Source organism: Paenibacillus sp. LBL, from assembly GCF_029893715.1.
Lineage (GTDB): Bacteria > Bacillota > Bacilli > Paenibacillales > Paenibacillaceae > Paenibacillus_AQ > Paenibacillus_AQ glucanolyticus.
Genome location: NZ_JARXYU010000028.1, coordinates 1 through 53,481, shown reverse-complemented (window position 1 = coordinate 53,481; position 53,481 = coordinate 1). Strand labels below are relative to the sequence as shown.

The 53,481-nt window shown below is 49.4% G+C and carries 58 protein-coding genes and 1 riboswitch; of the genes, 10 read left to right on the top strand and 48 right to left on the bottom strand.

The genetic code is table 11. From position 1 onward, the window contains the following. Window positions 1–449: 449 nt before the first annotated feature. Window positions 450–1,331, bottom strand: coding sequence for a nucleotidyltransferase-like protein (locus M2277_RS30435; protein WP_036643460.1), 882 nt, complete (start codon window positions 1,329–1,331; stop codon window positions 450–452). Between the two features lie 192 nt (window positions 1,332–1,523). On the opposite strand from M2277_RS30435, the gene M2277_RS30430 reads away from it, so the two are divergent. Next, entirely contained in the window at window positions 1,524–1,889 is a 366-nt protein-coding gene (locus M2277_RS30430; RefSeq protein ID WP_006212663.1) for a YgzB family protein, read from the top strand. A 140-nt stretch (window positions 1,890–2,029) separates the two neighbouring features. On the opposite strand, the gene M2277_RS30425 is transcribed toward M2277_RS30430, so the two are convergent. From M2277_RS30425 to uptA, 20 genes are all read right to left on the bottom strand, one after another. Beyond that, window positions 2,030–3,763, bottom strand: a complete 1,734-nt coding sequence (locus tag M2277_RS30425; RefSeq protein ID WP_481857803.1) for a glycosyl hydrolase family 18 protein — start codon at window positions 3,761–3,763, stop codon at window positions 2,030–2,032. Between the two features lie 97 nt (window positions 3,764–3,860). Continuing rightward, the gene (gene perR / locus M2277_RS30420) at window positions 3,861–4,280 is read right to left on the bottom strand and encodes a peroxide-responsive transcriptional repressor PerR (protein ID WP_006212665.1); all 420 of its coding nucleotides are present in this window, start codon (window positions 4,278–4,280) and stop codon (window positions 3,861–3,863) included. Window positions 4,281–4,367: 87 nt separating this feature from the next. Then, on the bottom strand, window positions 4,368–5,687 hold the full coding sequence (locus M2277_RS30415; protein ID WP_006212666.1) for a DUF4097 family beta strand repeat-containing protein: 1,320 nt from the start codon (window positions 5,685–5,687) through the stop codon (window positions 4,368–4,370). Window positions 5,688–5,746: 59 nt separating this feature from the next. After that, window positions 5,747–6,364, bottom strand: coding sequence for a hypothetical protein (locus tag M2277_RS30410; protein ID WP_006212667.1), 618 nt, complete (start codon window positions 6,362–6,364; stop codon window positions 5,747–5,749). Window positions 6,365–6,555: 191 nt separating this feature from the next. After that, complete coding sequence (locus M2277_RS30405) at window positions 6,556–7,269, bottom strand: MgtC/SapB family protein (protein ID WP_006212668.1); 714 nt, start codon at window positions 7,267–7,269, stop codon at window positions 6,556–6,558. Window positions 7,270–7,318: 49 nt separating this feature from the next. Further along, on the bottom strand, window positions 7,319–7,777 hold the full coding sequence (locus tag M2277_RS30400) for a GNAT family N-acetyltransferase (RefSeq protein ID WP_040681054.1): 459 nt from the start codon (window positions 7,775–7,777) through the stop codon (window positions 7,319–7,321). Window positions 7,778–7,890: 113 nt separating this feature from the next. Beyond that, complete coding sequence (gene gatB / locus M2277_RS30395; protein WP_036643465.1) at window positions 7,891–9,330, bottom strand: Asp-tRNA(Asn)/Glu-tRNA(Gln) amidotransferase subunit GatB; 1,440 nt, start codon at window positions 9,328–9,330, stop codon at window positions 7,891–7,893. A 30-nt stretch (window positions 9,331–9,360) separates the two neighbouring features. Next, window positions 9,361–10,818 (bottom strand): Asp-tRNA(Asn)/Glu-tRNA(Gln) amidotransferase subunit GatA, encoded by a 1,458-nt coding sequence (gene gatA, locus M2277_RS30390; RefSeq protein WP_280756310.1) that lies wholly within the window; start codon window positions 10,816–10,818, stop codon window positions 9,361–9,363. A gap of 20 nt (window positions 10,819–10,838) precedes the next feature. Further along, complete coding sequence (gene gatC / locus M2277_RS30385) at window positions 10,839–11,126, bottom strand: Asp-tRNA(Asn)/Glu-tRNA(Gln) amidotransferase subunit GatC (protein ID WP_006212672.1); 288 nt, start codon at window positions 11,124–11,126, stop codon at window positions 10,839–10,841. A gap of 172 nt (window positions 11,127–11,298) precedes the next feature. Beyond that, window positions 11,299–11,682: a hypothetical protein gene (locus tag M2277_RS30380; RefSeq protein ID WP_006212673.1), complete on the bottom strand. Its 384-nt coding sequence runs from the start codon at window positions 11,680–11,682 to the stop codon at window positions 11,299–11,301. A 213-nt stretch (window positions 11,683–11,895) separates the two neighbouring features. Next, the gene (locus M2277_RS30375) at window positions 11,896–12,672 is read right to left on the bottom strand and encodes an ABC transporter permease (RefSeq protein ID WP_280756309.1); all 777 of its coding nucleotides are present in this window, start codon (window positions 12,670–12,672) and stop codon (window positions 11,896–11,898) included. After that, window positions 12,669–13,592, bottom strand: coding sequence for an ABC transporter ATP-binding protein (locus M2277_RS30370; RefSeq protein WP_036643468.1), 924 nt, complete (start codon window positions 13,590–13,592; stop codon window positions 12,669–12,671). Before M2277_RS30370 ends, M2277_RS30375 begins: the two co-directional genes overlap by 4 nt. Then, window positions 13,589–13,783, bottom strand: coding sequence for a PLDc N-terminal domain-containing protein (locus tag M2277_RS30365; RefSeq protein ID WP_006212675.1), 195 nt, complete (start codon window positions 13,781–13,783; stop codon window positions 13,589–13,591). The genes M2277_RS30370 and M2277_RS30365 overlap by 4 nt, the downstream gene beginning before the upstream one ends. 34 nt (window positions 13,784–13,817) lie before the next feature. Beyond that, on the bottom strand, window positions 13,818–14,027 hold the full coding sequence (locus M2277_RS30360) for a hypothetical protein (protein WP_006212676.1): 210 nt from the start codon (window positions 14,025–14,027) through the stop codon (window positions 13,818–13,820). Next, window positions 14,024–14,362 (bottom strand): YxlC family protein, encoded by a 339-nt coding sequence (locus M2277_RS30355; RefSeq protein WP_006212677.1) that lies wholly within the window; start codon window positions 14,360–14,362, stop codon window positions 14,024–14,026. Before M2277_RS30355 ends, M2277_RS30360 begins: the two co-directional genes overlap by 4 nt. Continuing rightward, window positions 14,346–14,891, bottom strand: a complete 546-nt coding sequence (gene sigY, locus M2277_RS30350; RefSeq protein ID WP_006212678.1) for an RNA polymerase sigma factor SigY — start codon at window positions 14,889–14,891, stop codon at window positions 14,346–14,348. The genes M2277_RS30355 and sigY overlap by 17 nt, the downstream gene beginning before the upstream one ends. A 250-nt stretch (window positions 14,892–15,141) precedes the next feature. Then, the gene (locus M2277_RS30345; protein ID WP_280756308.1) at window positions 15,142–15,333 is read right to left on the bottom strand and encodes a hypothetical protein; all 192 of its coding nucleotides are present in this window, start codon (window positions 15,331–15,333) and stop codon (window positions 15,142–15,144) included. Between the two features lie 178 nt (window positions 15,334–15,511). Further along, a complete protein-coding gene (locus tag M2277_RS30340) occupies window positions 15,512–16,150 on the bottom strand; it encodes an MBL fold metallo-hydrolase (RefSeq protein ID WP_036643471.1) in 639 nt (212 codons plus the stop codon). A 2-nt stretch (window positions 16,151–16,152) separates the two neighbouring features. Continuing rightward, entirely contained in the window at window positions 16,153–16,719 is a 567-nt protein-coding gene (locus M2277_RS30335) for a thioredoxin family protein (protein ID WP_006212681.1), read from the bottom strand. A 3-nt stretch (window positions 16,720–16,722) separates the two neighbouring features. Continuing rightward, window positions 16,723–17,331 carry an undecaprenyl phosphate transporter UptA gene (uptA, locus tag M2277_RS30330; protein ID WP_006212682.1) on the bottom strand — a complete coding sequence of 203 codons (609 nt, stop codon included), beginning with the start codon at window positions 17,329–17,331 and terminating at the stop codon, window positions 16,723–16,725. Window positions 17,332–17,482: 151 nt separating this feature from the next. Between uptA and M2277_RS30325 the strand changes: the two genes are divergently transcribed. Further along, window positions 17,483–17,797 carry a hypothetical protein gene (locus M2277_RS30325; protein ID WP_063477771.1) on the top strand — a complete coding sequence of 105 codons (315 nt, stop codon included), beginning with the start codon at window positions 17,483–17,485 and terminating at the stop codon, window positions 17,795–17,797. A gap of 69 nt (window positions 17,798–17,866) precedes the next feature. Here the strand turns inward: M2277_RS30325 and M2277_RS30320 are convergent, their stop codons facing one another. From M2277_RS30320 to yyaC, 5 genes are all read right to left on the bottom strand, one after another. Further along, window positions 17,867–20,032, bottom strand: a complete 2,166-nt coding sequence (locus M2277_RS30320) for a tetratricopeptide repeat protein (protein ID WP_280756307.1) — start codon at window positions 20,030–20,032, stop codon at window positions 17,867–17,869. Window positions 20,033–20,935: 903 nt separating this feature from the next. Further along, complete coding sequence (locus M2277_RS30315) at window positions 20,936–22,117, bottom strand: class I SAM-dependent methyltransferase (RefSeq protein ID WP_076151654.1); 1,182 nt, start codon at window positions 22,115–22,117, stop codon at window positions 20,936–20,938. Between the two features lie 32 nt (window positions 22,118–22,149). Then, complete coding sequence (locus tag M2277_RS30310; protein WP_076151655.1) at window positions 22,150–22,842, bottom strand: DUF6483 family protein; 693 nt, start codon at window positions 22,840–22,842, stop codon at window positions 22,150–22,152. Between the two features lie 350 nt (window positions 22,843–23,192). Beyond that, a complete protein-coding gene (locus tag M2277_RS30305) occupies window positions 23,193–23,984 on the bottom strand; it encodes an alpha/beta fold hydrolase (protein ID WP_006212688.1) in 792 nt (263 codons plus the stop codon). Window positions 23,985–24,091: 107 nt separating this feature from the next. After that, window positions 24,092–24,631 carry a spore protease YyaC gene (yyaC, locus tag M2277_RS30300; RefSeq protein ID WP_036643477.1) on the bottom strand — a complete coding sequence of 180 codons (540 nt, stop codon included), beginning with the start codon at window positions 24,629–24,631 and terminating at the stop codon, window positions 24,092–24,094. A gap of 181 nt (window positions 24,632–24,812) precedes the next feature. Between yyaC and M2277_RS30295 the strand changes: the two genes are divergently transcribed. Next, on the top strand, window positions 24,813–25,040 hold the full coding sequence (locus M2277_RS30295; protein ID WP_006212691.1) for a DUF1128 domain-containing protein: 228 nt from the start codon (window positions 24,813–24,815) through the stop codon (window positions 25,038–25,040). Between the two features lie 96 nt (window positions 25,041–25,136). Here M2277_RS30295 and M2277_RS30290 read toward each other — a convergent pair whose 3' ends face one another. Together M2277_RS30290 and M2277_RS30285 are read right to left on the bottom strand one after the other, a co-directional pair. Further along, complete coding sequence (locus tag M2277_RS30290) at window positions 25,137–25,856, bottom strand: pirin family protein (protein ID WP_006212692.1); 720 nt, start codon at window positions 25,854–25,856, stop codon at window positions 25,137–25,139. Between the two features lie 66 nt (window positions 25,857–25,922). Further along, window positions 25,923–26,927, bottom strand: coding sequence for an asparaginase (locus tag M2277_RS30285; protein WP_036643478.1), 1,005 nt, complete (start codon window positions 26,925–26,927; stop codon window positions 25,923–25,925). Window positions 26,928–27,209: 282 nt separating this feature from the next. Here M2277_RS30285 and M2277_RS30280 point away from each other — a divergent pair, with 282 nt between their 5' ends. The 3 genes from M2277_RS30280 (at window position 27,210) to M2277_RS30270 (ending at window position 28,498) form a co-directional block, all read left to right on the top strand. Further along, window positions 27,210–27,467 carry a GlsB/YeaQ/YmgE family stress response membrane protein gene (locus M2277_RS30280; protein ID WP_006212694.1) on the top strand — a complete coding sequence of 86 codons (258 nt, stop codon included), beginning with the start codon at window positions 27,210–27,212 and terminating at the stop codon, window positions 27,465–27,467. Window positions 27,468–27,518: 51 nt separating this feature from the next. Continuing rightward, on the top strand, window positions 27,519–27,929 hold the full coding sequence (locus M2277_RS30275; protein ID WP_006212695.1) for a YtxH domain-containing protein: 411 nt from the start codon (window positions 27,519–27,521) through the stop codon (window positions 27,927–27,929). Window positions 27,930–28,066: 137 nt separating this feature from the next. Next, window positions 28,067–28,498: a DUF5665 domain-containing protein gene (locus tag M2277_RS30270; protein WP_280756306.1), complete on the top strand. Its 432-nt coding sequence runs from the start codon at window positions 28,067–28,069 to the stop codon at window positions 28,496–28,498. A 91-nt stretch (window positions 28,499–28,589) separates the two neighbouring features. Here the strand turns inward: M2277_RS30270 and M2277_RS30265 are convergent, their stop codons facing one another. The 11 genes from M2277_RS30265 to M2277_RS30215 form a co-directional block, all read right to left on the bottom strand. After that, window positions 28,590–29,567: a magnesium transporter CorA family protein gene (locus M2277_RS30265; RefSeq protein WP_006212697.1), complete on the bottom strand. Its 978-nt coding sequence runs from the start codon at window positions 29,565–29,567 to the stop codon at window positions 28,590–28,592. Between the two features lie 124 nt (window positions 29,568–29,691). Next, window positions 29,692–30,462, bottom strand: a complete 771-nt coding sequence (locus M2277_RS30260; RefSeq protein WP_006212698.1) for a sigma-70 family RNA polymerase sigma factor — start codon at window positions 30,460–30,462, stop codon at window positions 29,692–29,694. Beyond that, the gene (gene rsbW, locus M2277_RS30255) at window positions 30,459–30,908 is read right to left on the bottom strand and encodes an anti-sigma B factor RsbW (protein ID WP_036643480.1); all 450 of its coding nucleotides are present in this window, start codon (window positions 30,906–30,908) and stop codon (window positions 30,459–30,461) included. Before rsbW ends, M2277_RS30260 begins: the two co-directional genes overlap by 4 nt. A gap of 32 nt (window positions 30,909–30,940) precedes the next feature. Further along, window positions 30,941–31,264, bottom strand: a complete 324-nt coding sequence (locus tag M2277_RS30250; protein WP_006212700.1) for an STAS domain-containing protein — start codon at window positions 31,262–31,264, stop codon at window positions 30,941–30,943. 113 nt (window positions 31,265–31,377) lie between these two features. Beyond that, window positions 31,378–33,057, bottom strand: coding sequence for a response regulator (locus M2277_RS30245; protein WP_036643481.1), 1,680 nt, complete (start codon window positions 33,055–33,057; stop codon window positions 31,378–31,380). A 21-nt stretch (window positions 33,058–33,078) separates the two neighbouring features. Then, on the bottom strand, window positions 33,079–33,951 hold the full coding sequence (locus tag M2277_RS30240) for a CheR family methyltransferase (protein ID WP_051449329.1): 873 nt from the start codon (window positions 33,949–33,951) through the stop codon (window positions 33,079–33,081). 60 nt (window positions 33,952–34,011) lie between these two features. Next, window positions 34,012–37,671, bottom strand: a complete 3,660-nt coding sequence (locus M2277_RS30235) for a response regulator (protein WP_280756305.1) — start codon at window positions 37,669–37,671, stop codon at window positions 34,012–34,014. After that, a complete protein-coding gene (locus M2277_RS30230; protein WP_006212704.1) occupies window positions 37,668–38,843 on the bottom strand; it encodes a PP2C family protein-serine/threonine phosphatase in 1,176 nt (391 codons plus the stop codon). Before M2277_RS30230 ends, M2277_RS30235 begins: the two co-directional genes overlap by 4 nt. A gap of 254 nt (window positions 38,844–39,097) precedes the next feature. After that, a complete protein-coding gene (locus tag M2277_RS30225; protein WP_036643483.1) occupies window positions 39,098–39,439 on the bottom strand; it encodes a YflT domain-containing protein in 342 nt (113 codons plus the stop codon). 87 nt (window positions 39,440–39,526) lie between these two features. Next, window positions 39,527–40,060, bottom strand: coding sequence for a hypothetical protein (locus M2277_RS30220; protein ID WP_280756304.1), 534 nt, complete (start codon window positions 40,058–40,060; stop codon window positions 39,527–39,529). Window positions 40,061–40,116: 56 nt separating this feature from the next. Continuing rightward, window positions 40,117–40,638 carry a DUF948 domain-containing protein gene (locus M2277_RS30215; RefSeq protein ID WP_280756303.1) on the bottom strand — a complete coding sequence of 174 codons (522 nt, stop codon included), beginning with the start codon at window positions 40,636–40,638 and terminating at the stop codon, window positions 40,117–40,119. Window positions 40,639–40,918: 280 nt separating this feature from the next. On the opposite strand from M2277_RS30215, the gene M2277_RS30210 reads away from it, so the two are divergent. Further along, window positions 40,919–41,083, top strand: coding sequence for a DUF1328 domain-containing protein (locus M2277_RS30210; RefSeq protein WP_006212708.1), 165 nt, complete (start codon window positions 40,919–40,921; stop codon window positions 41,081–41,083). A gap of 126 nt (window positions 41,084–41,209) precedes the next feature. On the opposite strand, the gene M2277_RS30205 is transcribed toward M2277_RS30210, so the two are convergent. The 3 genes from M2277_RS30205 to M2277_RS30195 all read right to left on the bottom strand — a co-directional run bounded on the left by M2277_RS30205 (window position 41,210) and on the right by M2277_RS30195 (window position 44,055). Continuing rightward, window positions 41,210–42,715 carry a DHA2 family efflux MFS transporter permease subunit gene (locus M2277_RS30205; protein ID WP_036643487.1) on the bottom strand — a complete coding sequence of 502 codons (1,506 nt, stop codon included), beginning with the start codon at window positions 42,713–42,715 and terminating at the stop codon, window positions 41,210–41,212. 54 nt (window positions 42,716–42,769) lie between these two features. After that, window positions 42,770–43,219: a MarR family transcriptional regulator gene (locus M2277_RS30200; protein WP_006212710.1), complete on the bottom strand. Its 450-nt coding sequence runs from the start codon at window positions 43,217–43,219 to the stop codon at window positions 42,770–42,772. Window positions 43,220–43,476: 257 nt separating this feature from the next. Beyond that, a complete protein-coding gene (locus M2277_RS30195; RefSeq protein WP_006212711.1) occupies window positions 43,477–44,055 on the bottom strand; it encodes a hypothetical protein in 579 nt (192 codons plus the stop codon). Between the two features lie 186 nt (window positions 44,056–44,241). On the opposite strand from M2277_RS30195, the gene M2277_RS30190 reads away from it, so the two are divergent. Then, window positions 44,242–44,586 carry a hypothetical protein gene (locus M2277_RS30190; RefSeq protein WP_006212712.1) on the top strand — a complete coding sequence of 115 codons (345 nt, stop codon included), beginning with the start codon at window positions 44,242–44,244 and terminating at the stop codon, window positions 44,584–44,586. 107 nt (window positions 44,587–44,693) lie between these two features. On the opposite strand, the gene M2277_RS30185 is transcribed toward M2277_RS30190, so the two are convergent. Beyond that, a complete protein-coding gene (locus tag M2277_RS30185; RefSeq protein ID WP_006212713.1) occupies window positions 44,694–45,572 on the bottom strand; it encodes a cation diffusion facilitator family transporter in 879 nt (292 codons plus the stop codon). Between the two features lie 223 nt (window positions 45,573–45,795). Between M2277_RS30185 and M2277_RS30180 the strand changes: the two genes are divergently transcribed. Then, on the top strand, window positions 45,796–45,984 hold the full coding sequence (locus tag M2277_RS30180; RefSeq protein WP_006212714.1) for a hypothetical protein: 189 nt from the start codon (window positions 45,796–45,798) through the stop codon (window positions 45,982–45,984). Between the two features lie 131 nt (window positions 45,985–46,115). Here the strand turns inward: M2277_RS30180 and M2277_RS30175 are convergent, their stop codons facing one another. The 5 genes from M2277_RS30175 to M2277_RS30160 form a co-directional block, all read right to left on the bottom strand. Continuing rightward, window positions 46,116–47,741, bottom strand: a complete 1,626-nt coding sequence (locus M2277_RS30175) for an ABC-F family ATP-binding cassette domain-containing protein (RefSeq protein WP_006212715.1) — start codon at window positions 47,739–47,741, stop codon at window positions 46,116–46,118. Between the two features lie 181 nt (window positions 47,742–47,922). Then, entirely contained in the window at window positions 47,923–48,954 is a 1,032-nt protein-coding gene (locus M2277_RS30170) for an MBL fold metallo-hydrolase (RefSeq protein ID WP_006212716.1), read from the bottom strand. A 122-nt stretch (window positions 48,955–49,076) separates the two neighbouring features. After that, window positions 49,077–49,178 carry a cytochrome bd oxidase small subunit CydS family protein gene (cydS, locus tag M2277_RS31825; RefSeq protein WP_006212717.1) on the bottom strand — a complete coding sequence of 34 codons (102 nt, stop codon included), beginning with the start codon at window positions 49,176–49,178 and terminating at the stop codon, window positions 49,077–49,079. Window positions 49,179–49,183: 5 nt separating this feature from the next. Next, window positions 49,184–50,215: a cytochrome d ubiquinol oxidase subunit II gene (locus M2277_RS30165; RefSeq protein WP_280756302.1), complete on the bottom strand. Its 1,032-nt coding sequence runs from the start codon at window positions 50,213–50,215 to the stop codon at window positions 49,184–49,186. Next, on the bottom strand, window positions 50,212–51,564 hold the full coding sequence (locus M2277_RS30160; RefSeq protein WP_063477779.1) for a cytochrome ubiquinol oxidase subunit I: 1,353 nt from the start codon (window positions 51,562–51,564) through the stop codon (window positions 50,212–50,214). The genes M2277_RS30165 and M2277_RS30160 overlap by 4 nt, the downstream gene beginning before the upstream one ends. A gap of 356 nt (window positions 51,565–51,920) precedes the next feature. Between M2277_RS30160 and M2277_RS30155 the strand changes: the two genes are divergently transcribed. Next, window positions 51,921–53,051: a virulence factor gene (locus M2277_RS30155; protein WP_063477780.1), complete on the top strand. Its 1,131-nt coding sequence runs from the start codon at window positions 51,921–51,923 to the stop codon at window positions 53,049–53,051. A 115-nt stretch (window positions 53,052–53,166) separates the two neighbouring features. Further along, a riboswitch (Lysine riboswitch) is annotated at window positions 53,167–53,346 on the top strand. Window positions 53,347–53,481 lie beyond the last annotated feature (135 nt).

The window sequence follows — 53,481 nt, the reverse complement described above, 5'->3', positions numbered from 1 at the left end:
AACTGACGAGAATTTGTTCAATTCTCTATTTCAACGTTCCACCGAAGTGGTCCGTTTTACTCACTCGTTGTTCAGTTTTCAAAGATCAACTTCTTTGTCTTTCGCCGAAAACTCATTTTCAGCGGCGACCTTTATAATATATCATGGTGCCCGTCGTTTCGTCAAGAACTTTTTTTAAAAACTTTTTAATTCGACATTTTCTTAACCGAATTATCAAAGTCCCTTTCGAAAGGGGCGAGTTATAATTTATCACAGAAACAGGCGGCTCGTCAACATTATTCAACAATTTATTTTTCGACTTCTCCTAACAGATAAAGTGACACATTACTGCGTTATTTTCACTTTACATCCGAGGCCATTCTCGTTAAATACTGTTTCCCGATATAAGTGATTTCATAATCACCCCTCAAAATAATTACGCAAAAAAAAGGAAGGACTCACGTCCTTCTTCATAAATCAGTGTAGTAACGGATAGCTTCAGATCCATACGATCTGGATTCTTTCCATACCGGAACTTCTTTCACAAGGGAACGATACACCAGTTTTCGCATGACGATCGGCAGCTCCTTGCATACAGGTGCCAATTCCGGATGCAGAATCAGCTCCTGAATCGTCCATGGATTCCGCCGACTTCTTAGCACTCGGAGCAGAAGTGCTGAAGAACTCTCCAATTTCGATATCATGGAGAATTCATAGGCCAGCAGGGCAAGCTCAACCCGTTGTCCTAGCGTCTCCGTGCTGACTGTAAGCTCCTCATACAATTTGCGAACGGGCGTATTCAATCCTGTAATCTGCTCCCAGACGGCTGATTCCGGATGAATTCCCCGTTCGATCAGCTCCAGTTCCGCCCAATGATGGAGACCTTCTAATAATGTATGGTAAGCATCCAGTACCCGATCTTCCTTCAATTGCATCTTGGCGTCCACGTACTTTTGCAAAAAGTGCGCAAATCCAATAAACAGCTTCTGCTCACGAAACGGCTCAGCAAACCTTAGAAAATCACGGCGAAGAATGGATAGACGCTCTTGATTATCCTTTATGATATCTCCCTCAAGAAGGCATTTGATCAATACTTTGTGCGTACCACTCAAGAGCTCACGATGCAATCCGTCCAGTCCGATGCTCAGCACCTGGCAGCGTTCCCCGCCTACAATTGAATGCTGGATGGGAGGCTCATCAGGCGTTCCGTCATACACGACAACGATATTGACCTCAAAGTCATGAACAAGTGAGCCCTGCAGCGTTTTATCCGAATTACGGTATGCTATCGCCCCAACAGCTTCCTCATCAACCGTATTTCCATAGTAAAAAGAAAAGTTGGTTAATTCCACGTTTCCCTCCATACATTCCTTGGCGAATTTCAGCCATTTCAGTTATAATGTAATTCTACATGTCCATGTAAGTTCCTTCTTTTAGGAGATAAGAACTTCGAAGAGGACAATCTGCAGGCTGAATTCAATATCCATTTCTCGTTTCACGTTCTTTCATAAGCAAGTACTTGAATTGACAGGAGTTTTCGAGCCATGATCTTTAAGAACGCAAAAATCAACGCCTTCCGCACATGGGGGCTGCTGTTAACAATGCTCGGTATGGGCCTCATGGTGCTTGGTACAGCCGGTATTGTATTCTTTGGACAAGCAGGCAAAATATTTGCCGGAATCGGATTGGTATTTGGCCTGATTATGATGTTGGGCAGTCTCGGCATTTACTTCTGGGCTGGCATGCTGTCCACAAGCGCCGTTCAAATTCAATGTCCGGAGTGCAATAAATTGACGAAAATGCTGGGTAAAACAGACCGCTGCATGTTCTGCCACACGATTTTGACACTGGATCCAAGCCAGGCGAACATTACAGCAGAAGAGCTTGAAGCCCAGCAGACCAAATCCTAAGAGTCATCCTAAACTTCTGCATATCATTAGGATTGGCATTCAGTAACATGAATAAACACTAAAGAAGACCCGGTATCCTCGAGGATAGCCGGGTCTTCTTCATTTATCTGGATAAAGGATATATAAGTTCGCGCGATCTTCTAATCATGTATCGTCTTCAGAACCTGCCAGGTTCCCGGGATGGCAAAACTTCGATTCCAAGAGGCAATACCGCCAAGCTCCAGTTTCTTGGCCATATTCACACGGGACTGCAGAGATGTATCGTCCTCCATCCATATTTTCTTGATGGCCTCTCCCTCCGTGAATTGAACATAGTTCTGACCCGTGCTGGCATCCAGCGCCCCTTTAACCTTCTGCTCCTTAAGCAAAGTCTGGAGCTTCTCCATCCCAATCGCTTTGGAGGACACCTTCGCTTCTCCCTCTTCGCTGGTCTCCGTCCATACCCTGGTATATAAGGGAACACCCAATACCAGCTTGGATGAAGGCACACCGTCCTCTTCCATGATTCGTCTTACCGATTGCTCGGCCCATGGCAGCGAGGATACCGATCCCGCTTTTGGACTGGAAGCCCAGTGCTCATCATAGGCCATCACCATCATATAATCAACCGTCTCGCCAAGCCGTTTGCGGTCGAGAAAGAGCGACCACATCTCGCTATTCGATTTCGGAGTAACATCAATGGAAACAATCAATCCTCTGGCTTTAGCCAGCGGCTTCATTTCTCTCACAAATTGAACCACATGTTCTTTATCTTTGGTGTAGACATTTTCAAAATCGATATTGATTCCGTCCAGCTTGTATTGCTTGGCATAGGTCAGCATTTGCTTGATAATATGAGATCTTCTCTCATAAGTAGACAGCGCCTCCGTTGTCAGGTCCGGATCAAAACTGTTGTCCATTAGGGCCCAAACTTCCATATTCCTGTTATGCGCCCAGCTCACATACTGCTTCACGGCTTTAGATTTGACCGTACCCTCGGCATCCACGATGCTGAACCAGGTGGGGCTCACCACATTGACACCAGGTAATTCCCCGATCTTATCCGTGCTTGGGTTTTTGGAATAGACAGCCTCCCACACCAGATTGACCGATTTGTCCTTCCACTCCAGCTCAACCCGCGAAAGAGTCTCTGCAAGGACCGGAATATCTTTAACGTTACCGAGTTTAGTCTGGTCTTTAAGAACATATCCGGTGTAGCCGTTATCGGCTTGAACAAATAACCATTCCTCTTCTTCGCGCCATACCCGGAGCCGCTCACCGGCAGGCATGTCCAGTACAATCGGTGACTTCTTCTCCCCGCTCTCGCGCAGAGCCACCGTGTCCTCAGGTTTACCCGGTGTTGCCTCCGCAAGCTGAATCGAATCACCTGCACGCATCAAGATAATTGCACCTGTTAACGAGTTCTCTTGAACGGCTATCCCGTAATGCTGCTCGAGCGGCTTAAGGGGCACGTAAGCCATACCGTCAACGAGCTCAGGAGCATAAGGGACGGTAACCGTTTTACCATTCAGATCCCCCTTGGTGCTGTCGATCTTCATACGGAGAACCGATTCCGAGGTTGTCATGATAATCGATTTGGTCTCTTCCTCATAACGAATATTGGCATCAACGCTCTCCTGAATAACCGTTATGGGCAGCATCATTTCTTCTCCGCTTTCCCGGGCAGGATACTCCTGCAGTTCACCCTGGACAAAAATCGGCTTGTCCATTCCTCGCCAGTCCGGCACCGTATAAGTCTGGTTCGGAAAAAGGGTGGTGACCACCCACCAGACTCCTGCCGCTATCAACATCAAGCCCAGATAAAAAGAGCTTCTCCTGGTACGCCGCCTCTTTCCACGATATCTTCTTCTTGCCAAACTACTCCCCCATTTCATTCTCGCCCTCTATATATCCCCTTGTGAGAAAACGCCCTTAAAAATAAAAACGTGTGGAATGGTTGATTCCGCACGTTCATTTATAAGTAACCGAAGTCTATTTGCAGGACTTGCAGAGCCCATACAGCTCCATCCTTAATCCCTTCACTTCAAACCCGGTGCATTTCTCAGCCTGTACTCCAACATCTTCAAGGGACGGATAGCTGAAATCTTCAATTTTTCCGCAACTCTGGCATATTACATGATGATGATCGGATACATTTGCATCAAAACGACTGGAATTATCTCCATAAGTCAGTTCACGCACCATGCCAGCCTCAATAAACATTTTTAAATTGTTATATACAGTGGCTACGCTCATACTAGGAAAATTAGGTTCCAGAGCCCGATAAATATCATCCGCTGTCGGATGACCCATAGATTCAACCAAATACGTTAAAATCGCATGACGTTGCGGCGTGATACGGACACCGGTCGTTTTCAGTTGTTCCAGCGCATGCTGTACGGACGTTCCCATGGTTGCCCACCGCCTTCAAGTTTAACTGGTTTTTACAAAACCTATACCGCTCTTAACCTTTATTGTAAGGCGTTTCTTTGATTCTTGTCAATCCGGCAGAGGCGTCAAGCCCCCGTTACTGCGGCTTTCCTCCTGCTCCGGATAGCTCCGATAGATATTCAAATTACTGTTGCCTTCAATCCGAATGGAGTGTTCGGATGTGCCCGATTCACCGGATATCGTTTTTTGATCGATCAGAAGATTGGGAAGCGTCGTAAGGATTCTACCGTAACTGATGGTCCCTTCCAGCTTGTAATCCCCTTCAAGCGGAATATGAAGATTCATCTCGCCAACCGCACTGTACACGTTCCAATCGCCTCCCACATGAGGTGAGCGTATAGCAACGCCGCCATTGAGGGATTCCGCGCTTAATTGCGACTCTGCACCACTGATCAGAATATTGCCATTCCTCGTCTGGACCCGGATTTCCTCCGTCGTTCGCTTGACGGTCATATTCCCCACCTGAGTGGTCATATCTGTTTCGCCTGTGATGTCTACGGCCATCATATTGCCTCGGTTAGTGGACATTTTGATATTCCCCAGGACGCCGCGTGCCGTCATGTCGCCATTTAATGTTTTACCGGTAACATTCCCGTAAACACGATCCATCGTAATAGGTCCGTTGCCGCTCTCCAGCGAAATATTCTCTATAGCTTCAACGCCGTTTAAGGTGATCGCTCCGTTCATCGTCCGTATCTCAAAATTAAATCGACGATCATCCGGTACCGCGATATGGAGATTCATCCGGGGCTGACGCTTACCCGATTGTCCATAAGCCTTCCCCTTCGATCGAATCGTTATCGTCTTGCCTTCTCCCACTTCAATCGTGGATTGTTCCGCTATCGCTTCGGCCAGACCGGAAGGTTCGTGGTCGACCCAAACTTCCGCTTCGACCCTGATCTCATCCACATTCTGCCGCACGATGGTGATATCGCCGTTTAAGTGATCCACGATGATTTTCTCGGTGTCCAGTTCTACCGGAATATCCAGCACCGGCTTCTGAAACTGGGTACCCTCAGCTTCGCTGTAATCGACTCCCGCTGCCGTCAAATTCAGGCTCACCCGATTCCAGAGATGGAGAAAATGCTCCTGCTGAGAGATAACGAACACGGATGCCGTAATGGCTGCGGCAAGCAGAACGCCCTTGATATCCGGCCGGAACCGAAATTCCTTACGTCTGCCCAGAACACGTGTCACGGTGTACCGGACTAAATATTCAACTCCGAGCAATATGAATAGCAGCGGCCACCACCGCTGGATCAAAAATATATAATCGGTGCCCCCGCGTTCATCCAGCAGCAATAACACCCCTGAACAGACAAGCAGTATGGCAGCTGTAAATCGACCTACTCTGATTTTATGTTTCATCCGTCTCCTCCCCTCGTCAGTATTGGCAGCTATCGTGTTTTGTGCCCTGCAAAGATACGCTACAGGGATTTGCCCTTGCCTTTACCTTTACGGTGCCGGAGAACTTCTCGAACCGCCGCCCATATTCCGAGGATGATTAATACGACAGCAGAGAACTCCGCTCCATAATCACGGATGACCACCTGAAGCCAGGGAGGCTTCTGATGAAACAGAATGAGCAGGATCCCTATAGCAACCAGCATCAAGCCAAAAGGGATTCCCCGTTCACCTCGGAACGGATTATTCGGCCCTCTTCCCTCATCAGAAGAAACAGCAGCTGCCTCGCCACGCCGTCTCCGCGAGATCATATATTCAGCTGCTTGCAGCACATCGTACACATTATAGAAATAGCCAATCGGAATCAGCAGCCCCAGTACAATAAGCAGCGGTACATTGATCTGCATGCCGATGGAAGAAAAGTATAAAAGCGCCGAGATATCCAGCAGCAATAACATAATAAACGTAATTCCCTTACGATACACACCCAGATACAGATGCCCCAAGCCCGGAATGAGAGCGGCTAACAAAAGCGCATATAATTTACGCCTTCTTCTCTGCAGGCCTGAATGACGCTTCATGCGGATACGTTCTCGTTTCTTCTTGCTTATCGCGGTTTGCGGTTCAGGTGTCGTGTTCATGACCCTCTCTCCTCCTTCTCAAACATCAGGGAGAACTGGCGTTGTTTAACGATGTTTTTCTTTGATAGTACCCCAACGAGAGGCCGAAGTAACTGGCAAAAAACTGGATGAGCCAGCCGCTGACTGCTGACAAGCCTATAAAAAAACGGCACTGCCGATGATCAGCAGTTGCCGTTTCTTCGTTGTACATCCTACTCGGCTGTTACCATTGTCACCTGGCCGATTCCCCGCAATTGCCGGGTTATCGTCATCGGCTCGAATTTACGATCTGTTAATACTTGCATTGTGATTTCGAGCCCCAATACCGCAGGCTGCAGCTCTCCATAAACAGTATTGCTTCGTTCGTTAACAACCAACTTCCTAATCACGCATTCCTGTTCCTCCAGAACCGCCGAGATTTCCTCCAAAATATTCGGTGTATTCGCTGAATGGATGGTAATCAGATGCAGCTTGCTACCGCGTATATATCGCTGCTCCAGTTTATTAAAGACCACCAGATTCAGAAGGATAAGGATTGTCGACACAATCGAGGCAAAGTAAAACCCGGCTCCGACGGCCAATCCTACAGCGCCAACAACCCAAATGGAAGCAGCGGTGGTTAAACCGGTAATGGATTTACCCGTGAACAGAATGGTGCCTGCGCCTAAGAACCCGATTCCCGTAATAACGGCTGTAGCCAAACGCGCAGGGTCAATCCGGACATTAATCTCGTCTACGAAATCCGAAAATCCGTAGATGGATAAAAGCATAATCAGTGCAGAACCCAAGCAAACCAATATATGTGTACGCAGACCCGCTGCATGATTGGAACGCTCACGCTCAAATCCGATCAAGCCGCCAAGCAGCATAGCAAGCAACAGCCTTAATAATATAGATCCATTATCTATTACCCAAGGATTATTCAAAAGAACGATACTCCCCTCACGTCTGCTTCTTGTTGCTTATGTTATATGATCATTGTATGCGAAGATGGAATTCGGTCAACTCGACTCCAGGAGCAACTTCAAAAACATGATCTTTTACAAACCCGAACTTCTCATACAAGGTAACCGCAGGCGTGTTGCGCGTTCCCGTCGAGACCGTGAACATCGGCGCCTTATGGTACGTCTCTAATACATGGCGTATCAAAGTCCCGGCGATACCTTTACGAAAATGCCCCGGATGAACCATCATCCGCGATATGGTGACCTGCGCCTCCTCGGCTTCCACGGCAATCGCGCCGATCAGCTCCCCTTCATCATTTATATACCCAAAAAAGGTCTCTCCACTCGTACGAATGGTATCAAAGGTGTCCAGCAGCGGCGGAATATCCGTAAAACCGATGAGCTCAGCTTCCAGCGGGTACGCCATGTGCTGCAACCCCCATATTTGTTGGACGGTATCCCTATCTTCTAAAGATAACTCGTTAATCATACATTTCATCCCCTATCTAATTTCATTGTAAAAAGGAACTTGCCCCTAAACAGGACAAGCTCCGCTTCTTGAGAAATAATTCGAGGGTAATGGTTATCTGCTGTTGTGGCTAATTATCCGTTCAGTACCTCAACCAGCAGTTTATTCGCCAGAGCAGGATTGGCTTTACCCTTGCTCTCTTTCATTACTTGCCCAACCAGGAAGCCGATCGCTTTCTGTTTACCTGCCTTATAATCCTCAACGGATTGCGGATTGTTCGCGACAACCTGCTCGACAATGCTCTTGATGGCACCTTCATCGCTGATTTGGACGAGTCCCTTCTCCTCCACGATTACAGCAGGCAGCTTGCCGCTCTCCAGCATCTCTTTGAAGACGGTTTTGGCGATTTTGCTGCTGATGGTGCCCTTCTCGATCAATCCGATCATCTCGCCTAAGCCTTGACCCGAGATCTTCACATCAGACAGCTCCAGATTGCCCGAGTTCAAGTAACCCAGCAAATCACCCATGATCCAGTTGGATACGGATTTAGCATCCTTGGTATAGTTTAAGCTGTCCTCAAAAAAGTCTGCCAGCAGCTTGGACGACGTGATCACCGCAGCATCATAGTCCGGCAAACCATATTCCGAAGCATAACGTGCCTTACGAGCATCCGGAAGCTCCGGAATCGTTGCACGAACCGACTCCTTCCATTCTTCGCTAATATGCACCGTTACCAGATCCGGGTCCGGGAAATAGCGATAGTCATGCGCCTGTTCCTTGCCGCGCATCGAGAAGGTTTTGGCCTGCGCTTCATCCCAGCGGCGGGTTTCCTGAACGATTACACCGCCTTCATCCAGCGTTTCAGCCTGCCGGAACTGCTCATATTCCAAGCCGCGCTGTACGCCGCGGAAGGAGTTCATGTTCTTCAGTTCCGCCTTGGTTCCCAGTTCCTTCTGTCCCCATGGACGAAGACTGATATTGGCGTCACAGCGAAGCGAGCCCTCTTCCATCTTCACGTCCGAGACATCACAATATTGCATAATCGCACGCATCTTCTCCAGATAAGCTTTGGCTTCCTCAGGCGTTGAGATCTCAGGCTCGGATACGATCTCAACAAGCGGTGTTCCTACCCGGTTAAAGTCAACCAGCGAGGCATATCCGCCGTCAACATGAGTTAGCTTACCCGCATCTTCTTCCAGATGAAGCCGGGTAATGCCAATCCGCTTCGTCTTCCCGTCTACCTCAATGTCAATCCAGCCGTTTAAACCGATCGGCTGATCGTATTGAGAAATTTGATACGCTTTGGGCGAATCCGGGTAGAAGTAGTTCTTGCGATCAAATTTGCTGACATCGCCGATGGTGCAATTCAGCGCCATGGCTGCTTTCATCGCATATTCCACCGCCTGGCGGTTTAATACAGGCAGTACGCCGGGATGGCCAAGGCAAATGGGACATGTATGTGTGTTCGGCGGTGCTCCGAATGCCGTGGAGCAACCGCAAAATATTTTGGAATTCGTATGCAGCTCTACGTGCACTTCCAATCCGATAACCGTTTCATATTTCGATGTAGACATCTATTGTTTCCCTCCTTCTCTGCCGCCGGTTTACAGTTCAGGGCGCCGTTTATGATGTTCTGTATTTTGCTCATAAGCATGCGCTACGCGCAGCACGGTCGACTCATCAAAGGCTTTGCCGATAATTTGCATGCCTACAGGAAGTCCGTCTGCGAATCCGCATGGAACACTCACGGCCGGCACACCCGCCAAGCTGACAGGAATCGTCAGGATATCATTCAAATACATCGTCAGCGGATCATCCACCTGAGTCCCCAGCTTGAAAGCTGTCGTAGGAGCCGTTGGTCCGATGATGACGTCATATTGTTCAAATACTTTATCAAAATCCTGCTTAATCAGGGTACGAGCTTTCTGTGCCTTCAAATAGTAGGCATCGTAATAACCCGAGCTGAGGGCATAGGTGCCCAGCATGATGCGTCGTTTCACTTCATCACCAAAGCCTTGGCTGCGGGACTCATGATACAGATCGATCAGGCTACCTGCATTGTCCGAACGAACGCCGTAGCGTACGCCGTCGAAGCGGGCCAGGTTCGAGGAAGCCTCCGAAGAAGCAAGCAAATAATACGTAGCAACCGCATAATCCGTATGCGGCAGGGAAACTTCATCCCAAGTCGCTCCCAGCGCTTCAAGCGCCTTCAGTGCGTTCAGGACGGTCTCCTTCACCTCCGCGTCAACGCCCTCGCCCAAGTATTCCTTAGGCACAGCGATACGCAGTCCCGCAATGTCACCCGAAAGAGCACTAAGATAGTCCGGCACGTCCACTTTGGCAGATGTTGAATCCATCTGGTCATAACCTGCGATAGCTTGCAGGACATAAGCGGAGTCTTCGACATTTTTAGTCAGGGGTCCGATCTGATCCAGCGAAGAGGCAAAGGCAACGAGGCCAAACCGGGACACCAGTCCATAGGTTGGCTTCAATCCAACGACACCGCAATAGGAAGCGGGTTGACGAATTGATCCACCTGTATCCGATCCCAGCGCAAAATATGCCTCGCCCGCAGCAACGGCTGCTGCCGAGCCTCCGCTTGATCCGCCTGGAACCCGATCCAGATTCCATGGGTTGCGTACGGGGTAGAAGCTGGAGTTCTCGTTCGAGCCCCCCATTGCGAATTCATCCATATTCAGCTTCCCGATTGTTACGGTATCTGCTGCACGCAATTTACCGACAACCGTCGCATTGTATACTGGCGTAAAATTAGACAGAAACTGACTTGCGCATGTTGTGCGAAGTCCTTCCGTTACGATGTTATCCTTAATTCCGACAGGAAGACCGAACAACAGTCCACGCGTGTCTCCTGCAGCCAGCTTATCATCCAAAACCTTGGCAGATGAACGCGCACCTTCTTCATCCAGCGTAATAAATGCTTTCACCCGATCCTCCGTTTCCGAAATGCGGGTGAAGGCTTGGTCAACCAAATCGGTGACCGAAAGCTCTTTGTTCTGGAGCTTATTATGTATCTCCGTTAACTTGTAATCAAACAGGCTCAAGTGTGTATCCTCCCTTCAGGCTATTCCAATACAGCAGGTACTTTGATTTGGTCGTCTTCCTCATCCGGTGCATTAAGCAGCACTTTCTCGATAGGCAAGCTCTCGCGCACTTCGTCATCTCTCATGACATTGCTGAGGTGCAGCACATGCGTTGTCGGCTCAACACCCTCTGTATCCAGTTCGTTCAATTTCTCGGCATATTGTAAAATCGCATTCAGTTGGCCGGTAAACATCTGTTCTTCCTCAGGCGTCAAATTCAAACGGGCCAGCTTCGCTACATGCTGAACATCCTTATCGGTAATGCTCATGGCTGTGCGTCCTCCTTCATGCCCCTGTCCTATTAAAGGGGTAAAGTCTGTCTCGATAACTTTTCTCATTATATTGTAGAAGCATGGAAGATTCAATCCAATCGGCTGAAGCTTTCTGCTTCCTAGGATACGTCTGATCACTTCAAAAAAGAGCCGGCCTCAGCCGACTCTTCTAAATCCAGGCACGCAGATTCACTTGTTTGATGAAATCCGCCTGGGACATTGCTTCCTTGGTTTCTTCTTCCTCTTCAACACTTTCTTCTAACTCGCCGTTCATCACTTGACGAAACAGCTTCTCATTATATGTCGACAGGGCGAAATCGATGAGCGCTTCCCGCTCGACCCGCTCGGCTTCCTGTTTCAACACGATCGATTCCAGCTCTACATCATCTGCCGGAACAAAAAAATTACGGTTGAGGCTCGGAATCCGAATGACGTAATCGAACGCATTGTCCGGATTTCGGTCATAAGCGATTATATAACCGTATTGACCAACTGGAAGATTCTGCTCAAAGGCGTCCGCGACGATTGTAATCTTTTCCCCTAAACGCAGCATCGTCTACCTCCTGAGTTGTCCATCCTTTTTTTAGAGATAAGAAATAATAAACTTCAGAGGTTTATCCTCCTTGTCTCACAAGAAAAACTTCCGCTACAGCGGGCTGTCTTTCGAGAAACTACGTCGATAGACGCTTTTCTTATCTTCATAGTCTACTAAAAAAAGATAGAGATGTCCATGCGATTCAGAATAAACCTGAATCTCCCATAGAAACTAGGATTGCGGAGATAACGGACTTCTTCTGAGCAGCCCTGCAGCAGCGATAATGGACAGCAGCATGATAAGCAAAGCAGCGATGACAGGTGCCCAAGCACCGGCTCCCGCACCCAGCATCCACTCTGCAGCCATACTGCTTAACCGGCCCGGACTCCACTGAAAACGGGAAGGCAGCAAGCCGGACAACAGCGAGAGAGCAGCCGCCGTTCCCAAGCTAATGAACGCTGCGGCAGGACCTCGAAGGACCGCACCAAGCGGAAGAACTAGCGTTACGATCCAGGCAAGCCATACAGCATACAGCAATCCGCCGCTCGCCACGGCCCCCCATTCCAAGGGACCAATGAGCTGATACGTATAATACGCTGCACCGGCAAGCCCAAGCGCGAAGGAAACCAACATTAAAGTCATCATGGCTGCCCATTTCGCGCCCATCATCGGCAGCGTGGATACCGTTCGGGTGAGTACAAGCTCAGCCGTACCGGTTGCCCGCTCCCCTGCTACGGTGTTCATCCCGGCCAGTACAAGCACCAGCAGTCCGATGGTACTAAACTGGCTTAACGTTGATGCCATGACACTATCAGCGGACGGAATCGTGAACAATGCCGCCGCTTCCGGAGGAACCTCCCCCGACATAGTTAAAATTTCCGGCAAATAATAAGTAGATACCGGCTGCATAATGCCAAGAAGCAGAAAAACCGCAGGAACCCAGATCCATTTGTAAGTACGGCTGGCTTCGAGCATCTCCTTTTGATAATAAATCCAGAACGGCTTCATGGGCCCACCACCTTCATAAACATATCCTCCAGCGAGGAAGTACCTGCTTCAAAACGGAGGAGTTCGATCCCGTTATCCGCAAGCTCCTTGATTAACGCTGCACGCGCTGCCCCCATATCCGTTACCGTCAGCTTCGCTCTGTGTTTGCCAACCTCTGCCTCTTGGACAAAGGATCGCTTGGAGAGACCGTGGAGCCATGCAAGTTCACGCTCTCCCGGTTCTACCTCAATGGAGAGGACCGGCTGCCGGTATTTGCTGCGGAGCTCGCTCAGCGCACCCTTCTCTGCAATTTCTCCGTCAACCATCAGCACCATGTCATCACAAATCTCTTCCGCATCATGAAGCACATGGGTGGAGAACAGAATCGTCACTTCTCCTCGCAGACGGTTCAGCAAATCCATGACCTCGCGGCGCCCGATCGGATCGAGTGCAGATACCGGCTCGTCCAGCATAATCAGCTCCGGCTCGTGCACAAGCGCTTGAGCAATGCCAAGCCGCTGCTTCATCCCGCCGGAATAACCGGAAATACGCCGTTTGGATGCTTGCTGGAGTCCAACCATCTCGATCACTTCCTGACTCCGCTGGAGCGCTTTTTGTCCGGACAATCCCGACAGCTTGGCGCTGAAAGACAAGTATTCCTTACCGCTCATCCAGCTGTAGAACTTCGGGTATTGCGGCAAGTAGCCAATTCGATGTCGCCAGTCGTTTGTTTGCTTATCCGCTGACCCATGCTTGATCTCTCCCCGTGTTGGGGGAATCAATCCTGCCAGCATGCGCAGGGTCGTTGTTTTGCCTGCGCCGTTCGGGCCCAGCAGTGCCGTGCAGCCTCCACGCTTCAGATCAAACGATATGCCTTTGACCGGCGTGATGCTTCCAATGCTTTTGGTAAGTTCATGAATACTCAGAAGTTTCTCCGTCATGTCTCCCTCCTCCCCGCGGCAAAATAAGCAATGCTGCCCAGAATGTTGCCGAGCAGTATAATGAGCACCCACATCCATCTCGGTCCTCGTATGTTCGCCGGTTCTGCCTTGAACAGTGAGACAAGACCTGTTACAGCGAGAATCGCTTGCAGTGCAAGGATCGGCCAAATCAATCCCCAATTAATCTCCATAATCATCCTCCTCTTTTCTATATAATGAAAGAACTTAAGGCTTGCGGCGGTTCTTGCGGATAACGAATATCCAGTAAAATATCAGCGGTGTCGGCGATGTGGTCGAGCCCCATATCCCCCAAAACCAAGCCATTTTGCCAAGCCCCCGCTTCCTCGCATCCAAGAACAGCCATGTCCCTTGTACCAGCACAAGTACAACGGCTGCAATAATGATCCAAATCGAGGACTCATTCATTTCATTCATGGAGTCCCCTTCTTTCCGGCAGATCTCAGTCTTTTGGAAAATAGAAGAGTGGCAATGCCCGCAATCATTCCGATCCCGTGAATGAACAGAAGAATAAGCGGCGCTGCCAGGGCGGCCAGCAATCCCCCTCCCACGATAAAAGATGCAACCAAGAGAAAGAGCATGAATTCATATCTCATCCGTCGCCGCTGACGCTCCAGCGTATGAACGGCCAGCATTTGCAGTCCTTCCATGGAAGGTGACGGCACATCGTCAAACAATTGATCTACCCGCTTCATCTCCGTGTTCAATCCTTCAATCCATAAATCGTCTTCATTCTCAGGTACTTTGGCCATCGTCACCCATCTCCTTTCGCAGCTGTTTAATGCCGTATGCTGTCCGTGATTTCGCTGTACCCTCGGGTATGCCCAGCATGCTTCCGATTTGATCATAGCTGTAGCCGTAATAATGCTTCAGCAATATCGCGATCCGGTGATCCTCGGATAAACGGGATAATCCGTCCAGCATATCCGTCCATTCTTCACCCCGCCGCTCCATCTGCCAGCGCATCCGCCTTGCCGCTTGAACCCCCTCCTGCTCCAGCCATTTCTTCTCCCGTTTCTTACGCCGGGCGTGATCGATAAACAGCCGCGTAGCAATCGTGATCATCCATGAGGAGAAGGACGAAGTTCCGTTATATCGGGCCATATTCTCCATGCATCGAACGATGGTGTCCTGTGCCGTATCCTCCGCGATCATCGGATCCATTGTCACTTTAAGCAAATATTTATAGAGAAAGGAGTAATGCTGCTTGAATAGTTGGGCCATCGCCGCAGCATCTCCCCGCTGCGCTTGCCGTATCAAATCCTCTTCATCAGGGAGCATGATGAACTCATCACCTTCTTTCGTCTTGCATACGTAATACGACGAACCCGATCCAATCGTTCAAATGGTTCATGCCTTTATCCTGTACCAAATGATGTAATTTATATAGGTCCCATTATAATGAGACTTAAATTCGTCAGGAAGTCTGTAAAACGCACAAAAAAATAGCAGCCGACCATGTTCCGGCTGCCTTCGCGATTAGATTAAAATTAAAACTTCATGATGAGGGTGTCAGGTTTGCATTCCAATGTCATTCATTAAATCTTATACATTGCAGCCGATGAAACCATGGCTGCTGCGCTATTCCCTCGTCCTTCACGAGCCGGTCCCAGACAACCGAAGTTATTTCCGTCTGAGCTGGCCGCTTCGAATCGGGTTGTCGATCAACTTCGTCGCTTCTTGTAACATTCCCGTTCAACAGCGATAGATGATCCTTCCTCAAAGGCGCTTCCCCCTAATCACGTCCATGCCAAAACTCCCCATAAAATAAAAGAACGCAAACCGGGATAAATTCCACAGTCTGCGTGCTTCGCAATGGGTAACATTTAATTAACCGTATTGTATCAATCTTGTCTTAACTTGTCCAGACAAATATTCCCGGTTTTTGTCGGATGTTATCCTCACCGACTCGCGGAGACGTAGGGGTTCCGCTGCTTTTCATAGCCAATGGTTGTCCTTGGTCCATGTCCAGGGTAAACAACGACCTCATCAGGGAATGTATACAGCGTATTTTGAATGGAGTCCACTAAATCGCGCTCACGGCCGCCCGGAAGATCCGTGCGTCCCACACCTAAACGGAACAGCACATCGCCCGAGAAGAGATCGTTTCCACTCCGAAAACTGACGGAACCCGGGGAATGACCCGGCGTATGATAGACCTTGAACGTATGTCCAACCAACTGCAGCTCCAGTCCGTCCGCCAAATCAAACTCCGCCGGTTCGGTTGACAACGGCGCACTCACCTGCGGCCACATCAATGAGCCGTTAAGCTTCGGATTGGTCAGCCAATCGCTCTCAATGGAATGCAGATAGACGGGACAGCCCTTTAGCTTGCGGATTTCCTCGACGCCGCCCATATGGTCGAAATGTGCATGCGTCAGCAGGATGGCTTCAATCTCCAAATCGGCAATCCGCTTAAGCAAGGGACCCGGGTTCATCCCCGGGTCGATAATAACCGCTTTGCCTTCCACGGGGCCTGTCAGCAGGTAGGCGTTTGTCTGAAGCGGTCCTAAATTGAAGGTTTCAATATGAAGTGTCATGATTAGAATCCCGAGATCAGTTCGCGCAATTCCTTAATAATAGCAGCGTGAACCTCGTACCCTTCTCCATAGGCTTGAATGATGCTCTGACGTGCTGCGGCAAGGTTATCCTGATAATCCGGTGCTTCACGATCCGGGTTGTCCTGCTTGAACTGAATCATGAACTTCTGTACGTGTGCCGGACGCGGTCCCCATGTGCCGAGAACATGACCACCGGTATCGGAAATAATAACAACCGGCACCGAGCGCCCACCCATGGTTAGAAACTCATCCATCACATCCAGGTTTTCTTCCATAATAAGCACTTCGGTCTCGATTCCCGCCGTCTCCATCGCACGGAACACCACAGGAATATTACGCGCAACATCACCGCACCAATCCGCTGCCAGAATAAGGACCCGCAGGTCATCGCGGAAATTCAGACTCTCGAAAAATTCCTTGTCCTCTTCATTCTCCCAGGCAAACTGTTCATACCCTGCCTTGAAGGTGTCCTGATTCTTCTGCATGCCATCCATAAACTGCTGAGGAGATATGCCTGTTCCCAAATGATTTGCCATATTCATACTCATTCGTTACGACCTCGCCTTCGCTGATTTTATCCATTTTATCAAAAAATAAAGAATCATGACGGCCAGTGCCCCCAGCAGAATTTCCTGCACGTATGGCCCTGCCTTCTCATCGATGTGCTCCCACTGGTCTCCCAGAAGCAAGCCAAGGTATAAAAATAATGCCGTCCACGGAATTACGGCTAATGTGGTCAGAAGCGTAAACCGGCCTACATTCATCTTGGATATGCCGGCCGGAATCGATATAGCGTGTCTGACAACAGGCACAAACCGGGCCGTAAAAATAACGCCCGTGCCGTACTTGCCAAACCACTCCTCGGCGTAATCAATATGCTTCTTCTTAATCAATATGTACTTCCCGTACTTCTCCAAGAAGGGTCTTCCGCCGTAACGGCCGATCCAATAAATAAACAACTGTGCCAATACGCCGCCAATGGTACCGAAGAGCATGGCCCCCAGAAAATGAACCTCGCCCAAGGAAACCAGATATCCCCCATATGCCAATACGATCTCACTCGGGATGACCTCTACCATCAAGCCGAGCATGATGCCGAAATAACCCAGTTGCTGGATCCATGCAAACAATTGACCGACAGCCTCGTAAAAGAATTCCACGCCCGTCCCCCGCTTCCCTACTGCGTTGATTTCTTATACTAGCCTATTCTAACACAGCCCGGGACATGCCTTCTACTGCGCCCATTTATAGGCGGCACAGTGACTTCCGCCCGTTTCAGGACATATGGTGAAGCAAAGGAGTGAGTCACGTATGCATTCTCCCCATGCCAAACAACCCGGCAGCAAGCCCCCCTCCCCCCGCGGTATCAGGCGGGCCTGCAGCAAAGAATTATACCGAACGACCAAACGCCTCAAGCTGTACATTCCCCCGGAAAGCCTGAAGCAAGGAGAAGAATTGTATTACCGGAAAGTGATTGGCAACCTGATCTGGATCCACGATAACCATAGCAACAAAAAGCTGCTGTGCGAGTGGTGGGAAAAAGAGGTATGCAGTGAGCTGGCAGAGTTATGGGAGGTCCCGGAACGCCAGTTGGCTTCCGCGTTCCGGGATGCTTTTGGCGGGTAGCCCCTGCTGCCTTCAGTTGCCATGAAACCCTAAGCGTAACAAGGAAGCGGCATCCTTCGACTCATGATTTCACAATCGGTGGCCTGGAGAACTTAAGCGTTTATGTCCTAGACCGAGCCTGTTCTCCAGACGCTTCGCTTGTCGGTTCGCAAGCATGGTCAGATAAAACTCCCGATCATTTCGAAGTTGGGTGATGTCATGAAGTCCTCCGGCAAGAGAACGATAGCGCTGCAGGATGGCCAGAGCAGACCGAGCTGCTTGGATCGATTCGGCCTGCTCTCCTGCCGTATGGTGCCAGTCCGCGAGGGAGGCCAGCTTCAGCACGGCTCGGGTTTGCTTAACTGCATTGAAGCGGTCCAGGGTTAGGCTCCTGTCATACCAAGCCGCCGCTGCCTTTGATTCGCCTCGAAGGGAATACGCTTCTGCCAGCCTCCAGCTAAGCCCCGGGTGTTCGGGTGCATAGACCATACTCCTCTTCAGCAGCGGGATTCGCTGATTGGGCTGCAGCCGATCGGACAAGCTCATTGCTGCACTCGTGTTGGCAGGATTCCACTTTAATGCGGATTGGAGCAGCGCGATCTGCCCTCCGTCTGAAGCCGATGCAGCAGCACGGCGGTTGACTTCGCTGTTGCCCAAGGAAGCTGCGAGAACTGTCCAGCCCAGCAGCATCAGGATGGCTGTCAGACTGAGCAGCCTCCAAGCCGGATGGGCCTGTTTTCCTTCCCGGACGACCGCTAGTAGTGGTACCGCCAGCTTGAATTGCCAGCGCCTTTGCGCTGCAGTATGTCCATGCCGGGGCTCCTGGCCGGAGATGCCTTCAGCCAACCCGATCGCTGCGATCCACAGCAGCATTAGCCATACCAGTCCAAAACTCCAGTCAAAATCGACTGCCGCATGCGCGATCAGCACGATGGCCGGGGGCATGGCTCGGGGGTTTGCCTGCATGAGCTTGGTCAGAACAAAGATCAGCAGAATAAGGACGAGTCCCAATCCGATGAAACCTGTGTCCAGCAAAATATCAATATATCCGCTGTGGACCTCGGCTCCGACATAAGGCTGGGACTGAATGGCAAGGTACGATTGGCGCCACGTCTCCCCTCCCCGTCCCAGCCACAGCGACGACCGGGCCAGCTGCCACGCGTCGCTGTACATGAGGCGGCGCGCGCTAAGCGTTGCCGCGCCGCCAAGTGCCCGATCCTGCACCTGCAGCAGGATCAGCACGCCTGCGGCGGCGACGAGCAGCGCCGCCGCCACCGATGCCCCGGACGCGGCATATCGCCGCCGGGGCCCCGCGCTGTGCCGCCAGCGGCACAGCAGCAGGCCGGCGAGGACGCCGCCGGCCCAGAGCCCGGCCAGCCACAGCAGGCCGGGCAGCACCGCTGGAGCCAGCTGGGCAGCAGCCAGCTGGCGGTACAGCAGCGCCGCGCTTGCCAGAGGCGCGGCGGCAGCCACAAGGAGCGGCGCGAAGGCACGCCGCTCCTTGGCGAAGCCGGCCGCGCACGCGAGTGCGGCCGCGAGCCAGGCGCCGCGCGACTCCGTCAGGAGGAGCGCGGCGGTGTAGGGCAGCAGCGGCAGCAAGGCCGCCGCTGCGTGGAGCGTGCTCGTCCGAGTCCATGGGACGGACGGCAGCGCGAACAGCCGCTCCAGCAGGAAGGCGGCCATCACGGCCCCGAACGTGTTCGGGTACTGAAGCAGTCCGCCAAGCCTCGCGCCCGTCGCGCTGATCGCCGCATCCGCCGTATAATGAATCCCATACGGCAGCTCCAGGAGCCCGTACACGGCAAGCAGCGCACTGCCGCACAAAATCGCCCCCAGCAGATGCCAGCCCATCCGCATTGCCTTCAGACCCTCTGCTGTACGGCACACGCTCCATGCAGCAGCTGCAAAGGCTCCATAACCTCCCCACAGAACGATCTCCTTCATCGTACCCTCCAGCGACAGCGGCCCTCTGATTCCATGAAATCCATAAAGCAACAGGATGCCGCATATACACCCAAGGATAACGGGCAGACCTCTATCAAACAGCAGAGTATCCGGCATCATGACACGATGAACTGCCGCCACCCTCCGGCGTGTTCCGAACATCCGTACTCCCGCCATAAGCAGCAGGAACATACCCAAACCTGTTCCGATCAGATATATGTCCACCTCAAAGAACATACCTGTACGAACACCAGCGACAAGCAGAAGAACGATCAGCATCACAGCCCCATAACGACATGTGGTCTGTACCATGAATGAACACCCCGATTCCATAAGGAATGTGTGTGTATCCCTCGCATGTGGATGCTCATTACAAGGCTTTCATCCATTCGGCTCTCAGGGTCAACACAACCTATTATCCATTTTGGACAAGGAACCACACGGCTATTCTTATGGAACTGGCGGTGAACTCCTGGCTGGATTAGGGGATGGTTTACAGTACGGTCCATATTGTCCGGCTCACAGACGCAAATGACTTTGTAAAGTTGTCTAGAAGCAGAAACAACGCTGGGACCAATCGATTCAGAAGAAGATCAGGACAGGCGTATTGAAGAAGAATTTAGAGTCTTCGGGTTTTGCAGAGCCCTATCTAGCCGGTTTGATTATAGCCTCTACCTAAGCATTGAATCCCTCTCCTCCCACAGCAGCCACAGCATCAGTGTAATACTGTTGAGAGGTATGACACTGTTGGGGAGTGTGACACTGTTGGGGAGTATGACATCATCCTAACGGACCAGGGAGAGGTTATTTCAACGAAATCGAGAACTTGTAAGAACTAACGGACACCACAGCCCTTTTTCGGCATTTGAACGCATCTTTGGGGTTGTTTTTGGGCAAATAAGAACCCTCATGTCCGTTAGCAAATCAAGCTCTGGTTTTTATGGCAGATAGGACCCCTCATGTCCATTAGCAAATCAAACTCTGGTTTTTATGGCAGATAAGCTCGCTCCAGTCCATTAGCTTCACCAGTCATCCAAGCAAACCTCGGACCACGCACCGTGGGCGTGATGAATACATTAAGAGGGTCGATTGTTATCGCATTCCAAAGCATCCGTCAAGGTGCTGATTTCAGATAGAGCATACTTTCTTATATCATAATCAAAAAACGATGAAAGTGAGCTCTCGCACTTTCATCGCTCACAGGGTCAACGCGAATTATTTTTTTGCATTTGGCAATAAATCCTGGCACGCTCGCTCAAGATATGGCGAAGCGCTCAGAAAATCGCGAAATGCGGTATACTCCTGCCACAGCTTATCCCGATCACCGGCCGAACCGCTGACCGCACGGATCAGGATATTCTTGGGCGTATGCTCCATATCGATAAACTCCAGAAGCTGCGTTTTGTACCCCATCAGATCCAGCAGCTTGGCCCGGATCGCATCTGTCGCAAGCGCCGAGAAGCGTTCTTTCAGAATACCGTGGGACAGCAAAGGCTCCATGATGGGACTCTCTACTTGGGCGAACAGCTCATGCTGGCAGCAAGGCACCGACAGGATGACCGAGGCCCCCCAACGGACCGCTTTCTCCAGCGCTGCATCGGTTGCCGTATCGCATGCATGCAGCGTAACCACCATATCGACCTGCTCCTGTTCGTCATATTCCGCAATGTCGCCGACAAGAAACCGCAGTTGGTTATAGTTCAGTTTTTTCGCCAGCATACTGCAGTGTTCGATCACATCCGCCTTTAGATCCAATCCGACAATATTCAGCGTTCTGCGTGCGGTTACCGCCAAATAATGATACAAGGCAAAGGTCAGGTAGGATTTACCGCAGCCAAAATCGACGATGGTCAACGGACGGTTCTCCGGCAGATGGGGAAGAACATCCTCAACCATCTCCAAGAAACGGTTAATCTGCTTGAACTTATCGTATCTGCGGGCAAACACCTTGCCATCCTCGTTCATAATGCCCAGCTCCACCAAAAACGGAACTGGCTCCCCCTCTTCGAGAATGTACGTCTTTTTTCGGTTATGGGATAAATCTGTCTTCGTCTTGGAAGGCGATTTCGTCAGAATCGAAACCTTGTATTTCTTGGATATCAGAACCTGATAATCCGCTTCCGGTGTGTAGATCATCGCCTGCCGGAATACATTCTCGAACAAGTCCACCAGCACGGCCTCCGCCTCATCCAACGGCACGTTCTGATGGGTTACCTTGGTGCCCGAATAATAGGCGAACTGATAGTGGAGCTTGTTCTTGAGATCTACGGGCTTGATCGTCACCTTGCTGTAGGTCATGCCTTCCCGCTTGCGAAGCTGGCTCAGTGTAGCCGTAATTAATGATCTTTCTTCCATGATGTTATGAATCAATTTTCTTAATGTATCCAAAAGGTACATCTCACTTTCTTTATGGTATAGACAGGGACAGGTTAATCCTGACGGATAGATTGCTCGCCACCGTCCTCCTCCGAATGCTGGAATCGACGGTGAAGCTCATCCATTCCTTCGCGGACTTCCTCAAGAGGAAGCCCTCCATTGACTAGCTCTTCAGGCGACTTCAGCTGTAATCGTTGATAAAACTGCAGCGCTTCGTTATATTCAATCGCACGGTGATCCAGCAATTGATAAAGGATGTTCTCGGCCTCCGCATACATCCCCTGCTGCTCCGCATATGCATAGTAATCCCGCGAAGCGGTGTCAGGCAATGCATAGGACTTTAAACGCTCCCTCACGATGTGTATCCGTTCCGGCAAGTTCAGGAGCTTGGGATCGGCCCCTTGCAGGGCAGCCTTCAAATATAACTGAAAGACCTTGGTATAGAGCAGCGCTGCTGCTTCTTCACGCTCCAACTCAAGCAGAATGGAGGCTTCCTCTTCCATTAGTCTTGCAGCACTCTGCAGCTTGTCCGCCTCCAGATAGCCGTGATTTCGAAATAACTGCTCAATATCGGAAGCAGACAGTGAGCGAAGCAGCTGGGAATTCAACCGGAACTGCCGTTTGAATAGATCATCCAATTCCCAGAGCGCTTCTGTGTGCTTGCGCTCCTGCTTCAGCGAAAACACCTTGGCAATCATCTGTGACATATCCTCTATAAGACGCACGAGATAATCCCTGCGAAACATACGCTTGCCCCCTAACCTGCATCACTTCGAATGCAGCGTATTCATCTAGTGACCTGATCGTTATATTTCCAATGTGAGTTCCGCTGCCGGACACTCACCTGTGATCGCTGGGCAGCTTCGCAGATTCCCTCTGCGGCGCGCCTTCATTACTCTAAGCTCAATCTAGATTAAATTGTAGGCTATCCGGGATCAGAATTCCAGTAGCGCGGGGTAACCTTCAACAACACAGCACTGATCAGCCCAGGATGGATGATGGGAGCAAACCAAAACACATCATGAAAAAAATAAAACGGATACCCCGATTCAAGGGGTATCCGTTTATTATAAGCTATACAAGGGTTGTCATGCGTTTATTCATGTTCAAGCTGTTCCATGAAAGACGTAATCACTTCGCCAAGTTTCTCCGGCGTCTCCATCATACTCATATGTCCGGCACCTTCAATCACAATGCGAGTTACATTGTCATTCTCTGTCGTAAAGGTACGCTCTGCTGGAATTAATCCATCCTTCTCTCCGGCTACAAGCAGGATAGGCAGTATGGATGCCGAAAGAACGTCGCGTCTGTCCGGACGTTCACGCATAGCCAGCGCCGCCCCTATTGCTCCCTGCGGTGGTGTCAGGTAGCCTATCTCCTTCGCCCGCTGAATACACTCCGGCTTGGTATCCTCTGTGCCAGGAGCGAATAAGCCGGGCACCAACCCGTCAACGAAAGCAGTAATGCCTTCCCCTTGAATGGTGCTAACCGCCTTCACTCGTTTCTCCTTCGCCTCATCCGAGTCCGGATAACCCGTAGAATGAATCAGGCCGAAGCCGTTCAGACGAGAAGCGTAACGCTGGGCGAAGGAGAGCGTAATATAGCCTCCGAGGGAATGGCCAAGTAATGCAGCCTTCGGAATATCGAGCTCATCCATTAACTGGAGTACATCGTCTGCCATCTGTTCGATGGTATAAGGTCCCATCGGTGCGTCAGACCGTCCGTGTCCCCGGAGATCCGGTACAATGACTCTGAAGCCTTGAAGAAATGGCAGAATCTGTTCCCAGTAGGCAGAGCTTCCGCAGAACCCGTGAAGCAAAATGACCGGCTCACCTTGTCCCTGATCAACATAACAAATCGTGCTGCCGTTGCATTGTACTTTTTCCATAGCGATACCCTTCTTTCTATTCAGCGGATGCCATTTGGTAGACACCCATTATTTTATAAAGAATGATCTATATTAAACAGAATCAACCCAGGCTGAAACGCCATGCCTTATGTCCTAAGATTAAAGGCCAATGCCGCTTGCCGTGCTATCTCCTCCGCCATCCCCATGACTTGGTAAAGGGACGTTACCTGCAGGGTCCAATAAGGCTTTGGACCCTGAACATTCACAACGGCTGCCACACTGTAATCTCCCACGGAAGGAAGCTTCCCTCCGACAGACTGGGCTGGTGTCAATGGACCTTCACTCGTAAAGAAATAACCGACAGAGGAAGCCTGCCCCAGACACGCATCAATGGCAACAATCACCTTATCCGCGGGTATCCCGTTCAGTCTCGCTTGAAGATTGAAGGCATCACACGGTTCAGGCAGCGTCCCAACCACGTGCGGGAACCCATATGCCGCCAGCCGGCTTCCCGTCAGCGGTCCCAGTGCATCCCCCGTTGAACGATCGGTACCAATACATAAGAACACAATGCTTTCGATTGCATGCCGCTGCGAGATCATTTGAAAGAAAACCATCAGTTCGTGGCCCGACATTTTGGCCTTGGCGGCATATACGATTGGCGGTTTATCAGCTTGTTCGCTCATGACGGACCTCCTCATTAATCCATGCTCCCATACTGCTTACCGATGCCTTTGAAACAGGTTTTTTCCTGATTTTAACCTATTCACGTCCACAATGGCAAAAACATTGGTCGAGCTGCACAGTAACATGATACAATACAGGGATGAAAATCGTAAATCCGCCGAAGAGAGGATGGTGTTACACATGAACTTGAATGAAAAATCGCAAGCGAATGTCGAGTATATGATTGAGCAGATCAAAACAAAGCTTCGGATGGCTACAGGCGCTGCAATGCAGGCTTCCGCCTTCTCGGTTAACCAATACGATGATATTTATGACTTGTATGATATGGTCATGAATAAACAAAATCTCAGCATATCCGAAGTGGAAGCCGTAGTATCAGAACTCGGCCAGCTTCGCGGAAATCATTAAATCGTAAAGAAACCAAGCAGATACCCATTCCACGGCAAAGCCCCCGGAACTTCGCTAATGAAATTCGCGAGTTTCCGGGGGCTTTGCCGTCCTAATCTATGGCATATCAATGATAACTACTTCCGAGTTCCCCTCACTTGAGTTCCCCTGGAAGGTCAGCTCATGACGACGCTGTATTCTGGCGGCGTCACCGGATGAAATATCAAATACTCCGTCTTCCGATGATATTTCAACCTGGCCGCTGATAACGTACACATGCATTCTCCTATCCTCGGATAAGCTGTACGTCAGCTCTTTGCCTGTCTCGAGTATGCTGCTGTACATCACAACATCCAATGATTGGGGCAAGCTGCGTTCACCGTCACCCGATCCGATGATCGGAAGCATCTGGTTTAATCGCTGTGCTTGTGTAAAGTCGCCTTGGTGATGACTGGCCTCAAGACCCGGCTCAGCAGGTAAAAACCACATTTCCAGATAACGGACATCTTCGGAGGAAGACGCATTATTCTCTGCATGATATACACCCGAGCCTGTATTCACAACATGAATCGTGCCTGGGGTAAGCTCCATAAACTTCCCCTTATCATCCTCATACGTTAACTTGCCCTCCAGCACCAAATGGACAATCACCAAGTCATGATGAAACCTGCGATCAAAACCCTCCATCGGTTTCAGCACATATTCATTATGTGCGAGTAGGCTTCCAAAATGCTCATTATGCGGATCTGTATAATCTCCAAAAGAAAAACTGAATTCACTATGAATACCATCATCATGGGTAGTATGTCTTTCCGCAGCCGTCATGATCTTAATCATGGCCGGTCACCTCCGCCGTTTTTACTATTCTAATACCCCGGCGGATTTCGATCTAATCATTCTTGTTTAAACGCGGGTCAGTATAAATTCAGTTTCGGCCCTGCCTACCTTGCGTCCCTCATCATTGAATAGATCCTTGGGATACGCGGCTTTCAGCCGCTGGAGGGTCGTCTTATTGCTGTATCCGATTTGCTCCAGTATGGACTCCACAATCCAGCCCCACTCTTCCTCTGAACCATCTGCGATTTTAAACGAAATACCCAATCGCTCCTTCTTCAGACCAAAACAGTACACCCCTTTAAAGCCCCCTTTTGCCACCACGTTATCATCTTCCAGAAGGAGGGTGTCCACTTTGTGGTTCCCCGCAACCATATAGGGAGATGCATTCATAGCCGATGTGATCGTAAGGACCGCCTTTCGCGTAGGCTCATCCTCGATCCGGTCAGGGGATGCAAGCTTCATATAGGCGGTGGCCAGAGCACGGAGCGGCATAGCAAATACCGGCAGTCCGCATCCATCCGTGCCTAGACGAATATCGCCGGGTGCCAATCCGGCCAAATCGGAGACCGTTCCAAGAATCTCCTGCTGAAGCGGATGTTCCGGATGGTCATATCCTTTAAGCGGGTATCCCGCCATCTGGCAATAGGCAAGCATGCCGTAATGCTTGCCCGAGCAATTATGGTACCATTTGCTCTTATCGCTTCCTTCACGCAAAAGAGATTCCTTGCTTCCTTCATCCAGCGGCCAACTGGATGCGCAGACCATATTGGACTCCCCAATGCTTACCTTGCGGGCAAAGCGCTCCAATACTTCAACATGGGCCGGCTCTGCCCGATGGGAAGCCGTCATAATCGCAATTTCCTCTACTGTTAACCCATAATGATCTGCCAATCCCGAACGGATGGATGGGATTGCCTGCAGCGGCTTGGCGGAGGAACGCGTGAATGCGACATATTCCGGATCTCCTGCATAGGCTTGAACGGCTCCTTCATCATTAACAATACATATATGTCCATTGTGGACGCACTCCACTATATCCGCTCGATATTCCTTCACCAATACAGTATCCATGTTGCACGACTCCTTCTATAAACCGTCTATGACAGCATCGTTCCTGAAAAATTCGAGTGTTTGTGACATCGAAATAGATCTTTAATTCGATAATAATTGCAAATCCTTATCCAGTATAGTACAAAAATCCGCAAATGACAGCAGGGTAAATTCCGCAGAGGATGGACATTTCATTTTCTTCCCCGTTTCCCGTCTGCCCTGTTTCACGATGTGGCCTTACGTTTAATTACGAGATAAGCAAGCCCACACGAAAAACATTGCTCTGAAAAAGGAGGCGATCCTATGTGGGGAATCATTATCAGCATCGTGATGGCAATCATCATCGGGATTATCGGGGATGCGCTGGTGGGTCATGAAATGCCGGGCGGAATTATCGGATCCATGATCGCAGGTTTTGTAGGTGCGTGGCTCGGACCGTGGCTCTTCGGAGCATGGGGCCCTGTAATTGGCGGATTTGCCATTGTACCTGCTATTATCGGTACGGCCATCTTTGTATTCCTGCTCGGTCTTGTTGCCAAATTGTTTAGACGCACAGCCTGATACTCGTGTTTATATGTTTAAACTTTATATTAACTAAAAGGAGTGAAAGTTATGAATCACACAGAACAAGAAAATCCAGTACAAGGCGGGTCCACATTCTTTAGAGGTGCTTTTATCGGTGCATTGGTCGGAGCAGCAGCAGCTCTATTGTTCGCTCCCAAGCCAGGCCGCGAGCTTCGTGGCGATTTGTCCGAGAAGCTGAGCATCGTAACCGATAAAACCAAGGAAGTTGCTTGCACTGTAGGCGATAAGGCTTCTGAGCTGGCTAAAACCGTGGGCAGCAAAGCCTCCGATGTCATGACAACGGTAAATGAAGGCCGTCAAAATATTATGTCCAGCGTTAAGGAAGTCTCAGCGGATGTGTCCGACGAGGTATCCAGTGCTTCCAAAGACGTGAAGGAAAAAGCGATGGACACCTCTTCCGATGTCAGCCGTGAAATAAAATCGACTACGAATTATTAATTCGTGAGGTCACGAAATAGCCAGCTGACAAAGCTGGCTATTTTTGTGCCAGAGCGTTAGAAGGTTACTTGTTATTAGTGTATTGTTCTGCAGGTGAAATGACACGGGGCATCTGCCTAAGAAAGCGGGGATATCTCATGAGCAAAGCCAATCCATATAACAGCCGCTCCAGCCTCTCAACTCGAAGCGGGGGGCATTCCAGACCACATGTGGAAAAGCGGGAGGAATCTGCATCAACCAAGGAAAGGCACTCCAGCGCGGCAGATGATGTTCAGGAGCACCCTTTCGAGCTCCGGCATGAAGTGAAGAAGCTGAACACTCGTCTGGACAAAATCGCGGCCACCCTGGAGAAATCGGAAATGAAGGATATGATCGACAATTACATGAATCCCAAGAAACGCATCATTGCCAACCTCACGGCTGGGCTGTCCCGGGGGCTCGGTCTAACCCTGGGCACGGCTCTTGTGCTTGGTCTCTTGGGCTACATTCTCAGCTTCTTTGTCAATGTACCGATGATTGGAGATTTCATCTCCGATCTGCAAGGATATATCGATCAATCCAAATCCTAGCCAGCTCTCGCTGCATACAAACAGCCCGGTAACCTAAGCAGAAGCAGGTACCGGGCTGTTATGACGCTAAATTTTCCTACTAACCTTGAATTTATATGTTTCTGTTTTTGGACTTCACGCGGAGCAAATCACCCGTCCATCCTTTCGCACGCAACCAGAGGTACATTCCACCGGTCCACAGCAGGATGAAAGCGCTGATTGCCGTAAATCCCCAGAATGTTTTAATAGCCGGCAGGTTCTCAAAATTCATTCCCCATACGGCACCGATCACCGTGGCCGGTGTGAAGACGACGGTAAAAATCGTCAGCGTCTTCATAATTTCATTGCCGCGGAATCCGGAGATGGCATCATCAATAGAAACAAGGGTATCAATTTCGCGCTCATAATGGTGGATCAGCTGCTCCAGTCTCTCCACTCTGTACTGGAGCTGCTGGAAGGAGCGGCTGTCATCCAGTTGGTTATGATAGCCTTCCCTAGCGGCGGCAACAAGCTCTTGAAATGGGATAAACAGATTACTCCAGTCCAATAACTCGAACCGGGCCGACAGGATCTTATCCATCAAGGTTCGCCGGTTGCGCGTGCGCATATCACTTTCAACAAGCCGAAGATTGCATTCGAATTGATCCATCCCTGCATGATAATAATGCAGAATCGCCCGTGCCAGAACAAACATGCCATCTGCAGGCCCCCGGCATTGATGGAGCATGGATGTTCTCTCCGACTTGGCCATCACACTACGGGTATGGTCATCCAGATTAATGGTAATCAGCACATGATCGTCCAAATAGAAATAGAACTGTTCCGACTTGTGATGATCAGGATCGGACGTAACCTTATAGAGCATGGTCCCCATAATAACGGTTTCTACGCCCTCTTTGAAGCGAACGGACAAGTAATTCCGATCCTTTAACGTCGATGCCAGATCAAACCATTCGGACGTATAGGGATAACGCGTTCGAAGTTCACCAATCCAGGAGGATTGCCAATCATCCGTTCGGACATCATGCCACTGCCACCCTCCTGCAAAAGTATATATATCCTGACCCTCCGCTCTATCTGGCGCAAGCATACTCTCTTTGCCACTCCCTTCTATTTCAATCCGGATATTGCGGTTCCAAAAAGGCACGCCTTCCTATAATTGAGGAAGCGTGCCTTATGTTCCCATACGTCTGTCACTACGGGGCTTGTCCATATCAGTAAGATGAATTGGACATAATCTGCTTCAATTTTTCCGTTGCCCGCTTCTGGATACGCGACACACTCATTTGCGATACTCCAAGTCTCTGAGCAATGGCCCGCTGGGACTGCCCTTCCTGGAATGCCAGCAGCAGCACCTTCTGCTCCTGTTCCTTCAACTGACTCATCGCCTGCTGAAGATCCATCCGCTTCTCCACGGAATCAAAGTCATTCACATCCGAGCTAATCAGCTCTCCAAGCGTTGCTCCGGTTTCTTCCTGAGATAATGGGGAATCGAGTGATACGTAGTGATAGCATTCCCGTCCGGCTAACACCTCGACGGTTTCTTCAACGGATAGATCCAGATAAGCTGCAATCTCATTCACATCCGGAGACCTCTCCAGCTTCACCATTAACTCATCAATTGCCTGCTGGACCAAGGCACCTTTCTCCTTGATTCGTCTGGGTACTTGAATGTACCACGACTTATCGCGGAGGAAGTTTTTCATATGCCCAATCATGCTCTTCATGGCATAGGGCTCGAACGGAATCCCCAGGCTAATGTCGTATTGCTGAAGCAGACGGATTAATGCCATCTGACCCACCTGATATAAGTCCTCATACAGATCCGGCCGATTCCGGGCAATTTTGCCCGCAGCCATTTTGACCATCGGCTCATATTTCTTAATCAGCACCGTTGCGATATCGTTATCCTTCGTCTGCTGATACTGTTGTATTAAATGTACTGCTTCATCCCTGGACTCTGGGGGAGTCACCTTATCACTCATACCCGCTCCTCGCTTCTTGCAAGCCGCTTCGTAAGCATAACCTCGGTTCCCTTTCCAGCCTGGTTTGTTACGCTCACCTCATCCATAAGCGCCTCCATCAGGTAGAAGCCGAGTCCGCCGATTTGGACCTCACTGAGATCTTTATCATGAAGTGAACGGTTACCAACCGCTCCCACACTGTCGAAACTCTCCCCTTCGTCTCTGACCGTAATGGATAGCGACTCGCTAGTCACTTGGAATAATACCTCTACCATTCCGCCTTCCTGACTATACGCATACAAAACCGAGTTATTGCAGGCCTCAGACACTGCAACCTTCATATCTTCAATCTCTTCATAGGAGAAGCCCATCTTGGAAGCTATCCCGTACAGATTCAGCCTTACGATATCCACGTATTCAGCACTGGCAGGCAAATTAAGTGTTACTCTTTGTACATCTGAATTCATTCTTTTCGATCCTTTCCTATTGGGAATACTTCTTACGACTGAAAGAACTTCGCAATACCCGTCATATCAAACAGCTTCTGAATTTGCGGCGGAACTTCCTCAACTGCAAAACGGGCTTCCATGCCGTGTCTTGCTTTCAGTATCGACAGAAGAATACCAATACCTGTACTATCAATATATGTCATGTCCTTCATGTTGACGATCAAGTCTACTTCGGAATTGCCGACAAGAGGTTCCATTACTAATCGAAAATCCGGAGCGACGGACAGATCAAGTTCACCGCTCAAAAATACAGTACATACACCCTCGCTCATCTGAGTCTTGGCATTGAACTTATCATTTGTTTTTGTATTCATAGACACTCTCTCCCAAATAATTTGTTTTCCCTTTACATAACCCGTTATCTAACTCGTTGAAACAGGTTGAAGGGGAATGTGGCCGTGCTAATATATGGAAACGAATCTTTTCCCTAACCGTTAATGATTCGAATGGTGTTTGGACGGTTGTCCCAGTCGTCCGGTTCCACTGGTGTATATCGGGACAACAGGTGCTTAACGCAGCTGATTTTGACCGGCTTGCTAATATATTCGTCCATTCCGGCATCCGAGCAGCGCTTCTGGATACCATCCATCACATTGGCTGTCATGGCAACCAGAATAGGTGCATCCGCTCCATGCTTCATCTGACGGATCAGGCGTGCAGCCTCCAGGCCATCCATAACCGGCATTTGCAGATCCATAAAAATGATATCGTACACTTTAGGACCGGCAACCATATCAACCGCCTGCTTACCGTCCTCTGCCATGTCCGCGCTCATTCCCATCTTTTTCAGCATGCTGTCCATCAGCTTTCGATTAATCGGGTGATCATCCACAATCAGGATGTTGGCTTGTCTCTCCCCATGGACGCGAAATTTATCGGTAGGCTCATCTTCTCGCCGTCGATAGTCTCCTTCCTCATAGGTATGAACACACATCGTAAATACGAAGGTGGCACCCTTATTTTCCTTGGATTCCACCGTAATGTCCCCACCCATCATCTGCACAAGGGATCTACAGATGGCAAGTCCCAGCCCTGTCCCTCCGTATTTGCGGGTCATGGAGGAATCAAGCTGCGAGAATGGCTTGAACAGCCGATCGATTTTCTCTGATGAGATGCCAATCCCCGTATCCTTCACCGTAAATTCGAGGGTTAACCGGTCCTCTTCGACTTGGGTCAGCGATACAACCAAATATACTCCACCCTCATTGGTGAATTTCACAGCGTTGGATACCAGATTGACCAATACTTGGCGAAGACGTCCCATATCGCCAAATACCATCGACGGAATACGCTCCTCAATGTAATACGAAAGCTGCAAATTTTTCTTGGAGGCTTCTCCCGAGAACAAACCGAACACTTCCTGCACACAAGACTTGAGATCAAACGGATATTCCTCCAGCTCCATCTTGCCGGATTCCATCTTGGAGAAATCCAGGATGTCATTAATGATGTTAACCAAAGCATCCGCGCTGTTGCGGATGATCGTTGCATACTCCCGCTGCTCTTCCTGAAGCTCGCTGTCCATCAGCAAATCGATCATACCGATCACGCCATTCATCGGCGTACGGATTTCATGGCTCATCATCGCCAGAAACTCCGTTTTGGCTTTAACGGCAATCTCCGCTGCTTCCTTCGCCTGCACAAGCTCATGATTGATCTTCTCCAGTTCCAGCGTCTTCTGATGCAGCTGCATGGACTGGATCTTGAGTCTGTTATTGGTTTGGTACATATCGACAAAACCCTCGATCTTGGACTTCAAGATTTGAGGGATAAAAGGTTTAACCATATAGTCGATTGCACCTGCCGAATAACCCGCAAAGAGATGCTCCGCATCCTTGCTGTTTGCAGAAATAAAGATAATCGGAATATCCTTTGTTTTGTCTCTCGCCTTGATCAGCCTTGCTGTTTCGATACCGTCCATACCGGGCATCTGTACATCCAGAACAATCACAGCAAAGTCATACTTCAAGAGATACCGCAGAGCTTCTTCCCCCGAAGTCGCTTTTATTAGCGTGTATTGCTCACTGTCCAGAACAGCTTCGAGTGCAAGTAAGTTTTCAGGGCGGTCATCTACCAACAGAATATGAATCGGTTCGTGAAACCCCATGAGATCCTCCTACAAAACTTTCTATTTAATCTTCCGGTAAATTTTCTCGACCCGGTCAAGTGTCTCATAGGCTTCACTGTAATTCGTAAAGTGGATGGACTCTTTGGCACCCAGTACGAGAATACCGAAATGGCTTAGACTCTCGTGAAATAATCCGTGCACATGATCCCGCAGCTGATCATTAAAATATATCATGACATTCCGGCAAAAGATCACATTAAACTCGTTAAAGGAACGATCCGTTGCCAGATTATGTTCTGCAAAAATCATGTTTTTCTTCAAATACGGTTGAAAAATAACCGAGTTGTACTTCGCAGTATAATATTCGGAGAACGAGCGGGTTCCGCCCGCCTCCATATAATTCTTGGTGTACTGCTTCATGCGTTTGATGTCAAACACGCCTTCCTTGGCCTGCTGGAGAGAACGCGAGTTCATGTCCGTCGCATAAATCCGGGATTTTTCATACAGCCCCTCTTCATGAAGCAGAATCGCCATGGAATACACTTCTTCTCCAGTTGAGCAGCCGGCGTGCCATATCCGTATATACGGATACGTACGAAGCAGAGGAACTACCGTCTGCCTGAATGTCAGGAATAATTTGGGATCCCTGAACATTTCCGTGACGGGAATGGACAGATTATATATGAGCCGTTCAAAACAAGAACGGTCGTGGAGTACTTTATCCTGAAGCGCGGAGATCGAGGATACCCCTTCGGCATGCACATGATGCCAGATTCTCCGCCTCAATGAAGGAATAGCATAATTACGAAAATCGTAACCATAGAATCGGTGAATACCTTCCAAAAGAAGCTCCAACTCGATCTGCTCCAGCTCACATTCGCTATCCTCTGTTATCAACAGTTGTTCTGATTCAGTATGGTTACTAGATGACATAACGGGTGCACCGCTTTCCGAGTGTTTATTTGCTACTTGTACTTTACCCACAAAAGCGGTTTACGAATACAACCAAACCCTCATAAGTGAAAGAAGCTGCTCGGTCTGAATCGGCTTCTTCATATAATCAGAGGCTCCGGCTTCAATACATTTCGCCCGGTCCTCTTTCATGGCTTTGGCTGTCAATGCTATAATCGGCAGCTTTTCGAACTCAGGCATCTCTCGCAGAAGGCGCATCGCTTCATAGCCGTCCATCTCCGGCATCATCATATCCATCAGCACCAAATCGTAGTCCGGATTATCCTGAAGCAGCTCTATCGCTTCCCTGCCGTTCTCGGCAAAGGTCACTTCCATGTTGTATCCTTCCAGTACGCTGGAGAGAGCAAATACGTTGCGAATATCATCATCCACAAGCAGAATCTTCTTGCCTTCGAACAGCTCTTCCTTATTGTGCAGCTTTTGCAGAATTTTACGTTTATCCTCCGGCAAATCGGCTTCAATCCGGTGGAGGAACAGGGTCGTTTCATCCAGAAGCCGTTCGGGAGATTTCACGTCTTTAATGATGATGGACTCCGCATATTTGCGAAGCTGCATCTCTTCCTTCGAATCCAGATCCTTACCGGTATAAATAATAATTGGCAGATCCATCAGGTTCTCATCATCACGAATCTGATCCAGCAGCTCAAAGCCCGTCATGTCTGTCAGCATCAAATCAAGCACCATACAGTCATAGCGCTGCTTACGCAGCTCGCTGAGTGCTTCGGCACCCGTGGATGCCGCCGTAATAGATACATCGTCATGACCGATCAATTCAATGATGGAGTTACGCTGAATGTCATCGTCCTCAACAATCAGGAGATGTTTCATCGATTTCTCTGCGTACGATTCGATATGCGTGAACGCATTCTCCAGTGCCTCTCTGGATGATGGCTTCTTCAGGTAGGCGATAGCCCCCATCATAAGTCCTTGCTTCACTTCGTCCACAACCGAGATCACATGCACCGGAATATGACGCGTAACCGCTGAGCTCTTCAACTCGCCCATGACGGACCAGCCGTCGATGACCGGAAGCTGAATATCCAGGATGATGGCGTCCGGTCTGTAGGACTTCGCCATCTCCAGGCCGATATCCCCCTGCAGAGCAACCAGGGCTTTGAACCCGCGTCCTCTAGCCATATCCAGAAGGATTCTGGCAAACTTCACATCATCCTCAATAATGAGCAGCACTCGATCGGTCGGCCCTATCTGGTTGCGATCATCATCCACTTGTACGGATGGGTTGACCTCTGTTGTGACCATCTTGGCCTTCGGAACAATCAGATTGCTCTCTGGCGGAGCCTCAATGGACGCCGCTGCCTCCTGTACTCCCTGAACCACTTCCGGAGGGCTGCTCGGCAGGAAGAGAGTGAAGCAGCTGCCCTTGCCTTCTTCCGATTCAACCAGAATCCCCCCGCCAAGCAGACGGGAAAGCTCGCGGCTGATCGACAAGCCGAGCCCGGTCCCGCCATATTTGCGGCTTGTGGTGCCGTCCACCTGCTGGAAAGCTTCAAAGATCAGATCGGTTTTGTCAGCAGGTATACCAATTCCACTGTCTTTTACCGCAAATGCCACATAGTCTGCTTCTGCATTCAAATAGATAGGGAGTTTCTCTGGATCGGCCTTCTCCACATGAAGTTCAACGGAGCCTTGGTTCGTGAACTTGAATGCATTGGACAGCAGGTTACGAAGGACTTGCTTCACGCGATGACTGTCCGTAACGATGCTTTGCGGAATGTCCTCCCCGATGTGTACATGAAGATCAATATGTTTACGCGACGCTACAGCGGCAAAATTCTGCTCCACAAAGGATTCAATATCCTGCAGCTGAACATCCTCGTAATTAATTTCCATTTTCCCGGCGTCCACTTTGGACAAGTCGAGAATTTCATCAATCATTTTGAGCAGGTCCGAACCTGACATATAAATCGTCTGCGCATATTCAATCTGCTTATCGCTCAGATTTCCGCTCTTATTCTCAGACAGCAGCTGTGACAAGATGAGCAGGCTGTTAAGAGGGGTTCGCAGTTCGTGAGACATATTTGCCATGAACTCCGACTTGTATTTGGTTGTAACCGAAAGCTGCTTCGCTTGCTGCTCTAGCTTCAACCGGGCCTTCTCAATTTCATCGTTCTTCTCTTCCACTTCCTGCACCTGTTCCTCCAGCGCGCGCGTCTTGGCAACCAGCTCGGTATTATAATGCTCGAGCTCTTCCTGTTGACGCTGCAGCAAATCTTCGGAACGTTTGAGGGCATTGGTTTGCTCCTCCAGATTTTCATTGGAACGGCGAAGCTCTTCTTGCTGGGTCTGCAGCTCCTCCGACTGAACCTGAAGCTCCTCTGTCATCGCCTGCGACTCCCGCAGCAGCTGCTCGACCCGCAGGCGTCCTGTAATATTATTCAGAATAATGCCAAGCGACTGACTCAGCTGTGAGATGAGCTGCTCCTGCAGGGATGTTGTCTCCTCGAAGGCTGCCAGCTCCACCACACCCAGCACTTCATTCTCGAACAGAATCGGATAGATCATGACGGAAATCGGTTTGGATGATCCCCAGCCGGACTCCACTTTCATGTAATCGTCAGGCGCATTTCTCAGCACAATCGGTTTCTTGTCCATCGCGACTTGCCCTACGAGTCCTTCCCCAATCATGAAGGAAATCTTGGGCTCCTCGCCGCCCTCATGCGCATAGGAACCTTTCAGTTCCAATTTATTCGGATGTTTATCTTCTTGATGAATATAAATAGCTCCATAGTGAGCACCTAATATCGGTGTGAATTCGCTAATAAACCGCTGACCCACCTCTTCAAGGGAATTAATCCCCTCCAGCAGCTCCGTTACTCTGGCCATATTCGAGTTAAGCCACGATTGATCACGCTGCGCCTGAAGATAGGTCTCCTCTATCCGCTGCTTCTCGAGAATATCTTCGGATAAGTCTTTAAATACCCGGGCTACATCTCCAAATTCATCCTTGGACGTAACTTTGATACGGCGAATCGCCTTCAGTCTGCCTTCCCCAAAACTCTTCAACATCATCGAGACAACGTTAATGCCCCGGGTAATGCTTGGAAGGATCCATAGAATGACCAGCATCCCGATTAATAGTCCACCGGCCATAATATAAATGAACATCTGAACGGAACGGTCATAAGCAGCCTTGGCTGCCGTAATATCATCATTGATCTTCTGATTCTCGTAGCTGCTAAGCTCGTTTAAGCTGGTAAGCATTTCATCCTGAACCGATTGCCCTGTTGAATTACGTAGCGAGTTAGCCTCGTCTGCATCGCTGTTGGCCAACAGATCCAGTGTCTTGTTCTGGTATACAATATATTCATTAACCGCACGTTCAATCCGGACCAGCAGCTGCTGCTCCTCAGCGGTATTTACGCTATCTTGAATGAATGAGAAATATTCCACTGCCTTTGTGGTCATGCTTTCGATTTCCTGTTTGGATACAGCATACGTGGATTGGTCATTGCTCAAAATCATATTCGTTAGCTCGCGCGCCATATTGTTGACTTCCCCGCGCATACCGCTGGAGTTTCGCACTTTTTGATAGCGCTCTTCATAGATTTTATCCATCTGGCTGTTCATATAACTAATCCGGTCGTACCCAATCAGGGTAAGAACCAGCATGAGAGCTAACAAGGTTGTAAAACCAATGACTAACTTACTCTTAAGCTTCATTGATTTATGTTCTCTCCTTTTTTAAGAGATATCCAAACCAGGCATTTATCGTCCTCTCGCTCCTGCAATGGATCATCCACAAAATATTGTTCCTTCATCTCATCTTCTCTCCAATGATGAGGGCCGCCCAAATGTTCCTTCAAATAGTCCAGCTTCTCGTCATGTCCGCCGTCCACCAATTCAAGCAGACCGTCGGTATACATCACCAAATGACCCTCGCCTTCATATTGAAAGCTTCTTGGCTCCATGTCTTCAATCCGATCGAACAAGCCTACCGGGCAGCAGCCTTGGTCCAGGGTCATAACACGGCCGTCTTCCTGGAAGAACAGCGCCGGTGGGTGACCGGCATTAACATAGTCCACCCGTTTCAAACGTGTGTCTACGACAAGATAGATAGCTGTAAAATAGTACTGTATCAGCTGTTCACCAAGGCTTAGCTGATTGAACCTGCGGTTCAATTCCTGAACGACTTTCTCCGGTTCGACATAAGTCGTCACGGTGTCTTTCAGAACCGAGGCAATGAACATGCAAAATAGGGACGAAGTAATACCGTGTCCCATCATATCCAGCAGAATCACGCCATATCGGCCATCTCCAAGCGGGTACCATGCGTACAAATCTCCCGCAAGCTCTGCCGAAGGCTGGTACAGTGCATGAATCTCTAGCTGCTCATCTTCAATTGGAGAGCTCAGGACGGCATTTTGAACCATAGCCGCAAGCTTAAGCTCCGCCTGCACCCGCTGTTCGCGCTCAATATGCCAGTCTTTCTCATGCTTTAACCGGAGCGCCAGGCGTATCCGTGCCATAAGTTCAACCTTGTTGATCGGTTTGGTCACATAATCTACAGCCCCGGCATCAAGGGCCTCTGCCAGCTTCTTGGAATCGCCGACGGCGGTTACCATAATGATCGGTATATCCTTCAAATGCTCGTATTGCTGAACAATACGGCATGCTTCTATTCCATCCATCTCGGGCATCATCATATCTAACAGAACCAGATCGATATCCGCTCTTCGTGGATGCAGCACATGGCTGCGATCCCCAAGTCCCAAATGCTCAAACATTTCCAGGGCTGAAGATGCAGATACGGTATCCTGGTAGTTTTCCTTTTTCAAGATTTCTCGAATAATGATGACGTTAGTCGGATTGTCGTCTACGATTAATATTCTCATTGCCCTCTCCTTTAACGTTCGGTTTATACGATAGAAATCCTTTTCCTACTATTATACTATAATAACCGCTGTATCTTTTGCCATAGAAAAAGGGTGTAAAACTTGAATCTTCCACTTTTAATAGGTTCATGGAACATTCTTTTAAAACATAGATAAGGAATGAGACCTGTTTATGTCTCATTCCTTATCTATGTTTTAAGACCTATAACTCATACTATAGTCACAGCGACAAGGCTGAACTTCCGTTACAGTTATTAATCCTTCTTAGCAATAACGAGTACTTTACCCAGATCCAGCTGCTTCTCATAGAAGCCTGCCTCTGCCTCGGTAAATCCTAGAGATACTATTTTGGCGCGCAGTTCATCGCCGCGTGAGCGGAACAGATTCGCAAAGGCATCGAACACGCCTTCTTCTTTGATGCCTACGTTATTGGCATCTGATGCATCCACAATCCGGCTCGTCTTATCCGAATCGTGAGCCAACACATAGATCCGATCATTATCGTAGCCGGACTGGCGAAGGTTCTGAACCTCCTGAACCGCCTGCGTACCATTCTCAACGACTTTTGCATAAGACTGTGTATTTGTAAATTCCATGATGAAAACCTCCCCTAATAGTGTAAAACCTAAATTTAGGTTATAGTCCAACTGTTATTACCCATCCTGTTCAAGGTTGAAACAGTTTTATTGACTATAATCGAAAAACAAATCAATTCCTTCAATCTGACCGGTATCCCGATCCACATAAACCTTAAGCGCATTTTGATTCTCGAGATAAACATCTCCGTCCTCGGCTTTAAAATATGGCTTGCCCAAGGATGCCCGGACCCGTTCGGTTGTCATACCTATGCTCTGGTCTTCCACCTGAAAGGAGTCTGCAGAGGGCTTCACATGAACGTATTCGGTATAACCGTTGCGGACACCAACCTCCATGTCTTTATAATGAAGCTTGGTTATCCCGCTCAAGTCTTCCTGTTCAGTTCGGGCCGGCGTTCCCAGCTTACGGATAACGTCTTTCTTGCTATCCGTTAAGGAAATCCCGTTTAATGTCCCATAGCTCTCTACAGAATTGTCGCTAATATGTGCTTGTCCAACATCCGAAGCGGCTAGAATTATAGGCGGCTGCGATATCCCGGCTGTATGCTGTGGCTCTGACACAACACCTCCACCTCCGGAGTAAATCAAGAGCCCTACCATCAACAGTGTGACATTCCACATGCGACCTCCTCCTTTCTTCACCTTACAGAGCTGTAACTTGAATTCGCTCTTTCGATTTATCTGGCCTTTTGACGGCGGAAACTATGCCACAGACTAACGGCTGTGTCCACATAGGCTAACCAATTCCGACTGCGTGACTTCTCTTGTGCTTCTGTATTCTGATATACGGCATCATAAGACTGGAACGTGCGGTCTTGGGCTGTCACAGGCACTTCTTGACGAATGCGCGGCTCTTCCTTCTGCTCCACCCTGGACTGCTTGAAGCGGCTGACCATGCCTGAGGAAACCTGCTTCACCGCGTAGGTAACCTCACTTAAAGCCTCTCCCAGGTTCTTGACGGTATCCATTACAGGGTCGATCTGCTTCATCTTATGCTGAACATCCACCGTAATATCGTTTGTATTTCGAATCGTCTGCTTCACTTCGTAGCTCAATTCGTCCACGGTCTTTTGAACTTCCTGAAGTGTTTGTGTTACCCTTTCGAGCGATTGTGTTGCGGCCTTTAAGGTCTTGATCAAGAAGAAGACAAGAACCGCAAACGCTACAGCGATGATGGCAACACTGATTTGTGTTAGCATACGTTGTCCCTCACTTTCCAGTAATGTTTGGTTTTCGATACGCAATAGTTACCCCATCCCCAACCTTACGAAACAAAGGGCATTTGCCAGGAATGCCACCATTCGCCAAGTTGTTTCATCCTCTGCCGCCTCGGTTAAAGAACACTACGAAGGGCGCTGAGGCAACTTGCCAACGCCTCCCTAACGATCCTTCAAATTGGGTATATGCCGCTTCATAGAACATCATGCAATCCCAGGAGCATATCCAATTAAAATCGATTAAGAAAGCAGGGTGAACATTATGTTAAAATGGTCCGTTATTTTTCTAGTTGTTGCATTGATTGCAGGGATCTTCGGCTTCTTCGGTATCGTAGAGGCTGCAGCCAGCATTGCGAAGGTTCTGTTCTTCATCTTCGTTGTCCTGTTTGTGATCTCTCTCTTTACCGGACGCAGACGAAGTATGTGACGCTGTCGCATACTTGAAGCCCATGCATTGAACATACACAGAGGAAATGTAAAAAAAAGGGTGTCCTGCCGTAGATAAACGGCTTGGGACACCCTTTTTTTGCTGCGCAGTTGATAGGAATAAGGACTACAGCGTCGCTGCGGCGGCTTCCTGATTACCAGAGGTCTTTGGCTCATCCGCCGGCTTCGTTTTCTTGATGAAGAAAGCCAGAATCAAGGAAACCACACTGATACCTGTAGCAATGACAAAGGCATAGTTAATGCCATAAATGGTTGCTTCGTTTCCAAGCTTAAGCAAATCGGCCTGATTCTTCGGATCAAACAGTCCCGATTGCATCAAGGCTTCCCCCTTGCTCTGTGCCTGGGTAGACATCACGGTAACGAGAATCGCCGTTCCGATCGAGCCGGAAACCATGCGGAGCGTATTCGACATGGCGGTGCCATGAGCGTTCATGCTCCGTGGCAGCTGGTTGAGTCCAGCCGTCTGGATTGGCATCATGAGCATGGACATCCCGAACATTCTTGCCGTGTAGATGATCATAATGTGGTTGTAAGACAGCGTCTCCGTCAGATTGCTGAACTCCCATGTCGTAATGACCGTAATGGCAAGACCGATGACAGCGAGCCATTTGGCGCCGATCTTGTCAAATATCGCCCCCGTAATCGGCGACATGATTCCCATCAGAATAGCACCGGGAAGCATAAGAAGTCCGGATTCTACAGGTGTGAACCCGCGAATCTGCTGTAAATAGATCGGAAGCAGAATCATACCCGCATACATCGCCATCGTAACAATGACATTGATCAAGGTTGTTAACGAGAACATGTTGTACTTGAAAATACGGAACTCCAGCATCGGATTGTCGACGGTCATTTCCCGCCATACAAACAGGATGAGTGCTATCGCACCGACAACCAGCGTGGTAACAACCGGTGCGCTGGACCAACCGTCATTCCCGGCATCACTGAAGCCGTACAGCAGACCGCCAAATCCAAGAGTCGATAAAATGACAGCGAGCATATCCAGCTTAGGTCGGCTGACCTCGGTCACATTTTTGAGGAAGAAGATCCCGATTAGCGTTGCAATAATGGAGAAAGGCAAAATCATGTAGAACAACACACGCCAATCATAATGCTCCACGATATATCCTGAGAGCGTAGGCCCGATGGCAGGAGCAAAGATCATGGCGATCCCCATCATGCCCATCGCTTTCCCCCGGTTCTCAATAGGGAAAATGTTCAGAAATACAACGGTCATAAGCGGCATCAGTATGCCCGCGCCAGCTGCCTGAACGAGACGTCCGGTCAGCAGGAATGCAAAGTTCGGGCTAACAGCGCACAGCAAGGTGCCAATCGTAAACAGCGTCATCGCACTGATAAACAGCTGTCTTGTCGAGAAACGCGCGATCAGGTAGGCGGTAACAGGAATCAGCACCCCATTTACCAGCATGAAGCCTGTAGTCAGCCACTGGGCTACCGTCGGTTTGATATTCAAATTTTCCATGATGCTCGGAAGAGCAACATTCATCAATGTCTGATTGAGAATCGCAACAAATGCACCAATCATCAATGCGGCAATGATGGGACCTTTCTTAATGGGCTCGCCGGGGCGAACAGCAGTATGGGTACTCATGTGTAGGTTTCACTCTCTCTTTCTAAGTAAGTTCATGTGATAAACTGTATTGTTCTATGTGGACATCTGACTTTGCATATGTTCGACATTCACCATAATTTTGCGATACAGGATGTTAAGCTGCTTAACCTCTTCGTCGGATAAGAATCCGTATAACAAATGACTCAGTTCGGCGCGCTTCTTGGCCAATTGATCAATCAGATCCAGCCCGCGGGGCGTAATTTCCAGATGGACAACCCGGCGATCCTCGGTATCTCTTATTCGACGCGCAAATCCGCCTTCAATCAGCTTATCGGATATGCCGGTTACTGCCCCGCACGTCACATGAATGGTATCCGCCAAGTCCGACAATCTCAAGGACCCCAGTTCATGAAGTTTCTCCAAAGCGGCATACTGGGTTCTGCCTATTTTAGGAAACCCCTCCTTCTGCCATTCATGATGAACCGTCCGAACCATCTTCTTAAATAGCATCTCCAACTCCAGAATTTCATTCCGCATGGACATGTATTCATTACACTCCTTTAAAGGTCCAGCACTCCTTCAATAGAGACACCCACTCCTTCGCCTCTAAATACTTTAGTACTAAAACATTTATTTCTAAACAATTACTGATTATAGTGGCCGATCTCCACAGTGTCAATCTTTACATATATATTTCTACCATAATGTTTTTCTGAAAATTATGACATTGAATGATAGGTCATCATAAAAAAAGACTCAAACAAGATTTCTTGTTTGAGTCTTAAGCCTAGTCTCTAACTTTACTTAAACAGCGACGGAATGGACATCCAATCCATCGTGAAATTCAATTCCAGACCATCGGATAGAAATTTAACATTATTCACTGTTACCAGATCCGGTAAATAGTCCTTCAGCGAAACTTGAATGGGCTCCAGTTGAAACAGATTCTGCGGTACTTCAACGCCCCGGATGGTTGTAGATTGATGAGTCAAGTAAAGATGGCTTCCCTCCGCAGACATTTGAAAGCGAAGCACGGCACCAAAGGGAACGATCCCCCATTTCCCGTTCATATGCGCTGTCATGGTAGTGCCGTTCATCGTGAAATCGGCCCCAGTAATCTCAACACCCAGATTATGGGTGCTTATATATTTTACCATGTTCTTTTTGCTCAATTCCCCGACTTCCTCGGTGCTCAGCAGCATACGAGTATCCCGGTTCGATACCATGGTCATCAACTTGTCCTTGAAATCAACGGAGCGATAACGCATGTCCAGAGACTGTGTAGGATAAACAAACCAGACCGCCGCACCGATGATCACAAGAAGCAGGATAAATATTCCCAATAGGAATCGTCCGGCTCTTTTTTTTCGGCGTACCATCTTTAGTCCCCCTCCCATTGGATATCCCTGTAAATACAGGGTTTTTCCCATCTCCAAAGTATATAGGAATCCGTGAAACTTGTCACGATTTGAGAAATGTTCCCAACTTTCTTGGTTCATAACATCCAAATCGTGGTTATTACGATATTGTCAAATCATACTTCGGTCCCAAGGAGGAATTATTCCATGAAAAAAACTCTAAGCATTACTGCAGCCCTAGCACTCACCCTGTCCCTGACCGCCGTAGCCAGCGCAGATCCGATCAGCGGAACGGTATCCGACACAACCGCACCTGCTCCCATCTCGGTAGAAGAGCCGATTATCAAACCTGAGGAAGTTGTACTGGTTCCTACACCTATGATTGAGCTGACCGAAAGAACTTACTTCTATAACGCTCCAAATGGCCAAAAGCTTGGCGCCTTGGGTGCGCAAAAAATCGACACCACCGGCAATCGACAGGATGTCGTGTTTGGCGGGGAATGGGTCGAAGTTTATACATGGCTCGGTAAGGCTTGGATTTATGTAGAGTAATCATCTATGATGAGGGCTCCTTGATCCATCAAGTATCCCTTGCATATTAAATGGCAGGTCAAGAAATCTTGACCTGCCATTTGTATAACCTCTTATTATCCACCAGACTACGATGACGAAGCTTTAGGCTCAACATGGATGTGAACGCTCATGATATTGTGAATCTTCTCCATCTGCTCTTCTATGCGGTCACTGATTCGATGCCCCTCCAAAACGCTGATATCCGGGTCCACCTCGATGACAACATCCACCAGCACGTGATTGCCGTGAATTCGGGCCTTCATGTCTTTGATACCCTCAACGCCGGGCGTACGGGCTATCGTGCTCCTTAAGTCTGATAAACGATTCTCGTCAAAACCATCCGTCAGACTATAAGTGCAATCCCTGAATATTTCCCATGCCGTTTTGCAAATAATGACACCAACGGCTACTGCTGCTACCGTATCGAGCCAAGGCAAACCGAATTGAGCGCCAATGATACCGACCGCTGCCCCCACACTGACAAGTGCATCCGACAAATTATCCTTGGCCGCCGCCATGAGCGCCTGATTATCGATCCGTCGGGCCAGGTTCCGATTGTACCGGTAGACGCCAATCATCGCAATCGCGCTGATCCCCGCTACGCCGGCAGACCATAGATTCGGCACTTCCTTAGCTCCCTCAAAAAAAGAACGCACGGCTTCAACCAGCACCTGTATCCCGACAACCGCCATAATAAATGAGGCAATTAATGCTGCAATCGTCTCCGCTCTTAAATGCCCGTATGCATGATCGGAATCCGGCGGTTTCTGGGAAATCCGCAGTCCGATCAATACAGCGAGTGATGCCACGATATCCGTAAGGTTATTGAAACCGTCCGCAAGCAGGGCACTGGACGCAAAAAAATATCCGCTGAATATTTTAAACGATGATAATACGAGATAAGCCGCAATACTGATCCAGGCCCCGCGTTCACCTTGTTTGATGTTGTCATAGGTATTTACCATGCATGTCTCTCCTTTTGCTGCTCCCTATAGGGTTAAAGCATATCCATCATTATCCATATTTAATCCTAATAACGGAAATTCGTGTGGGTCCAAAAGAAACATGATGGCTTTCGTCCAATCCTTCAGTGGACGTAGAAAATGATATTAATCATTGTTACCCTTGCCGGGCGTTTTAAAAACGAATAAAATGAGGACAAGCGAACACGAAGAGGAGGGTGATACTATGCCCGAGAATAATGAGTCACGTAAAGTGAATTTGGCTGATGCCATCAAGCAAAAGCTGGAGCAGAAGAAACAGCAAAATTCAGCCGCCAATAAGCCGGGACAATTCCAGGCTGGATCTGCGCAAAAAATGAAAAGTCAAAACAACAAAAAACCAAACAACCAGCGTCGTCGTACTGGCGGTTCGTAGAGCCAAAGCCCTACAGACGCGAAAAAAATGCTGTACCTCCAACTTATCCGAGGTGCAGCATTTTTTATTGGAGCGGTGAGGATGAGAAAGCTGTTAACCATCATCTTCCCCGCCATCTGTTAATTGTAACCTTATGCTTCAACCGGGTACATGCTTTCACGAAGACCCTTAACCTCTTCGCTCTCCAGATACTCGTCATAACTCATGCTGCGGTCAATTACGCCATTCGGCGTAATCTCAATGATCCGGTTCGCAATCGTCTGAATGAACTGATGGTCATGCGAGGTGAACAGAATCGTTCCATCGAAATCGATCAGGCCATTGTTGAGTGCCGTAATGGATTCCAAATCCAAGTGGTTCGTCGGCTCGTCGAATATCAGCACGTTTGCACCGTTCAGCATCATTTTTGCCAGCATGCAGCGAACCTTCTCGCCCCCGGACAATACGCTTGCCTTCTTCAGCGCTTCCTCACCGGAGAACAGCATGCGGCCCAGGAACCCCCGCAGGAATGTTTCATCCTGGTCTTTGGAGTATTGGCGCAGCCATTCCACAAGATTGATATCCACGCCGTCGAAATAAGCGGAGTTGTCTTTCGGGAAATAAGCTTGGGTAGTTGTAACTCCCCAGCTGTATTCGCCCGCATCTGCCTCAGTTTCACCTGTAATGACCTGGAACAGCGTTGATTTCGGCATCCCGTTTGGTCCAACAAATGCGATTTTGTCGCCTTTGTTCACAACAAAGCTGATGTTATCCAGAACCTTCTCGCCATCCAGGGACTTCGTAATGCCATCCACCGTGAGCAATTGTTTACCAGCTTCGCGTTCAGGCTTGAAGTGGAGAAACGGATATTTCCGGTTCGAAGGACGAAGGTCCTCCAGCGTGATTTTATCAAGCTGTTTCTTACGGGAAGTCGCCTGCTTCGATTTGGAAGCATTCGCGGAGAAGCGTTGGATAAACGCCTGCAATTCCTTGATCTTCTCTTCCTTTTTCTTGTTAGCATCGCGTTGAAGTTCAAGAGCCAGCTTACTGGATTCGTACCAGAAGTCGTAGTTACCGACATACAGCTGGATTTTACCAAAGTCGATATCCGCAATATGCGTACATACCTTGTTCAGGAAGTGACGGTCATGGGACACCACGATAACGGTGCCTTCGTAATCCATAAGGAAGTTCTCGAGCCACTGAATCGATTCCAGGTCCAAGTGGTTGGTAGGCTCATCCAGCAGCAGGTTGTGCGGGCGGCCAAACAAGGCCTGCGCCAAGAGAACGCGTACCTTCTCATTGCCGCTCAACTCTGCCATTTTCTTATCATGCAGCTCGCGCGGAATACCGAGACCAATCAGGAGCGCCGCCGCATCCGGCTCTGCATCCCATCCGTTCAACTCTGCGAATTCGCCTTCCAGCTCACCCGCACGCATACCGTCTGCTTCGGAAAAATCGGATTTTGCATAGAGCGCATCCTTCTCTTTCATGATGTGGTACAGACGTGCATGGCCCATGATAACCGTCTCCAGAACTGGATACTGGTCATATTCATAGTGGTTCTGCTTCAGAACCGCCATCCGTTCATTCGGTGTCATATGAACCTCGCCTTGGTTTGGCTCAATCTCACCGGAGAGGATTTTTAAGAATGTAGACTTACCCGCCCCGTTTGCGCCGATGAGGCCGTAGCAGTTGCCCGGGGTGAATTTTATATTGACATCTTCAAATAGTGCTCGTTTGCCATAGCGGAGCGTTACGCCGCTTGTACTGATCATTAAGCATTACCATCCTTTATCACTATTGGTTTCAGCACATTATAGCATAAGTCCGGCGGTTATCGAAGCTTCTGCACGATATAAAACGGTTTTAAACAAATATAACCTCCTGCTCCCGCCAATTTCTCTTGGCAAGCACACAGGAGGCCTATATGGTTCATCCTATTAAAATTTAAAGTGATTAAGATTGTGCACTGCGGCATTCAGGTTGAACCTTGAAGGTTTCTCCGTACTTCAATACGCAAATTCTCTCCTTGGCGATACCGAGCCGCTGGCGTTCCGCTTCCATCCGGTCCAGCGCTTCTCTGGCTGTATCGTCAGCTAGCTTAAACGTACCGTAATGCATCGGAATCATCGTCTCCGCTTTCACATCCATAAACGCCTGCAGCGCCTCTTCCGGATTGACATGCTGTGACGTCATGAACCATTCCGGCTCATAGGCCCCGATCGGCATCAGAGCAAGGTGGATGTTGAACCGCTCGCCAATCAGCTTGAAGCCCTCGAAGTATCCGCTGTCTCCGGCAAAATATACATTCGGCGGAAGCAAGCGGGTATTGGCCTCGGCAGCACCCCCGACTTCACATGAGGATTCATCAGAAGGATCCGGGTCGATCTTCGCGTCCTGCAAAACAGGCTCCATCACGAATCCTCCCCAGTGGGATGTGTTCGTGTCAAACGGCGTGCGCCGTGTCCAGTGCTGAGTTGGCACAAATGAGAATTTCACGTCCCTGATGGTCGTGGATTCCCACCATTTCAGCTCGATGACACGGCGGAAGCCCTTATTCATCATTTTGCGACGCAGACCAATCGGCACAATAATGGTCGTATCCGCACGATACAGCTTGCGGATCGAAGCAATATGCATATGGTCATAGTGAGAATGCGAGATCAAAATAACATCGATTGGGGGAATCTCATGAATGGGAAGTCCAGGTTCTCCAAGGCGCTTGTTAAAACCCATTCTCCGCGCCCATACGGGATCAGTAACGATATTCATGCCTTCATATTGGATGAAGAACGTGGCGTGCCCGATCCAGGTAACGGAGGTTTCGTGCCGGTTGCTATGCAAATACTGAAGATCCGGCGTCAGGTTCGGAATGCAGTAGGAATAATCCTTCTTCTTCTGACGACGTTCGTCGCGCCACTGCTTGAACTGTTTCAGTGTTTTGTCTGTGCTGACGTTATCGATATTGTTATAGCGAATCTTTGGCATGCAGCCTCCTCCTTCCATTACCCATATTTTAACCTGTAATGACCTATCCGCTCAACTTTACGCTTGTTGTTCTTTTTACACCGAATGATTATTTGCGAAACAATCCCTTTGAGTATATAGCTTCAATCCGAAGGATCCTTGTACTTTACAACATAGATCGCCAGAAAGGCTACAGCAGCCAGAACGGTTAGCATCGGTGCGACAAAAATGCTGAAATCCTCCACTTCGCTCACCCTTTCTTGGCGGACTTGCCCCGAATGTAGTTGGCGTCGAACAGAAACAGCCGCATCAGCAGGATCAGCGAAGGAACCAGCACGCAGAAGCCAAGGATGAACGCGGTAATTAAAGCGATCGCCATGGCGTCGTTCGTAATGCTCTCATGAATATGAATGTAATTATAGAGAATGTACGGCAGATGGGAGCGGCCATAGCCATACCAGGCAAACGCAAATTGGAACATGACCATGATAAAAGCGATGCCGAGCCGGGTACGTTTCCACACAAGATAGACCGCAATCACGAAGCAGATAAACGATGCGATAAACATCCAGGCGATATCCAGCATGTTTTGAAAATGGACCGGATTCTGATGGTTGATCTGGAAAAACGCGAAAACCGAAGCGAGGATGGTCGGTCCGCTCCAGCCCAGCGCATATCCCCGGACCACGCCGAATGCCACCTCATCCCCCGCGCGCTGCGCGTAATAGGACAAGAACATCGCCGAGATATACAGAACACTGACAAGAGCGAGCAGGATAACCGACCACGTGTACGGATTCGTAAAGAATGCATACCAGTGCAGCTCCACCTTCCCGTTGTCCACATAGATAATGCCGCCTTCCGAGATGGCTAGTATCGTGGACAGCGCAGCAGGAATGAGGAGGCCCGTTGCTCCGTATAACCCCATGTGTACGATGTTGTTCCCGATCTGGGTGCCATACGTATGATAGGCGTAATAAGCGCCCCGAATCGCCAGCAGCACAAGCGCAAGGCTGCCCGGTACGAGCAGAGCGGTTCCATAATAGTACGCTGCATCCGGAAAGAAACCGACAAGACCGACCACAAAAAAGATCAGGAACACGTTGGTCACTTCCCACACGGGGGATAAGTACCGCTGAATGATGTTATGAATCTTGTTCTCATGTCCGGTAAGAACACTGTAAAAGCTGAAAAATCCGGCACCGAAATCAATCGAGGCAACCAGCAAATAGCCAAACAGGAACGTCCACAGGACGGTTATTGCCACCATGGCATAGCTCATTTGCGGTCTCCCCCTTCGAGTTCAAGTCCCAGCTGCCGGATTTCCTCTTCAGCACTCTTATTGCGGAACAATTGGCTAAGCACCCGGATCGCGGAAATGGAGAGCACCAGATACAGGACGATAAACAGCACCAGCATCCAGCCGACGCTGGAAGAAGTCGTCGCAGCATCCGATACCTTCATATATCCGCGTAAGATCCATGGCTGCCTTCCAATCTCGGCAAGGAACCAGCCCAGCCATATGGCTGTCATTGAGAGAGGCCCTAAAGCCAATATACTGAGCAGCAGCCATTTTGGATAAGGCTTTTTGCCAGGAAGTTTCTTGCGGAACATATACAAGAGCGGTATGAGAACGATCACCGCGCCGCTTGTCACCTTCAAATCAAAAAAATAGTGGACCGACAGGGGCGGTCTTTCATTCTCCGGAAATTCATTCAACCCGATGACCTCCGTGCTGGGACTATTCCCGGCTAATATGCTAAGCGCATAAGGAATCTCCAGTGCATACTTAATCTCATTGTTCTCATCGAGGAAACCGCCGTAAATAAGCGGAGCCTCGGTCATCGTCTCAAAATGCCACTCGGCCGCCGCCAGCTTCTCCGGCTGGTATTTCGCCAGAAACTTGCCGGAGAAATCCCCGATCATCACCGTCGCTACAGCAAAAACAAAGGTGGACACCACCGTCAGTTTCAGCGCTTTTTTAAAATAAATATGTTTGCTCCCCCGCAGAAGGCTGAAGGCCGCTATACTCGCCAATGCCGCAGCGCTGGTGGTATACGCAGAAGCCAGTACATGACTTACCTTCGTTGGTGTCGCCGGATTGAACATGGCTACGAACGGGTTTACATTCGTGAATACACCGTCCACCAGTTCAAAGCCCTGCGGCTGGTTCATAAAAGCGTTCATGCTGGTAATGAAGAACGCCGAACCCGAAGCGCCAATTGCTACAGGGATCAGCAGCATCAGATGGGTCCACTTGTTCTTGAAGCGATCCCACGTGTACAGATATATGCCTAGAAAGATAGCCTCCACAAAAAAAGCAAAGGTTTCCAAAAATAGCGGCAGTGCAATGGCCTTACCGGCAACACGCATAAACGTAGGCCACAGCAGGCTTAGCTGCAGACCGATCGCGGTACCTGTCACAACGCCGACCGCCACGGTAATGACATACCCCCGCGCCCACCGCCTGGCGAGCAATGTATAGTAATTGTCTCCCGTCCGGATCCCCCTCCACTCCGCCAGGGCCAGCATGATCGGAATTCCTACCCCGATGGTTGCCAGAACAATATGTACAAACAGGGTCAGACCGGTTAATATCCGGCTCATCAGTACTGGATCCAGTGAAGACATCAGGTTCACTCCTTGGGTTCTTTTATCCAAAATATTTCATGTAGCGCAAATATCCTTTCACCGCGCCGTAGAGCATAATGGCCGCAACGATAAAGCATAGAAGCGCAAGCCTTCTCTCCTGATTCCTGTACATGCGTACGCCAGCCTCCCTATGTATGACAGCCCTCTGCAAGGGTGCTATTCTTCGCAGCGGTTACTCTTTGAAAATAGGAATGGAATACAGCCACCCTTATCAGTTTGACAAACCTTTCCTCTTTTTATCCAAAGTCCGTTCATTTTGTTTGAAACCGCTGCATGATGTTTTTTCCTGCTGGGAAAAGAGGTACAATAAGAAGATAAGGAGGCGATACCATACCATGAAAATTACATTCATTGAACCAACCCCGAGCCCGAACTCCATGATGCTTCATCTCGATGAAACGCTGGAAGCCGGGATACGCAGAACATATACAGTAGATAACGAACGTTCGGCTCCCCCCTGGATCAAGCAATTGCTGCACATTCCGGGTGTGAAGAGCGTGTTCCATACCCTCGATTTCATCGCGCTGGACCGTAAAGGCAATGCCGATTGGCCTTCCATTCTGGGCGCTGTTCAGGAAATATTCGGCCAGGAGGGACTTGCTGCCGGATTAAAAGAAGCCGATGAGGACTTCGCCTTCGGCGAAGCTCAAGTATTCGTGCAGTATTTCCGGAATATTCCGATGCAAATTCGTGTAAAGGGCGGTAACCAGGAAGAACGTATCGGCCTGTCCGAGCGCTTCTCCCAAGCGGTAGCTGCCGTGGGAACCGCATCGCTTATCAAGGAACGCAAACTGAAGGAATACGGCGTTCGCTACGGACAGCTTGCCGACATTGCCCGTGACGTCGAGCAGGAGCTTGAGGCTGCATTCCCGCAGGAGCGGCTGGATAAGGTTGTCGCTCAGGCCATTGCCCATGGTGCAAGCGATGAGGACTTCGTCGAGCAGCGCCGGAAGCTGACAGACGAAGAAATGGAAGCTGCGCTGCAGGACGAAGACTGGCGCGTCCGCTATGCCGCCCTGGATGTACTGGAGCCGACCGAGAAACACATCCCGCTGCTTCGCAAAGCGCTTCAGGATCCGAAGATGCAGATTCGCCGGCTCGTTGTTGTGTACTTGGGCGACCTTCGCTCACCTGAAGCGATGGAGCTCTTATATGAAGCGATGCGCGACGAAACGCCAGCCGTGCGCCGTACCGCCGGCGATACGCTGTCCGATATCGGGGATGCTGCCGCTACCCCGGTCATGATCGAAACGCTGAAGGACAGCAGCAAGATTGTTCGCTGGCGTGCTGCACGCTTCCTGTATGAAGTGGGGACCGAGGAAGCCCGTTCCGCTCTTGAAGAAGCTGCGGACGATCCGGAGTTTGAGGTTAGCCTTCAGGCCCGCATGGCACTGGAACGCATCGAATCCGGTGAAGAAGCCGCCGGAACCGTCTGGCAGCAAATGGCCAAGCGGAATCAATCCTAATCGCACAGGAGTCAACCGCGAACCGTCAAAATTAACCATTGCTTCTAGCGAATGATGTGATTTATACTAGGAATCTCTTGCTAGAATTGAATATACAGATAGCCTCATCATTCCAAGATGAGGTAGAGGTTGCAGACATGATCAGTAGTTGTGCCGAGGCGAAGAGAAGCCGGTGAAGCACAGTGAAAGGCATGTCTGCCGAAGTGCAGGGTATGCTCTTGTATCCTGTGCTGGGACCGTTGTCGAAAGAAACGGAACTGTCACGGGGAACTCCCCGTGTTGTGCTATCTTCATGGAGGGTAATGATGCGGATACGATAAAGACCGCAGGTATTGTGAAGTGCACCCCTTAGAATGGACATTGGAATAAACCCCTGGTTTATCCGATGAAATTCTAGGGGGTGCATTTTTGTATGGCAATTAAGGGACAA

Excerpts from the sequence above, each read along its gene's own strand:
- M2277_RS30270 (WP_280756306.1), top strand. The coding sequence starts at position 28,067 with ATGAGCAAAGCCAATCCATATAACAGCCGCTCCAGCCTCTCAACTCGA.
- M2277_RS30165 (WP_280756302.1), bottom strand. The coding sequence starts at position 50,215 with ATGAGCTATGCCATGGTGGCAATAACCGTCCTGTGGACGTTCCTGTTT.
- M2277_RS30400 (WP_040681054.1), bottom strand. The coding sequence starts at position 7,777 with ATGATTAACGAGTTATCTTTAGAAGATAGGGATACCGTCCAACAAATA.
- M2277_RS30415 (WP_006212666.1), bottom strand. The coding sequence starts at position 5,687 with ATGAAACATAAAATCAGAGTAGGTCGATTTACAGCTGCCATACTGCTT.
- M2277_RS30310 (WP_076151655.1), bottom strand. The coding sequence starts at position 22,842 with ATGTTTCGCAGGGATTATCTCGTGCGTCTTATAGAGGATATGTCACAG.
- M2277_RS30225 (WP_036643483.1), bottom strand. The coding sequence starts at position 39,439 with ATGGAATTTACAAATACACAGTCTTATGCAAAAGTCGTTGAGAATGGT.
- M2277_RS30265 (WP_006212697.1), bottom strand. The coding sequence starts at position 29,567 with ATGCTTGCGCCAGATAGAGCGGAGGGTCAGGATATATATACTTTTGCA.
- M2277_RS30185 (WP_006212713.1), bottom strand. The coding sequence starts at position 45,572 with ATGGTAAATACCTATGACAACATCAAACAAGGTGAACGCGGGGCCTGG.
- M2277_RS30365 (WP_006212675.1), bottom strand. The coding sequence starts at position 13,783 with ATGGAGATTAATTGGGGATTGATTTGGCCGATCCTTGCACTGCAAGCG.
- M2277_RS30180 (WP_006212714.1), top strand. The coding sequence starts at position 45,796 with ATGCCCGAGAATAATGAGTCACGTAAAGTGAATTTGGCTGATGCCATC.
- M2277_RS30375 (WP_280756309.1), bottom strand. The coding sequence starts at position 12,672 with ATGAAGCCGTTCTGGATTTATTATCAAAAGGAGATGCTCGAAGCCAGC.
- M2277_RS30410 (WP_006212667.1), bottom strand. The coding sequence starts at position 6,364 with ATGAACACGACACCTGAACCGCAAACCGCGATAAGCAAGAAGAAACGA.
- M2277_RS30175 (WP_006212715.1), bottom strand. The coding sequence starts at position 47,741 with ATGATCAGTACAAGCGGCGTAACGCTCCGCTATGGCAAACGAGCACTA.
- M2277_RS30315 (WP_076151654.1), bottom strand. The coding sequence starts at position 22,117 with ATGTACCTTTTGGATACATTAAGAAAATTGATTCATAACATCATGGAA.
- M2277_RS30370 (WP_036643468.1), bottom strand. The coding sequence starts at position 13,592 with ATGACGGAGAAACTTCTGAGTATTCATGAACTTACCAAAAGCATTGGA.
- M2277_RS30260 (WP_006212698.1), bottom strand. The coding sequence starts at position 30,462 with ATGAGTGATAAGGTGACTCCCCCAGAGTCCAGGGATGAAGCAGTACAT.
- M2277_RS30155 (WP_063477780.1), top strand. The coding sequence starts at position 51,921 with ATGAAAATTACATTCATTGAACCAACCCCGAGCCCGAACTCCATGATG.
- M2277_RS30230 (WP_006212704.1), bottom strand. The coding sequence starts at position 38,843 with ATGAGAATATTAATCGTAGACGACAATCCGACTAACGTCATCATTATT.
- M2277_RS30340 (WP_036643471.1), bottom strand. The coding sequence starts at position 16,150 with ATGACACTTCATATTGAAACCTTCAATTTAGGACCGCTTCAGACAAAC.
- M2277_RS30210 (WP_006212708.1), top strand. The coding sequence starts at position 40,919 with ATGTTAAAATGGTCCGTTATTTTTCTAGTTGTTGCATTGATTGCAGGG.
- M2277_RS30380 (WP_006212673.1), bottom strand. The coding sequence starts at position 11,682 with ATGCTGCGTTTAGGGGAAAAGATTACAATCGTCGCGGACGCCTTTGAG.
- M2277_RS30195 (WP_006212711.1), bottom strand. The coding sequence starts at position 44,055 with ATGGTACGCCGAAAAAAAAGAGCCGGACGATTCCTATTGGGAATATTT.
- yyaC (WP_036643477.1), bottom strand. The coding sequence starts at position 24,631 with ATGAGCGAACAAGCTGATAAACCGCCAATCGTATATGCCGCCAAGGCC.
- M2277_RS30235 (WP_280756305.1), bottom strand. The coding sequence starts at position 37,671 with ATGAAGCTTAAGAGTAAGTTAGTCATTGGTTTTACAACCTTGTTAGCT.
- M2277_RS30425 (WP_481857803.1), bottom strand. The coding sequence starts at position 3,763 with ATGAAATGGGGGAGTAGTTTGGCAAGAAGAAGATATCGTGGAAAGAGG.
- M2277_RS30240 (WP_051449329.1), bottom strand. The coding sequence starts at position 33,951 with ATGTCATCTAGTAACCATACTGAATCAGAACAACTGTTGATAACAGAG.
- M2277_RS30325 (WP_063477771.1), top strand. The coding sequence starts at position 17,483 with ATGCATTCTCCCCATGCCAAACAACCCGGCAGCAAGCCCCCCTCCCCC.
- M2277_RS30245 (WP_036643481.1), bottom strand. The coding sequence starts at position 33,057 with ATGGGGTTTCACGAACCGATTCATATTCTGTTGGTAGATGACCGCCCT.
- gatC (WP_006212672.1), bottom strand. The coding sequence starts at position 11,126 with ATGAGCATTACCGATAAGGATGTTCAGCATGTAGCGAAGCTGGCCCGT.
- M2277_RS30275 (WP_006212695.1), top strand. The coding sequence starts at position 27,519 with ATGAATCACACAGAACAAGAAAATCCAGTACAAGGCGGGTCCACATTC.
- M2277_RS30290 (WP_006212692.1), bottom strand. The coding sequence starts at position 25,856 with ATGATTAAGATCATGACGGCTGCGGAAAGACATACTACCCATGATGAT.
- rsbW (WP_036643480.1), bottom strand. The coding sequence starts at position 30,908 with ATGAATTCAGATGTACAAAGAGTAACACTTAATTTGCCTGCCAGTGCT.
- M2277_RS30215 (WP_280756303.1), bottom strand. The coding sequence starts at position 40,638 with ATGCTAACACAAATCAGTGTTGCCATCATCGCTGTAGCGTTTGCGGTT.
- M2277_RS30320 (WP_280756307.1), bottom strand. The coding sequence starts at position 20,032 with ATGGTACAGACCACATGTCGTTATGGGGCTGTGATGCTGATCGTTCTT.
- M2277_RS30295 (WP_006212691.1), top strand. The coding sequence starts at position 24,813 with ATGAACTTGAATGAAAAATCGCAAGCGAATGTCGAGTATATGATTGAG.
- M2277_RS30335 (WP_006212681.1), bottom strand. The coding sequence starts at position 16,719 with ATGAGTATGAATATGGCAAATCATTTGGGAACAGGCATATCTCCTCAG.
- M2277_RS30355 (WP_006212677.1), bottom strand. The coding sequence starts at position 14,362 with ATGGCCAAAGTACCTGAGAATGAAGACGATTTATGGATTGAAGGATTG.
- M2277_RS30220 (WP_280756304.1), bottom strand. The coding sequence starts at position 40,060 with ATGTGGAATGTCACACTGTTGATGGTAGGGCTCTTGATTTACTCCGGA.
- M2277_RS30360 (WP_006212676.1), bottom strand. The coding sequence starts at position 14,027 with ATGAATGAAATGAATGAGTCCTCGATTTGGATCATTATTGCAGCCGTT.
- M2277_RS30305 (WP_006212688.1), bottom strand. The coding sequence starts at position 23,984 with ATGGAAAAAGTACAATGCAACGGCAGCACGATTTGTTATGTTGATCAG.
- M2277_RS30250 (WP_006212700.1), bottom strand. The coding sequence starts at position 31,264 with ATGAATACAAAAACAAATGATAAGTTCAATGCCAAGACTCAGATGAGC.
- M2277_RS30190 (WP_006212712.1), top strand. The coding sequence starts at position 44,242 with ATGAAAAAAACTCTAAGCATTACTGCAGCCCTAGCACTCACCCTGTCC.
- M2277_RS30205 (WP_036643487.1), bottom strand. The coding sequence starts at position 42,715 with ATGAGTACCCATACTGCTGTTCGCCCCGGCGAGCCCATTAAGAAAGGT.
- M2277_RS30280 (WP_006212694.1), top strand. The coding sequence starts at position 27,210 with ATGTGGGGAATCATTATCAGCATCGTGATGGCAATCATCATCGGGATT.
- M2277_RS30170 (WP_006212716.1), bottom strand. The coding sequence starts at position 48,954 with ATGCCAAAGATTCGCTATAACAATATCGATAACGTCAGCACAGACAAA.
- perR (WP_006212665.1), bottom strand. The coding sequence starts at position 4,280 with ATGGGAACGTCCGTACAGCATGCGCTGGAACAACTGAAAACGACCGGT.
- sigY (WP_006212678.1), bottom strand. The coding sequence starts at position 14,891 with ATGCTCCCTGATGAAGAGGATTTGATACGGCAAGCGCAGCGGGGAGAT.
- M2277_RS30200 (WP_006212710.1), bottom strand. The coding sequence starts at position 43,219 with ATGTCCATGCGGAATGAAATTCTGGAGTTGGAGATGCTATTTAAGAAG.
- M2277_RS30160 (WP_063477779.1), bottom strand. The coding sequence starts at position 51,564 with ATGTCTTCACTGGATCCAGTACTGATGAGCCGGATATTAACCGGTCTG.
- M2277_RS30285 (WP_036643478.1), bottom strand. The coding sequence starts at position 26,927 with ATGGATACTGTATTGGTGAAGGAATATCGAGCGGATATAGTGGAGTGC.
- M2277_RS30430 (WP_006212663.1), top strand. The coding sequence starts at position 1,524 with ATGATCTTTAAGAACGCAAAAATCAACGCCTTCCGCACATGGGGGCTG.
- gatB (WP_036643465.1), bottom strand. The coding sequence starts at position 9,330 with ATGTCTACATCGAAATATGAAACGGTTATCGGATTGGAAGTGCACGTA.